Here is a 57,671-nt window from a genome sequence, read left to right on the forward strand (position 1 = left end):
GCACTTTCACAGCGTAATCTGTTGCAGACGGCTCAGCACCCCTGGGGAGTGATTGCCAGCGAGGGCGCAGCAGGGGCCGTGCTGGCATCGCGCAGCCTGGTCGAAGCATTGAAATTAACGCCACAGGCCAGGCTGGACAGCTGGCACTGCGAGCAGGGTGCGGGCGAGCAGTTGATGTCAAGTGCCCTGCGCAAACAAAGCAAAGCCGTGGCTGACTTTGGCTTGCTGTTCAGTGATATGACCAACCTGAGATCTCAAAATGAAGAATACGGTTTTGCCATTGGTGCCAAAGGTGAACGGCTGACTAACCCCGAACAGCTCGTGCTCAGTCACAGCCTGTGGGGGTATTTAGGCGAAGCTTCATTGTTTGCCACCCTGGCACTAGCGCTGCACCACACCGACAGCCAGCGGGTGCGCAGTATGTTCCTGTTCGGCGCCAATGACAGCCGGGCGATGATGACGTTCACCCTGTCAGAGCCGAACACGGCAGTCACTTAAAACGGTAACGCAATGAGCAGGAACAGAAATTATTTTTTGGCTCAATACCACAAAGTGACATTCTTACGTGAGTGAGGTTATTAAATCAGTTGATTAGGGCATTCAATCTGATAGGGTTTTGCGCTGTACGTCTTGATGACCGTACCCAGTGTGTTCATGTACTGAACAGAGATGAAAAAAGAGCCGTGCCGGGCTTATTCGTTGGTCTGTTATCGCACCGTGGCCGACAGCACGAATAAGCGCACACTCGCTGCGGAGAGCGTCATCATGATGTACTGCCATTGTGGGCTGATTCAGCCACCCGATAGCCGATACACCTTCTCACACACCATTAAACAAGGTCCGATGTTTTCATGCCCGGACACTATTCCTGGTTCACTCATGTTGGCCGCTGGTAAGCGCTTAGCTTCTCGCTGTTGTTTTCCTTCAAGCCTAACGTGGTTCAGTTTCGCCAAAGCGAAGAAAAACGAGAAAAAGTAAATGAAAAAAGTGAGATATGTAAAGGCGAATTATACGCCGCTGGAAGACATCACCCCGTTGCCCCGCAATGTGGTCAACCAACCTACCGAGCCCGTACCAGAGCACAAACTGGTGGTAGAGCTGGCGGGACAGTGGCAGGGAAGCCGGGCGTATTTTCAGCTTGCTAAAACCGAGATGCAGGATCAGAAAATAACCCGGCCGATAGCCGATGTGAAAACAGGTCACAGAACGCTGGCCACCTTTAAAGCCCTCGAGAATGAAGCCAAAAAACTCTATATGGTCGTGCCCTTACAGGGATTACCTCAGCCGCTGACTTTCTTGCTGGCCGACAATTTGATGCCGGTAGAAAAAGAGGCGGACATGGATGAATGGGAAACGGTTTTGATCCCGGTTCGTGCACTGGCCTATCTGGACAGCAGCAAAGACAAAGAAAAAGCCGCGGAATTAAAAGGCGGTTATTTGTATGTCTTCTGGAAAGGTAAACTCTGGCGCGAGCTGCAAGTCACAGAGTTTGGCTATTACAAAGATATTGATAGCGAATATTACCGTGTCAGAGATCAGCAGGAAAGACAGAAAGAACAGCCTGTTATTGAATACCGTGAAGCGGATGGGTTCGACCTGCCGCAATTTTGGGTACCTTACAAAATTGCCGGTGAAGTTCAGGCCGGTGAGAGTGGTGTCAAACTCATGTTTTCACCGAAACAAAAGACATACCAGCAAATAGAAGCACTGGAAAATGATCCAGCAAAACTGGATGCTGCTGCAACACCACTGGATGAACTGTCTGTGTATTCAAATAGCCAGGCGTTTGAGCCCCAGGAACACACCGCTGATATTCAGTCTGCCAAACTCCATCAGGTCACTGAAGACGATATGGCCTGGCTGACTCAGCAGTGCGCCGTATTTGATCAGTATGCATCTTCAAATACACCTGTCGCGTATGTGGACGGTAAAAATGACGGTTTCCTTGTCAAAGTTGAAGTGGGCCTGGCTTCTGCTGTTTTCGGTGAAATTCCGCCGATTTACGCGGTTTTGAAAGATGAAAACAGCGACTGGAAGCAATCGGTGTTAATGGAGAAGAGCGGTGATAGTGAAATCTCTCGCTGGCGTCAGGCTTTGTTCACGGGCTTGCCAAAAGAAGGAAGTTTCACACTCTTTATTGCAAATCCCAAAGATCCGCATGGTGCTGAATTCATTTTTACGGAAATGCCGTTTGAAGAACTGGCAAACGATCAAGACGAATGTGAAGAAATTGAACATGCTGAGATGGTTGACGAGTCCTTCGAAGAAGCAAAGAAAATTGAAGAACTCAGAAATCTTTGGCTGAACGCAACAAATTTTTAGGAATATATCATGAAGAAAAAATTTCTGGCTTATAGCTTGGGTGCACTTTGCGTTGGTGCAATCGCCTACCCAGCGTGGAAAATGATTAAAGAGAAAATAGCTTATGAAAAGGATTATCAGGAGCAGTTGGATGTAATTGTTGAAGCGATTGAAATAGAACGTTGGAAAACAAGAGCTGACATTATTGCATGGAAAATAAACGTAAGTATACCGGAAGATATCGAGTATGAGGTATGGGATGAAGAGTATGAGATTCCAAGAGTATTATTCAAGGCCAGAAAGTCTGGGGATTTTTATTATAAGCTTTATTCAATGGGAATAGACGGGAAAGACGTTAAACTCGTTGCAACTCATGAGGATTTTGGTGCGAGTATTTGGCCATTGGGTTATTTTACAGGCCCTAATCGCTCTCCAGATGGAAGATATATCATTTCAACATCAAATGAAAAAGGCTTTGGTTGCACCCTTTATGATATGGATCAAAGAAAGGGGCAGAGCTTTGCTTCAGGTCGATGTTATGTCGAATCATGGATGGACGATGGGAAAATTGCAATTATAAATAACGGTGATGGAAAAGCATATCTAACACTTTCATCAAAAGAAATAAAATATATAAAAGATATTTATGGGGATGATTTTGAAGATGCTAACAGTAAGTTTTTCTTGGTGAAAGATGAAACAAAAGCCATTTCAAACATTTACAATGATAATGATTTCGTAAATTCCATACAAGGGAGCGGTGAACAGATAATTTACGACATGCCAGGATTTAAAAACCCTGAACGAGGTAGCTATCTTGCTGATGAATGTAAATATGGTGGAACATTTGGAGTGAATTCTAGCCTTTTTACTTGTAGTTATGATAGCAATAATCTTGAGTACAATGTCTATGAATCAAACGATCCTAAGAAGATAGTAGGTAAAAGTTTAGGTTTTCGTGTGATTGAATTAGGTAAGTGGGGGATGCAGGATGGTGAAATATATAGAATAATTAATGATTCGGAAGATACGCCTTTAGCTAAAATAAAGTATAAATATAAATTTGGCGATGAATATGAAATCATTGTTTATGATGATTTGTATCTTCCGATAAGCGCACAGGAATCATTTGAAGGCCTAAATATTGCGGATTATTTTCCTGAATTGCCTTCAAAAGAAAGATATGAAGATACTTGGATTGATTTATTATATTAATAAAGGTTACGTCAATGGCTATAGAAAAAAAGATACAGTCTGGTTTTTATTTAATGGGACGGTTATATAATAGAAAGGGAGAAGTATGTAAAAATGCAAAGTTCAAACCGTTACCTTTTGAAACATTAATATTACCAGACTCTGAAACTTTAATAGAAGAAAAAGTTAATGGAGAAGGCAATAACGTACAAAAAGTGGACGCAAAATTTCCTATTGCATCGACAGATGAAGTTGGGAAATTATCATACTTAAATGCGAGTTTTGATAGTTATGAGTTGTCAATTGTATCAATACCCACGACTGATAAAAATTATAGCAAAGATTACACAGTAAAATTCAAGTGGTTTCCGAGCCAATTGGTACCTTTATATAATCTTAATAAAGGGGAAAGCTGGCTGGAAGACTTGACAGAATCTTTGAATAAGTTAAATGAGACACATTCCTTTAGCACTGAGACAAAATTTCTCGATGTAGGTACATCAAAAGATCAGTTGCTTGATAAATATGAAGATGCTGACAATGAGGTTCACAAGTCCTATAACTCTTGGTATGACTCACTAAAAAATGAAAAAATAAGAATTATTGAAGTACCGCAATTTTACACTGTTGTAGTCACTTTTTCAGATGAAAGCTTAGTTGGAGCCAGAGTAACAATGAAGGACATCCCTGTAACAATAAAAGTTTCAGGTGATGTTGATTCAGAGAGTCGAGAACCTGTTTCTATCATAAAATTAGTTGAAAATAGGAATTCAGATGGAAAACTAATAAAGAGCTATACAGCAACATTTTGGATAGAAAATGAATATAATATTGATGCTGTATCAAGCTCTTATGCAAGATTTGATATTAGTTTCGAAACTTTCGACCAAGATACGTTAAAGAAATTGGATCATAGTTTAAAAAAAGGATATTCTTTAAAAGAAAAAGTTTTTGACTTACCAATTAAAACAGCGCTTGGTAAAAGTGCTTTGATAAATGGTGACCCAATCAGTGTTGAAGAAGCTCTGATAAATCATTCGCCTGAATATTTCACTGAGCTAATAAAAAAATTAAGTATTAGTGAAGATAAATTGGAAAATAATAAAAATGAAATCAGTAAAAACTATCAAGAGTTTTTAAAGAATGTATTTAATACATCGAAAGGAGTTTTTCAAAGTGTTGTGGGAAGCTTTACAACCGAATCTTCTTGGAACGCCAAGTCTAAAGTTGTTTTTTCAACAGTTGGTTTGATTGGAAAAATTTCGGATGGTAAAGATAATGAATTCTTTAACAATGCAATTGCAATTGCGGGAATTGGTGAGTCAATAAACACATTTATTGATGCAGCATCTGGTGATGCACTGAAAACTTCCGCCGATGCAAGAATAAGAAAGTTTTCTGAAGCGTTTGCCAATGAGCCTGTCACAATAAAGTGGCTAAAAGATCGATTTGGTGATCGGCTCGATGAAATAAATATCATCCCTGTCCCGGAGAAGCTTCAAAATTTCTTAAAGGCTGCAAATGATAGAATGACTTCATGTTCTGATTTATTAGCCAAACCGCTGAAAGTTGGCGGTGATATTATGGCAGTCGGTCAGGCAGTTTATAATTTGCATGATACTTATGAAAAGTTTGAAAAGTCTGATATTAAAGACCAGGAGTTTAATTTAAAATCTGGTTTTTATATTAATAAGATACAATCTCCGACAGCGAACCAAGCGAAGCCAATAGTTTTACTTGATACAGAGCAAGTAAAAGAAAATCAAAAAATATTGGAAGATATTCACGCACAATTACGCCAAATTGGTGGAGATGAAAATTTCATTTCAGTGAATGAGGTATTGGGCGATTTGTCACTGAAATTGGCAAGTACTTGGTTTGAGTTTGATAGAGCCAGTTTGAATACAATCGATCCAAATGTTAGCAGCGGATTGAAAAAACTTGCAAGTTTGATAGAAAATTTACCCGATCCAATACCGATTGAAATCGCTGGCTTTACCTGTGATAGAGGAAGTGAATCTTATAACTTAAATTTATCGACATTGAGAGCTCGCGCGGTAAAAGATGCGATTATTGATTCAATCGCAGATGATAAAAAAAGAATATGGGAAATATTTATTTGGGAAAAAGGGTATGGTGAATCAAATAACCTATTTCCTAATGACTCAGAAGAAAATCGTAAGAGAAATAGAAGAGTTGAGATAAAACTAAACTTTAATGCAATCTATGATTATCCTGTCAGCAGAGTTGGATTATCTGTACTGGAAAAATCCAGAAAGGAAATGATTAAGTCAGAGTTAGATCTAAATGACGCTTTAAGGGAAACGACGAGTAGTACTGTAGATGCGACTATGCTTGCATTCTCAGCAGCATTTCCGGTTGCGATGGCGAGCGCTGGTGTTTTAATCGCAGCCGGACAAGTTGTTTCTACTGTCGCTGATTTCGCATATGAAAAGCTATTCAAGGATGAGAATACCTTTAAAAATGCGATTAAAAGTCTTGGTGAAGTTGATGCAACACTTTCACAAAAAATGATTGCTACTAATGCCTTTGGTGAAGTCAATATTCCATTCTTGAAAAGTTATCTGAAGAGAGCCTTGGCACTGAATGGGCTCGTCAGGTTACTCAAGAGATACCAGCTGGAAATCCACTTGAATCCAGAAAATAAAGAATCGATAGAGAAAAAATTCAATATGAAAGGTTATATTGATAAATTTATTCTTGCCGATCAATGGGATATTGACAATATATTCGATGAGAGTTTAAATCTGGATGAATACTGGCTGGATGTCGTGAACTATGATGGCGAAATGGTATTTGATACATTTGATGCATTGATTGCAAAAGCAGGATACTACGTCACTTCTCTTGAGAATTTTATTTTTGGTGATGAGAAAAAGATTGATGAAGTGAAACAACTGTCGAGCAGTTATCATAAATATTTCCCAGTTCATTGTATTGGCAGTGAATCAGTTGATAGTCTTGTTGATATGTTTACTGTTAAATTACCAACAGATCTGACGAATGATATATTTAAAGAAGTTGTGATCTCTGCGAGAAAGCCAGGGGATAAAAAATGGAAGAATTTCAACGACTTTTATCAATTGGAAAGATCATTTAAACTATCTCCTTATGATAACATTCGGATTTTGGTAATTGTTGATGAAAAGAATGAGAAGCTAAATAAAGCATTAGATGAAGAGCAAATTATTCACTTACCTATTACTGCGAAAGCATCAGCTATTAGTTGGTGGGATAGTGGAGACATTTTTGATACAGTCGCATCAGAGAATACGCAGTATGTCAGAGAGATTTTCGAGAATGAGCTGACAGAATATGAGAAAAAATTAATAGAATTTAAAGACGGTAAGAGAATATTCGGTACATTTATTTATCCAAGTTTTTATTTTGGTGCATATAAAGTCCAGGGTACACGGCCAATTGCCTGGTACAATCATCCGACATTAAAATCTCTCTTTGGTAAAAGTGGAAGTAACTCCACGGGCGTCGATTTTACTATGAGCTACACGTATAGTTTATCAATTCCAGGAAATGATGATGTTGATAAGTTGGTACAGTATCGGGATTTAGATGGTGGTTTTTGGGATGATGAAGAAGACGCGTCCGAATTTACATTAAGTCTGAATCCTGACAGGGAATATAAAATTAACAATAAAACAGTGGTTGGAGATCACTTATTTTACGAAGAGGGTTTTTTAGAGGATAAAAACCCATCTAAAGGTAACAAAATTAAATACCCCAAGATTTTTGATTCACCAAAAGTCTTTTTTTGGATCAAGCAGAATAAGTTATCACCATACAATTCTTCATTGGTAAACAAGAATTCAGTTGGTTATTTTCAACCCGAAACAAATAAAGAATTCTTAGGGTTTTATGTTGATGGGTTTGATTGGGATTCTGATTTGGAAATTCGAGCATTGGTAACAACACCATGTGTCGACACTAAAGTTTTCGATGATTATCGTTATTCAGAAAAGAACAAAATCCCTGTCAGTGCTAAGATACGAATGCAAGGTCAAAGATATGGAAATCTTCCTAGATCTTCATTATCGATAGAGGAAATTAAATCACTCTACCGAATAGGTAAAATAGTTCTGGAGTCAGGTAAATATATTTTTAAACCTACTCAATATGAATTTGATGAAGCAACAAAATTTATAGAATCAATTATTAATGATTTTGAAAAACTTAGCCAGCATGAATTGCGACAATGGGTCACAGGAACATATACACCTCATAATTTTGGTGCCTATGACATCGATCAAGATATCGATATTTATGGAATTGATGTCGAACTTAAATATAAAAATGCACTAGGTCAGTCAGTAAATGGTCTGATGCCTGCAGTAGGTTATGAAACTGTAAGGTGCAATAACGTAGAAATTTGTCTCAACCTATCAGGGGCTGAAAGTTCTGGGCTAGAGAGTATAGAATCATCTACTATTGTTTTGAGAGATCCTAAGCCAGGAGAAGATATAATTCCAAAAAGATGGATTAAAACTGGAGATAATAAGCTTGTTGAGTTGGCAAAAGAGCAAATTAAGACCAACAAACAATCTGAGTTATCTCATGAGGCAAAGAAAAACAAGGAAACAAAGCTACTCAATAATAATCATATTAAAACACATGATTTTTCGAGGCATATGCTTTGGATTGAATCTAACCAAACTGATCTGAAGGTGATAAATCCTGCAAGAGAGAAATTGTTAGAGGATTGGTCTGGTGAGTAATAATTAAAAACTTAAATTGCTGTATAGTTTTAGCTTTACTGGGGCTATACAGTTTTTAATTGATTAATACTGACACCATTCAAACTTTACCGAAGGGAGAATACTATTGAAAATTTAAACACCATTGGTTTTTCAGCAGGTAAAGTGAGACGACGACGCCCATCGCACCTTTGCGCTTAATCTTTTAAAATGCGGAATCTTAAAAAAATAAATAAAAATACATCACATGAACATACTCCCCGGTACTTTCGCCCACATCCCGGCTATCACAGCTATTTTTAATCATTACATTGAGCACACGAACGCCAGATTTGAAACCGAGCCGATGACGCTGGGTAATCGCAATGACTGGTTTACGCAATTCCGTCCCGACTCTCTGCATCAGCTTTTCGTTGCCCTCGAAAACCATCAGGTGATGGGGTTTGTCTGTAGCCAGCCGTACCGACCTAGCGTTGCTTTCGCAGAAACCGTTGAAGTCACCATCTATCTTCACCCCGATGCGAAGGGTCACGGTATGGGAAGCGCATTAATGAAAACCTTACTTGATGCTTTAGCGACTCAGCCGGTGCACTGTGCCTTATCTGGCATTGCTTTGCCGAACGAAGCATCGGTGGCGCTGCATCAGAAATTTGGCTTTCGCGAGGTTGGTGTTTTTCATAACTATGCCAAAAAGCAGGGTGAATACATCAGCTCGCTCTGGATGGAAAAGCAATTTGAGTCATCCCGTATTTCAGCCAGCTATACTCATACCGATTGAAAACAGCTGTTGCGGTCAAACTGGCATGAAATGAAATCGACGGGAGAAAGACTATGAAATACCAGGGAAGCTGCCACTGCGGCAATGTCGCTTTTGAGGTGGAAGGCGATATTCAGGAAGCACTGGCTTGTAACTGCTCTATCTGTCAGCGAAAAGGTTCGTTATTGTGGTTTGTGCCCCGCAGTGAATTAAAGCTGATGTCGCAAGACAGCGCAGCAAGCACTTACACCTTTAACCAGCACGCGATTAAGCACAGGTTTTGCCCGACGTGCGGCATTCATCCTTATGGGGAAGGGAGTGACCCACAGGGCAATGCCATGGCCGCCATCAATATCCGTTGTCTTGACGATATCGATCTGGATGCGATTCCGGTGACGCATTTTGATGGCCGGTCGTTGTAATCTGATCCTGCGAGTGTGATTATGTCGCCTGTTGCGCAAGCCTGATGGTTGAACAGACATAGCAGGAGACTGAATTGAGAGCAGGAAACAGGGAATTTTCTACACTTTGGCGGCCAGCGCGATTTTCCGGCATCGAACTGCTGTCCGCCTCCTTTACTCAGTTTGAATTCTCCCGTCACTGGCATGAAGAACTGGCCATTGGTGTGATAGAGGAAGGTGCGGAAGGGTTATTTTACCGGGGTAGTAACATTGTGGTGCCTCAGCGTCACATCGTGGCGATTAATCCTTCAGAAGTGCATACGGGTTTTGCGGGCAGTGAGCACGGGTGGCGATACCGGATGTTTTACTTTGCCCCGGAGATGATCGAACAGCATTTTGCTGGCAGCGAGAAATCCGTCGATCCTGTCATCGACCGCTCTGTGATCAACAATCCTGCCCTGTTTGATTTGCTGCTTCAACTGCATGTGGCGTTCGAAGCAACCAGTCTTGAGCTGACCAAACAGTCCTTGCTGACTGTGGCGCTTGAATCCTTGTTTTCTCAATACGGCAATGCCGGGCGTGACGCTGACAGGGTTGGGAATGCTCAGAAGCATACGGGCGTTATCCGGGATTACCTGCATGATAACTGGCAGGAAAACGTGACTCTGGATGAGCTGGAAACCGTGAGTGGTCTGACCAAATTTAAACTCATCCGGGCATTTAAATCCCACTACGGGCTGACGCCGCACCAGTTTTTGCTGCTGACAAAGGTGCAGAAAGCCAAAACACTGTTACTGGAGGGCCACAGCTGTGTTGAGACGGCGCTCCACTGCGGTTTCTTTGATCAAAGCCATTTCACCCGCAACTTTAAACGCGCTTTTGGCGTGCCTCCCAGACATTACTCCACACACGTATAGCGATTGCAATTTCATACAAGAAGCCACTTTGCCCGATGTTTAACCTATCCCCGTAGCCTGAGGTTACTTGAAACAGATGTGTTGAATTAAGCGGAGATAAACGGATGAGTTTCTTATTATTGTGGTTGGGTGTCATGTTTCCATTAGTGTTCAGTCCGGGGCCGGCGAATATCGTGTTTGCCGCCTCTGGTGCCAGTGTCGGGGTCCGGCGGTCTCTGCCATTGCTGCTGGGGATAGACACAGTGTTTTTGATTAAGTCGTTATTGATTGGGCTGGGGCTGGGCGCGCTCATTCAAGAGTATCCGCTGGCGCTGCAGTTACTTCAGTGCGCGGGAGCCGTCTATATTATTTATCTGGCGGCGGGTTTTCTGAAAACCAGCCTGCTCAAGCACAACGGGCAGCAAAAGCGCTTAGGGTTTTACGATGGCGTGATCATTCAATTACTCAACAGCAAAGGCTGGCTGCTGGTCTTACTGATGTTTTCTCTGTTTTCAGAAAAAGCCTATCAGGAATACGGCGAACAGTCGGTGTGGGTGTTAGTGGTGTGGCTGGCCATCCTCAATATCTCCATGCATCTGGTGTGGATCTGGGCCGGCGGTTTGTTAGCCAAACTGGCGGGCGACAGCAAAAATCAGAAAGTACAAGGCTATATTTACTTCGCGTCGCTGATGGTCGTAGCCATCTGGTTGCTGGTTGATAATCCTATTTGGCAACACTGGCTATAGCCCATGAAAGTGGCTGCCCTGTTTAAGATATGCGCGATTTTATGCTCTGATTGCATACAATACTGAAACGTATATATTGCTGTATATCAGTATGGTCTGAAGTGGTTAAGAGGGAGTGGCGATGTTTGCGGAATACGGGGTGTTGAATTTTTGGGCCTATGTGGTCGGCGCCATCTTTATTGTGCTGCTGCCCGGACCTAACTCTCTGTTTGTGCTGAAAACCGGTATGGGGCAGGGGATCAGGCAAGGGTATCTGGCGGCAACGGGCGTGTTTATTGGCGATGCTGTGTTAATTTTCTGTGCCTATGCCGGTGTTGCTACCCTGATTCAGACAACGCCGATTTTGTTTACTCTGGTGCGGTATCTCGGTGCTATTTATCTGCTGTTTCTGGGCGGAAAGATTGTATACAGCGCTTTTCAGTCCCGCGAATCGGCAGAGATTTCTCCGGCGTTACAGGGCAAGAAGGTGTTTCGCAAAGCACTGATACTCAGCCTGACTAATCCCAAGGCCATTTTGTTTTATGTGTCTTTCTTTGTGCAGTTTATTGATATGAGTTACGCCAGCCCTGGGGTGCCATTTCTTATTCTGGCGGCGGTACTTGAAATCATCAGCCTGATTTTTCTCAGCGTGCTGATTATTGCGGGCGCTTACATCACCCAATTGGTGCGCGCCAGCAAAGGCATGCAGAAGATAGGGAATGCGTTGATGGGGACACTGTTTATCGGCTTTGCCGCCCGGCTGGCCATGTCGAATGCGTAAGTTTCATTAGCCATCAATAAGGTTCAGGAAGAGCTTTCCTGAACCTTTTTTCCTGCTCATCATTTGTTAAAAGGCACTTCGTTTTTCAGCAGCTTTCCTGCCAGCCATTGTTTTATCCAACTGTGTCCGCTCACCAATACAATGCCGGTAATCACCATGGTGGCACCGTAAACGAAACCGGGTTCGATGGCTTCATCCAGTAGCCAGGCACCGAGAACAACACCGTAAAGTGGCGTCATGAAAGACAACACGCCCAACCGTGAAGCAATATAAGTGTTCAGCATCCAGAACCACAGTAGCAGGCCAGCAAAGGAAATGATCAGCGTCTGGAAAGCCACACTGGCAATGGCAAGCGGTGTTGGGTTGATATGGAATTGGTCCATCAAAACTGCTGCTGTGATAAGAACGATGGACGCTATGACTAACTGATACAGCAAAGTCTGTTCCGAGGATATCCGTGCCAGTCTGGTGCTGCGAATCAGCACGGTTGTTGCCGCCCACGCCATGCCGCCCAATAAGGCGAGAAAATCGCCCCACAGCTGATCCGGTTGAGTGATTGCGGAATTGTCTTCTGAGTGAAGAAGAAACGCGACGGCAATGCCGCCAAATGCCAGCAGGATACCAGTCCACTGTGTTTTGGACAGCCGTTCCGAATCAATCAGAAAGTGCAGCATCAGCGCGCTGAAAACAGGCGAAGTGTAGAGAAACACGACGGCATGAGACGCTGAGGTGTAGCGAAGTGCTTCGCCGAGAAACAGGTACTCCAGCGCGAACAGAATGCCTACGATAATACCTGGTTTCCAGTTACCGTCGGCAAAAAACAGGCGTTTGCGACGGAGAACGACGTATAAACAGACCAGAATTGCGGCAATACCTGAGCGGATGCCAATCTGCAGGATAGGCGCTATGTCCTCACCTGTTGCTTTAAGAAATATCTGTTGAAGCCCCATGACAAAGCAAAATACCACCATAATGCTCAATGCGGTGATATCGACAGATTTGCGTTCACTCATATCTAGCTCCCAACAGGTTGTGACATCTTGTTAACATTATGCGTTGTCGTGAATATTGGATATAGCTAAGATATGACAACCGATAACGATGAAACGACAGAATGCACAATGAGCCTTCCCGGTAAGCAGCTTCATATTCCCCCCTACAGCACGGCACTGCCTGCGCCTGTCGTATTTCGTACCGCCTGCATGCCGGCGGATGCAGCTTATCCTTTGCATCGCCACCCCTGGGGAGAGTTTGTCTATTCTTTCAGTGGCATTATGGAAGTGAAAATCGGCAGCCGACAATATTTAGTGCCTTCTCAGTACGGATTATGGTTGCCGCCAGATGTAGAACACCAGGGGCTGAACCGTTATGAAACGACGCATTGCTCGCTGTATATTGACGCGGATTTATGCCGCCGGATGCCTGAGACGACCTGTGCGCTTGAGGTCAGTACGCTGGTGAAAGCGATGCTGGACCATCTCAGGCTATCCAGCACAGTGTTTCCTTATTCAGAAGCTCAGAGCCGGTTTCTGGCCGTGCTGGTGGATCAGCTTTACGGGGCAACTACGCTGGGCAGCTATCTGCCGACTTCGGCGGATCCTCTGTTGAGCAAAGTGCTGAGTTGGCTGGAATCTGCGCCAGGCTGTAACGCTTCGCTGGCTGAGTTGGCAAAGCGGGTTCATACCACGGAGCGCACACTGATGCGCCGTGCGCAGCGCGATTTAGGGATATCTTTGTCGGAGTGGCGGCAACGATTACGGGTTGTCCGGGCGATGCCTTTGCTGGAAGTTGGTGAGAAAGTAGAAAATATTGCGCACGATCTGGGTTACGCGAGTGCGTCAGCCTTTATCGCTATGTTTCGTCGTCTGATGGGAGTTACACCGGATGAATACAGACGAAACGTAGGAGACAGAATACAGATAAAATGAGCCGTGACTCATGACTCAATACAGTATTTGATTGGCATTTACATTCGTCTCTGTCAGAATGACTTAAAATTACTTAAGTGGTTTTGAGTGTATGACTCAGGAAGAACGCCTAATTCATCTGACTTCGCAGATAGAACAGCAAGGTAAGGTGACCCTCAATGATATCTGCGAGCAATTTACCGTCTCGCGCGATTCTGCCCGCCGTGATCTGGTGAAGCTTACTCAGCAGCCGGGAATCCAGCGTATTCGTGGCGGCGCGGTCAGAGCCTCGGTATCGGCCCGTCTTGAGCCCTACTCTGGTAAAGTGATCAGTGAAACCAAGCAACAGCTGGCCCAGTGCGCGGCACAGCTGATAGATACGGATGATCATCTGTTGCTGGATACCAGCACCACACTGACATTAATGGCGCGATACATTCACCGGCCTGCTACTGTCATTACTAACTCTGTCGATATCCTGCAGCAACTGGCGGACAACCCTTATGTTGCCGTGCATTTGCTGGGCGGCAAATTTGATGCATTCCACCGCGCTGTGTTAGGCCATCAGGCTGAAAAGCAGCTGGCTGACTATCGGGTAAACAAAGCCTTTATCGGCGTCTGTGCTTTATCAGAGCATGGCTTGTCGACCAATAACGAGCAGGAAGCTTCGCTCAAAAAAGCCATGATGGCGCAGGCGCAGCAGGTGGTTGTGGTGTGTGAACAGCACAAGCTGGGCCAGAATAATTTTCATCACGTCTGCGGCCTGGATGGCATTGATGTATTAATCACAGACCAACCGCTTACAAACACTTACGCCGAACTCTTTGACAGCCACGATATTCAAGTGATCGTGGCTTCCACAACACAAGGACAGCTTTGATATGCGATATTCTCCTGTAAAAACAGCAGTCATTGGCTACGGTTTTTCTGCAAAAACCTTTCACCTGCCTTTCATTGCGGCGATGGATGAGCTGGAGCTGACCGCTATCAGCAGCAGTCAGAAAGCAGCTGTTGCCGCCGATTATCCTGCCGTGACCTGTTTCAGTGATGCCGATGCCCTGCTGATCGAGAGTGATGCTGAACTGGTGATCATCACGGCGCCCAACGACGTTCACTTTCGTCTGGCGAAACTGGCGCTGGAAAACGGCAAACACGTCATCGTCGAAAAACCTTTTGTCACCAAAGTGGAAGACGGCGAAGCACTGATTGCGTTAGCCGAAGAAAAAGGGCTGGTACTGAGTGTCTTCCACAATCGACGCTGGGATGGCGACTTCCTGACAGTGAAAAAGCTGGTGGAAGAGGGCAGGCTGGGAGAGGTGAAGTACTTTGAATCGCATTTTGATCGTTTTCGTCCTGTAGTACGTCAGCGCTGGCGTGAAATGGCCGAAGACGGTGGCGGTATTTTGTTTGATCTGGCGCCGCACCTGCTGGATCAGGCGCTGGCACTGTTCGGCAAGCCTCAGGCCCTGACGGCCCAGTGTATGGCCATGCGGCCGGGTGCGAAAACCATCGATTACTACAACCTGATCCTTCAGTACCCTGATCATCTGGTCCAGCTGCATTCCAACCTGTACAGTCCTGAGCCGAATTTGCGCTTTAAAGTGCTGGGTTCACTGGGTAAATACGAGAAATATGGCCTGGACCCACAAGAAGATTACCTCAAAGCCGGCGTAAAACCCGAGCAGCCAGAATGGGCAGCAGAGGACGCAGCCAACTATGGCCAGCTGCATCAGGAAGAAGGCTCGCAGGTGATTGCCACAGAGCTTGGCGGTTATCAGCATTATTTTGCCGGTGTTGCAGACGCGATTCGTTTAGGCTCTCCGAACCCGGTGTCGGCAGAGGAAGCGTTGCTGAATATCAGGCTGATTCAGCTGGCAATGGAAAGCAGCCGGTTGGGGCAAACCATGAAGGTGGATGCATGAACCTGACACTGGACGCTTTGGCGCAGCAGGAAGCGGACTTGCAGCTTGAGCAGTTTAATCACGATACCGCCTGGGCGCTGGGCTCGTTGCTAAAAGCCAATGCAGAAGCAAAGCAGGTCTGTGTCGCGATCGAAGTGTACGCGTTTGGCCAGACCCTGTTCAGCTATGCGATGCCAGAGACAAATCCGGATCATCAGGACTGGATTCGCCGCAAACGCAACAGCGTGCTGCGGTTTGGTAAAAGCTCTTATTACCTTGGACAGTATAACGCCCGCAAACAGCGTGAGTTTGAAAGCCAGCCCCATATAGATGCGCGGGATTACTGCGCGCATGGCGGCTCTTTTCCACTACGTATTAAAGGTTGCGGGTTAGTGGGCGCGGTGACGGTATCGGGCTTGCCTCAGGAAGAGGATCATCAGTTGGTGACGGATGCTTTGCAGCACATTCTCCAGTCCCGGCAGGGAAACTGAAACTAAAGCCGCTCGCCCTGAGCGGCTTTTTTTTGCATCTGCCGGACAAGCATCATGCCGTTAGCGCTCGAAACCGGTGACATTTCCATGAGAATCACAAAAAAGAAGGATATAAAACAAATTGTCTATGATTCAATGGCGGCATGAATGTAGTATGCAGCTGAATTTAAAGACAATAATAAAAGGAGTCTCGAATGCAATGTCCTAAGTGTCATTCGAAGTTTGAGCATATTACTACCCCGCTGGGTGATATTGAGCGCTGTACCGCTTGCAAAGGTTTATGGCTGGACGCGTATGAAATCGAAAAAATGAAGCCGCTGGCCGATGCTGTCGATATCGGGGATGCCGGGATCGGTAAGACATTTAACGGTATCGATCAGATCGAATGCCCTGTCTGCCCAAGCAATAAGTTGCTGAGACTGGTTGACCCGAAACAGCCTCATATCTGGTTTGAAAGCTGCCCGACCTGTAAAGGCCGTTTTTACGATGCCGGTGAGTTCAAGGATCTGGCGAAAATCGATTTGTCGGATTTCTTCAAGCGCTTCCTGGCTGAAGAGCGTCTGTAAGTGCCAGTGAGGCTGGCACATTAGAAGGGCACTGCGAATGGTCATGCGCTTGTACGCGCTGCTCCAGTCGCGGTTGTCCAGCCGGAAGTTACGTCCAGATATTGCGAAGAGTTAAATTGTATTGTCTGTCAATTACAAATATTTACATTCAATCTTCTACTAACTCGCAAATCAACAGATTATTTTTCTGAAATCAACGTCGCCTGCCAAACTCCACATTGCATATAAGCAATTGGAGAAAATAGTGATGAAAAAATCGATAGCGTTAGTGGCTCTCCCTTTCATTGCCAGTTCTGTCGCGCTGGCTCATGACCTTTATCCAGCTGTGCCCAGTTCACCGGTCTCTCAACACATCATTGATCAGGGCAGGGACGTACAGCCTCTGGTGTCTGACGCAGACTTTGTGTTCAGGCCCTATCAGGCTCCCTTTGATGATCAGATGTTTTTTGACAGTACTGCCCCGAACTGGCTCTCTTTGCAAGAAACCCTGATGCACTGGAGTGGCGCGACGGGTGTCGATCCCAGAGTGATACTGGTCACTGTCCTGTTAACGGAAGACTGGCAACCGGACGCGGATTTTAATCAGGCGCAAGATATGCGGCTTAAAGAGGCGATTAAACGCGTCGCTAATCATCTCTCGCAATATTTTTACCGTTACGAGGCTGACGACACAGTGTTACCGACCAATGCAGCGACACTGGCGGTTCTCAGCACACTGAATGATCCGCAGCGCGCAGCAGAGTGGTCGCAACACTATGTGGCCTGGTTTGGTGAGTCGGCGCCAACGCGCCAGAGCCGTGCACAATCGCGTGCAGTCAGCACGCTTGCTCCTCCTGCCGGTTTTATGCAGATGCCCTGGTTTCAGGGATACAGCTGGGTGCCGAACGGACCCCATGCGCACAGTGGATCCGGCTTTCCGCTTTCTTCCATTGATGTGTCGTACGACTGGCCGGCCTGGGGCGGAGCGACGTACAGTGTCACCGCCGCTCACGACGGTTATGCCACAGTATTATCACGCTGCCAGGTGCGGGTAACCAATCAGAATGGCTGGGCAACCAATTACTACCACATGGATGGCGTTCAGGTATCCAACGGTCAGTGGGTCACCAAAAATACCAAGTTGGGTACTTACGCCAACAATCGCTCGACCGCTTTGTGTGAAGGCGGTTCGTCAACCGGACCACATCTGCATTTTTCACTGCTGTATCAGGGGCGCTTTCAGTCGATGCAAGGCACCAGTTTTGGACCATATCAGGTTCAGACCGGGCGCTACAGTTACGATGATAACTGCAGCTATACCTGGCTGGTGGATCAGCGCAGTAATCAAAAAGTCTGTTTCTGGCGCCGGATTGATAATCCGGTCATGTGATTTTGTTCTAACGAAGAAATAATTGAAGCCCGGCGGAGTTGTCGGGCCTACTTTTTGAATCATTTACTCTGACAAAGAACGCAGGTTTAACTCTGTTTTATTGCATTTAACATGACCAACATAAACAAGACCAGGCTATCGGGTCACACCAATCAATGTCGTCATCTTTGCGCCGGCGTTTGCGACGGGATCTGTTGGCCTGTAATTGTAACGACGCGGCTTTACATGCTTTGAATTGCTGGGAAATCTCTTTCGCGATTGATGTCCAGTGGCTGGTTGCCAAAATCGTGATGACTGCCCCGGAACAACTCTGTCCTCCGTGAAACGCCGCATGTGCGCACCGAAATCCTTTGTGTGGGGAAAGGTAGCGCTGATAGCCCCTGATCGCCCAGATTGCCCAGATTGCCAATACTCGCATGTTTACCTCTGGCTGCTAAAGCGTGTATTCAGACACAGCCTTTATCAGACTGTCTACTGGCATAGACGGTCATCAGCGCTGAATTGTGAGGTTTCTGCGAATGTTTGAACAGCTCACGGTCATTTTGGGTGTCGATAGCAATGATTACGCCACTCGCATGGTCGCCAGCCGGTAAAGATCCAGCGCGCGTTTTTTCTGCTGTTCAGTCGGGCGCTTATCATTACAGTAAAGCCAGTAACAGGATTTCAGAATCTCATTGACCTCATCATGCTCTAATCCGGCAGGGGTGGCCAGTGCAGTGAGTTCCAGAATTAAAAAACACAGTTCATGGTGAAACGGCACAATGAAAAAAGCACGATAAGCGTGTTTAAGCGCTTTATTGGCAAGATTTTGTTGCCGGAGTGACTGCGCTTTTCTAACCAGCGCACCCCCCAGTTTCAACCTTTGGTAAATTTCATCCTGAAAGCCGTTCAGCAGTTCAATCTGACTGAGCATCAGCCCTTCGTCTTCTGTCTGACCGCAGATTTTGCGCGCTTTGACCATGGCCGCTTCATACATGTCCGGCATACCACAAAATCCATACATACGTGCCAGATTCAGCGCAGTGTAAAAGTCATTTGTTTCTACATTATCCATCTCAATTTGATTGGCGATACTGTAGCAATTTTGAATCTCCCCGCGCATACAGGCGAGAATCGCCAGACCAACCAGTAAGCTGGGGTGATTTTCAAGCCGTTTATCTTCTTTCGCGGCCTTCTGATTAAGCTGAACAAGCGCATTACGTGCGTCATCGATAAGCTGTGTCGTGTGTTTGGCATCACGGGAATAGATGCTGGCTAACAGCAGCGAGATGGCGGCATTCACTTCCACGCCGTAACTGTACTGGCTGGTGTCTGCTACTTTTTGAGTGTAACGCTGATAGCCGGTTGCGGCTTTATTATGGTCCTGCTGCTGTGCGTACAGGTTGGCAATAATCAGCTCCCGGATCGGGTTAGCCGGATTGATTTTATGAAGCATCAGAAAATGTTGTAAAGCTTGCGGTAGTTCGTCTTGTCTGATCAGGCAGTTAGCTAATCCCTGGCGGGCTTTAGGATGATGCGGGTGTTTTGCCAGTATTTCATGGAAAATGTCTTCAGCCTGCTTCAGCTTACCTAAGCCCTGTAGTGCATTACCGAAGCCTATCATGGGCCAGATATGCTGTGTTTCCGCACAGGCCTTTGCATAAAAGGCTTCTGCTTCCAAATGACGCTGTAACCGTAACAGGCAGTCACCCTGAATACGTGTGATGTAGCCTTTATATTTGGGAAAGTCCTGCGTCATTGACGAGGCGAGATGCAGGGCTTGTTCGTACCGCTTTTCATCAATAGCAGCCAGTAATACCTTCAATGCCGTTTTTCGCTCCAGTACGTATTCGATCCTTGAAATGAAGTCAGCAAACCGAAACGGCTTAATCAGATAATCATCGGGTTCCAGCTCCAGAAAATGGGTCACGACTTGCTGGCTGTTATCGCCGGTCACACAGATAAATACGCTGCTGGGTGATAACAGGTGGTTATGTTTGATCTCATCGAAAATCAGTCCGCCATCAATATGGTGCTGCATGTTGTAATCGCAAAGCACCACGTCGTACTGGTTAGTTCGCAGCATGCGGAGCGCTTTCAGGCTGTCTGTGGTGGTCTGAATGTTTGAGTTGGACACACCGGCATTAGTCAGCATAGAGCGCGTCAGTGCGATAGACGTATTGCTATCGTCAATGATTAAAAATGAGTGGTGACATAACAACATAGGCCTCGCCTTCCCTGACAGAGCTTACTTACAAACAAGACTAGCCCATTGTTACATATGTGTTCAGAAAATCACGCTACTTGATTGTCATAACAGCAGAATTAAGAACTGCATCATTGGTTTCAGTTCTGGAAAATCCTGTTGTGCTTTGGCACGCCTTCGCTCTGAGAAAAGAGCACAAGACCAGATAATCAAGGTCAGAAAAGCAGCCGCGAATTATCAGGACAGAAACGGAATCCGGTTCTCACTTCGGGGTAAACCGTTAAATCGACAGTCATATCCGTCTTATTCACTGAGATTCCAGTGAGAAAGCAATCCTATCTTGTTGATAAAATGGGCTAATTATTGATGAAATGAGGACGGGTAATGCCGGTAACAGTAAGTGCAGATGGGTTGAGTATTGTCCACCAAGGCTCGGAGGGTGTAGCAAACGCCGATATTCCGGATGTTTGTATGACGCAGTGCGGGCCGCCCGTTGTGCCGATTCCCTATTCCAATGAAGCCAAATCGGCCGATCTGGTGGAAGGTACGACGACGGTGACCATGGACGGTGGTAACAGTATCGCCATCAAACCCAGCAAATTCTCGACCAGTACCGGCGATGAAGGCGGAGACAAGAAGGGCATAGTCTCTGGTGTGATTCAGGGAGAAGCGGCTTTTGTCACTGCCTCTGCAACGGTCAAAATCGAAGGCGAAGGGGTTGCCCGCTTGTCCGACATGATGACCATGAACAAAGCCAATACCATGTGCCTGTCTGGCGTATCCCAAGCCAGTGTCGAGGTACCGCCAGACGAAGCCGCAACGTTTGATGTCACCCTGAGTTGCCGATACCCAACGGGATCCCCGTTGGCAAATGCGCCTTTTACTGTCACCGATGAAGGTGGGGCGGAGCTGGGCAGCGGCACTCTGGATGCGTCCGGGCGGGCCGTGGTCAGCGGGTTGGAAGAAACCCTGTGTCTCTTCAATATTCAGGAATCACAGGATCCGTTTCAGCCTTACAATAACCTGCCGGAAAATAGCGTCGAAAATCCGTATCCGGATGTATTCAGCTATTGCTCAGTCGTGGCAGGCAATCGCGTGCCGTTCTGGCAGGAACGCAGTGGCGTGCGCAACGACTGGGGCGTTTTGCTGTCGGAAACTTTCTCTGATCCGGATTTCGAATCACTGGTGCGGTTTGAAAGCCAGTTCAGCGCCACATATTTCGCCACCGAACATCAGCATAAAGTGTTTGGCGAATGTTTTGTGTCAGCACTGGATTGGATTCAACGCGACGCAGACACAGTCGATCACTACGTGCCGCTGATCCACAGCCTGGCGCCATTGTGCCATCCGCAGGGGCATATTCTCGATGCCTTGTTCACGCCGGACGAATTCCTGCCGCCGGCCTTTTTACTGGGTGGTGTGCGCTATCACGGCACAGGCAACAGTATTGAATATATCCGTAGTATGGACTGGGACGCTGTTGCTCAGTCGTTCAGTCAATACATCGACAATTTTGTCGGTGTGATAGCCGATTATCTCGCCTTTATTAAACTGCAGGCGGAATACGAGCACCGCACCGTGATTGTGGAAGGGATTGCCCGTTATGAAGACGGCTTGAAAACCCTGAAGCGGCTTCTGCCGGACATTACCGCACAATATTTTTCTTCGTTAAGTGAGAAGCTGGTGCAGCTAATTGAAAACGCAGAGGAAAGCATTGTGACAAACACCCAGGTTTCCGGTTACAGTTCCACGGTCGGCCAGGTGACTGCTGTGGTTTTCACAACAGCAAACACCGGACAGGAAAGCCTGATTCCGTTCCTCGATGTGTATTCAGACTAAGGAAGTAAATTCATGAACACAGCATTTCCTATCTGTCAGGTCGACGGTAGCCAGTTCAACGATGTGTCTGCACTGAAGGTGCTGCTGAACGGGCAGACCAGCGGCCGTTACATCATCAGCAAAGGCCGTGGCTGGCACGGTGGCATTCACTTCAATAACCGCATTGCATTCTGGGCACAGCACTTCCAGCCGGTTCAGGCCATGGCCGACGGTGAGCTGGTGGCTTATCGCATGGCGGAAGAATACCCGACCACACAGTACCTGGAGACCACCTCCAGCTACAGTAACAACTTCTGCCTGCTGCGCCATACCTTTCAGAACCCGGATAATGAAGACGAAAGTTATACTTTCTATTCCCTCTACATGCATCTGCAATCGCAGAAAGAAATCCAGGACTCGATCACAGCGGCAGAGAGTGTCAGCGAAATCCACTATATCAGGCTGACACAAACCTGGTATGTCCGTGGCGATGTGACAACCACTGATTTTGAGACCAAAACCTTAATGCCTGTCGGGACTGTGATTCAGTTAACCGATCCGTCCAGAACATCGGTCACTAAAAAGAAAGCCGGAACGAAATTTTGGGATTTCCTGAAATGTAAAGTCGTGCAAGTCGGTAAGTTTGCAGATAACGAAAGGGATAGAGTCAGCAAACAGTCTGCGGCTGATCAAAAACTGGATCAGGAAATTTGGTTATCCGTCAGTAAATACAACGGAGAAACGGCTGAATATTGTTTACCCGCATTGGCCGATGTCCTGACCAAACAAATGCCGCCATGGCACACCAAAAATGGCCCGGAAAATAATTTACCCATCGTCCTTGATGGTACCGTCCAGGTGCCCGAACTGCCGATTAACATCAAAGCCGGCGAACACCTGGGTTATCTGGGTAAGTACGAGTACCTGAAAAATGCCCAGGGCAATATTGATCAGGAATACCGCGTTCATCTTGAAGTGTTCTCAAACGATCGCCCGCCGGAATATTTCCTTAAAGCGCTGGCAGCTGGACAAGAAGAACATGGTTTTCAGGTTATCGACGGCAGCAGCAGTACCGGCGTCATGGAGCCGGCAAACACCTTCTTCAACGACATTCGCCGCGCAATCGACACAGATAACGACGGACAGATCTCAGAAAACGAACTGGTTGCCTTCTATCAGGCTGCCACCAACAGACTTGAAAAAGTAATCGCCAAGCATCCGAGTGAGTGGTATTCCAAGGAAGATGAATTAGCGATTAAATACAAAAAACTAATAGAGAAAGGACGTGAGATACAAGAAAACAAGCTGAGGAGCTATTATCAATCTGAAGAAGGCTATCAGAATTCACCTTATCCTGAAATGATTGAATCTATATATAGCCAATTTATAAACCACGAGCAGCAGCGGATTGAGAAAATTACGTGGATTCAACATATTGATCTCAATGTGTTGAATATTGAATCTAGTGTTTGGCATATTTGGCCATTATCGATTTCAAATATTAAGGATGGTAATTTTAAATGGCATGAACCAATCTTAAACCCGATGAGTACAAACTATTATCAAAGTGGTGGTATCGGCGGTACATCTTATGCTTGGGGTTTATTTGGGAAAAAGATTCGAGGTTCTAGCCGACATGATGGCTTAGATTTGTTTGCTCCCGTTGGTACAGATGTCTACGCTTGCGTCGATGGCACTATTGCTGACATTCGTACTGTAAGAGGGTATGGAAAAGTACTTATGCTATCCGTAAATGACTCAGAGTCAATGTGGAGCAACCGAAAAAAATTTGAACCAAGGCATAATTTAACTGATGTTGAGCTGGAAAAATATGATACCTATGAAAGTGAATACAAAAAAAGTAAACAATTGTATTTAATGTACGCTCACTTAGATAGTATAAATGAAAAGATGAAACCTGGTTCATATGTAACATCTGGAGATATCATTGCAAAAACTGGGGTGTCAGGAATAGGTGCAACTAAAACAATAAATGCTGGAACATGTGCTCCACATTTACACTTTGAAGTCAGAACAAAGAAAATAGTCATGAAGGGTGATATGGGGCGATGTAATCCCGCTCTATTTGTAAACTTTAAAGATTATTCACAGCAATCTGAAACAGAGAGAGACATTCAAAAGAATGAACGTGACAGACTGTTTAGTCTATTAAAAAAATAAGGAAAAAAAATGAAAAATACAATATTGAAATTCATTCTACTTACATCATTAATCTCTCCCTATGTTTACGCTAAAAAAGAATTCAGCTTTGACTGCCAAATCGACTACACACAAGATATTGTGAGTGAACAAGGTCAATATATTAGACTTTCACCTTATCAAACAAAATTTGATTTTAAAGAGTTAGGTATTACGGTCGCACCTAAAAATCACCCAGAATATCCAGAAAACTATTTAATTATCAATGAACCTCTGATTAGAAATTATCATATCGAAGTTGAGGGTGATAATTTCATTCTGAAAAGTAATGACAAAGTACTCATAAATACGAGTATTAAGAAGCCTTCAGAGGGTATTGTGATCAATGCAATTATTCAAGAATTTTCAGAATCTTACGTACTTATTGACTTTTTATTTTATAACCCCGAGACCATGCTAAGGCAGCATGACTGGCAAATAATATTTGCTGATGTCGATAATGGGATTAACAATGATAACGTCATGAGGGCGATGGATTTCGAGCATTCATATGGTGGTTATGAATGTCTGAATGACCTGGAAGAAACAAATTTTGAAGACTATCAGAAGTATTGGGGGACACTACTAGAAGCAATACTTCAAAAGAAAATTGAAATAACCCCAGAAAATCCTTATTGATATTTACGTATAGCCAAATAAATGGGTTCCAGTGTGCATGTGTTTTTTAGCAGAAGATAAGCCACTGGAATTCAATTGATAAGCGACCGAATAGTGATGATTGATAATTCAAATTGAAGTTAACAGATAAAAAATTGAGAACAAAATTTATTCCAAATTTGTTATGTATTGGATTTTATGTTGGGGTGTATGCCGATGATATCAGTCAATATCGTTATTATCAGATATGGCCAACATGGCCTAGTTCTTCGGAAATAAGAAGTGTATATATCAAAAAAGATGATCCTTGTATCACGGTTTACAACAATAAAAAGATAAGTCGAAAACGATATTGTCTGATGAGGAAGTGGAGATATAGATGAATACGAATAAAATATACCAGAAAACTCTCCATTTTATCTTGTCTATTATTACCTTGGTATCAGCGGGTACTGAGGCTCAAAATGTAACTGAAGCATTTAGCTATGAACTGGTTTGTCATGATCTCCATCGGGGAGAAATGATCGTTGATCCGGTGATTGGAGCATATCACGAATATGAAATGGATGATGGATACAGTGGTCAAATTAACCTGATTGTTTCTGATAACCAAGTGTTTATTTATAAAAATAATGACCTTGTAGTTAATGATGAATTAACTTTCGATGCCATAGAAATGATAGGGTCATCTAGAATTAAAGTATCAAAAACGGATGATGAATATTTTTCTTTTCATCTAGATCGTACAGGTTTGGTTTTGATACAACATTTAATACAATATGATGGAACATTTGAAGATTTATTTTTTTGAGTGTCCAAACACGCCGACGATTGGAAATACAGAAAAATTATTTGAACATATACATAATGTTAAGCTTAATCAATTACCATGATAATGCTTAAAGAGAATTGTGCTAACAGGAGAGTATATTTCTAATTTTCCCTATTCAACAGTGAATTGACCAAAGAATAGATATTATATCGCTTTGAATCGATAGTTTAGATGAGTACAGATAAAATGCAGAAAAATGATATCAAATTGTGTGTAAGAACTATCGTGACATCCTCCTTGCTTATCCTCAGCATGAACGTCTATGCTGCGTCAGGTTCTGGGTGTCAGGAAAGCGATCTGAGTCTGATTCATGAATATCAGGATGACAACGATGCTGAATTCCGAGGCAATATAGAATCAATCCAGTGTAAAACACATCCGCAGCATGAAGATATCGTGTTTGCTTCTTATATCAGAAGTCAGCATAAAACTGAGCGACATCAGAATTATTTGTGGCGTGTGTTACAGCTTGACCGGAGGACCAAGCAAGCAATCGCGAGCTACAAAAATGTCATCGTGGAAGGAGGCGATACACGCATCGATGAGAATAATATTGAGCTGGATACAGCAAGATATTATTTGAACGATGAAGTCCGTGCATTAGGAGTGCGTTTACATACAGGAGATAAACCGCGATGCGCAGGTTTTCTGGAGAATGATTTCTTAACTTTGTTTGTCAAGAATGGAGAGAAACTCGTTCCTGTACTGAATAACATGCCAACCTATTCTTGGAGATTAGTCGAAGGCGATCATTGCAATGGCTATGAAGGTGTCATTCAAGAGAAAACCGTTCACACCATTTTGCATTTACTGAATACGGAAACGAATGGGTACAGAGACATTCGACTCTCAGATAAAGTAGAGGATTATATGTTTGATCCTAAAAGAGGGTCAGAAGAAAAAACAAAACGTGTCAATCAGGTGATTAAGTACAACGGTGAAGCATATGAAACGCCATCAGGCCTATTCTTATTGAACGATGTTTCAGAGAGCCAATCTGGTTCAACCCTTTTGGCTGAATCGACAGACAAATCTACCGATGCATATCAACCGCGTGTTAGCATTGATGCCTATGGTCTCTATCTTGATCAGACCATGATGAATGAAAATATCATCAAAGCCAGTACATATGCATATCGTGTTGTAAAAGAGAAAGAAGATGGACATCTGAAAGTTGTAAGATTTACTTTTCTTTCCAGTACCAATCAGGAATGTCTCTTCAATATGAAGATCGTGAATAACAGTATTCTGTTAAATGATGTCATTTGTTTGAATTCATTGTACGACAGAGAAAAAGAACAATTGAATCACTATCTGTATCAGTACGTATACAATGGACTCAATCTGAAATCATTCGATGAACTGCCGCCAAAAGAAATGTTTTCTTCAATGTTTAACCGTCTGGATCAGTCATTTTCGAATGTGCCTATCATGGACCAATACGGGAGATATAAAAACATGACTAAAAAATGCAAGATAAAAACTGAAGTCAGGGAAAGTGGTTTTTATTCTTTTGATATCAGCAGTGCTTACTGTGATATTTAATCAGAGTTTTGGTTTTAGTCTTCATTGAATGTTCTGTGTGTCATACGGCAAATGGGAAGGTGATCTCAATTTGTGGTCTTGGCCAAGAGCTCATGTATCAATATGGTCGCCCTGGTCATGTTAAGCTGGCATTTACACCCATGATTCATTGTACTCAGAGTTCAATCGGCATGGTGACGGACGATCGTGAAATCGAAACATTACTGTCGCAGTATCGAAACCTTGTATCGACTCAATTCGATTTTGATGCCTGGGTAAATAAAGGCCATGAGGTCGATGAGTAAAGAGAGTAATGAGATGAGTCGAAAGGGTTATCAATGTCGCTGGGTTCTTGCTGGGATTTTGGCTGTTTTTGGCGGTTTTTCTTCTGCTCATGCGGATGATCTTGTCAATCCCGATGACTTGAATGAACTGTATCGTCATTACTTCAAAAAATATGAAACCAAAGATGCGGCATTGAACGAAAAATATCGGGCACTTCAAACGATATTGTCTGCAGATGAGTTCTCGCAACTGAAAACCGTTCAGCGTGACTGGGTTAAATTCAAAGAAGATTTGTGTGATCATCATCCTTATTTTGGTGATAACTTTGCTGTGTCCGAGCTGGATCCATCTGCAAAATCAATCATCTACCTTTGCCGGGCGGAAGTCACTGAAGCACGATTATTAGAGCTGGCATATATCACCTCTCAGGAGACGGAACTGGCTTACACCCTTTATTCATACAAAAAGAAGGCACCACAGGCATCACTGGCGGACCAGAATGTATTGTGGCAAGCCTATGCAGACAAAAACTGTCAATTCTTGAGCACCTATCTGAAAGAAAACCGAATCGATTGCATGGAAAGACAGCGATTTTATTATTCAGCTTTGCAGCTTTAATTATGGGTCTGAAACCGTGACGATCATGATGTTGAAGAATGCAATGGCTTGAAATGGAAACTGACTGATGAAAAGTACCACCCATATTATTTTTATGTTGTGCGCATTATTGTTCGTCAACCACCTCTATGCTTCCGACAGTCAGCCTTGTTCAGAGGCATCGAAATCAATTCTATTACTTGACTTGTCTCATCAAGGCTTCGCCGATAAAAAGTTTGATGCAATTGCTTGCAAAATATTGCCCCACAATCAAGATAAAATGCTCGCGTCGTATCTGAAGAATATGACGCAAGACGGTCACAGTGATCGATATTTATGGCGTGTATTGGTGATTGATCAATCATCCGGAAAAGTCTTATCCAGCTATCGTGATGAAGTTCAGGAAGATGGTGGTATTCGAGTTAGTCCATATAGCATCAAGTTGGATACTGCCAGATATCACTTAAATGAGACAACACGAGCATTGGGAGTCCGGTTAATGATCGGCACTGCTCCTCGGTGTGCTGATTCTCTCATAACTGATTTTCTTACATTGTTTGTAGAAAAAGATTCAGAGCTGACGCCTGTCCTTTTGAATTTTCCTACGAATCTTTGGCAACGACTTGAAGGGGATCACTGTAGTACGAACGATGATCTTTTGATTACGACACAGAGCCATGTCTTCCTTTCTTTTCTAAAGGATCAAAGACTTGGTTATCGGGACATTCGAATCACAACCAAGGTCGAAAAGTCGACTGATTATCCATTAAAGAACATTCATGAATCGGACGTAACGAAAACAGAGCAAACGCTTCGTTTTGATGGACAATCTTATCAAGCGACAGAAGTACGGCCAAATCATCCGCAATTACTGAAAGATGTCTATGAGAATCTGGATATTACCACATTCAGAAGTTCTTTGATGCCTAAACGCATAGCGAAAGAAAATCGTTTTCCAGAGTTTAAAACCATTCCCAGGCCTGTCTATTCAGAAAAGATGATCGTTTTGGACAGTGAATACTGGTATTACGCTTTAACCCTCACCAAAGAAGACCATTTAGGCTATCACTTTTGTTTTTTGGATAAGTCGAAACTGGGTACTTATTTTTCGAAGAGTTCTTTATTGCTGAGAAAGTACGGGAATCGCTATGTCGCATTGAATTTTGAGATAGAAGCGTGTGAGTAATGAGTCAGCCAACCAAAAGGAAAATTTTGATGAAATTAGGCAGTAGAAGCGGCTTGATCTTTTCAGCAATGCTGCTGTTTTCTCACGTTGCTCAAGCCAGCAGTAGTGACAGTCTGTTTGAGTTTGAATTGAGTTGTGATGATTTGCACAGAGGCGAATATATTACCGACAAGTACGGAACCTATCCTGTCTATGAGATGGAAGATGGTTATAGCGGGAAAGTGGAATTAATTGTCTCCGGTGGGGATGTCTCGATTTACAGAAATGATGCATTGGCCGTCGAAAAGAAGGTGACTTCCGAATCAGTCACCATGGATCCCTTAGGTTTTCTGAAAATAGCAACTGCAGAATATAACTATTATACCTTCAGCTTTATCAGTGATGAGGCTCTTTTGGTGAATCACGTGTTTACAGAAGGTGATACCGTGAAGGATGCATTTCTGGAGTGCGAGTATGTGCCGGATATCAAGCGGGTGACTGCGCTCTACCAGCATATTCAATCTTTGAAGGTAAATGAATCATGAAACGATTGAAATTGATGGTGTCTGCCCCCCTCTTTCTTTCGGTGTGGGCGGGTTCGGCACAGGCCGCGCAAACCCAGTTATGCAGTAATGCCATGATGTCGGTATTAAAGTCTGATGCCCGCAATCAGAATGATTCTGAATGGAATGAGGATAATTTCAGCTCGGTTGCGTGTAAGCGCTTACCGGGAGAGCCAGACATCATGTTGGGGTCATATTTTCAGCGCAATTTTATGCTTCCGCTTGATGACTCATCTCAGTATCTCTGGCGCGTTGTCTTGGTTGATACAACAACGCATCAGGTGGTTTCTGCTTATAGCGGATCAGTTGGCGATGAAGGGGGAATTCGGATTGATAATGATCAGATCTGGCTGGATACCGCGCGTTATTATCTGAACGATGACACCAGAGCCTTCGGGGTTCGGTTAGATATTGGTTACGCTTCCCGGTATGCAGAGGGTGGGGCGTCTGGCTATATGACGCTCTTTGTGCGCGAGCAGGAAAAGTTACAGCCTGTGCTGAAAAGTTTACCGATGAATTACTGGACGAATCAGGAAGGCCATTTTTCGGTGACTGATGCGGCTGTCCCGATTCATCAGGCCAAAGTCTATATCAATCTCGGAAATGCTATCTCCCATGGATATCGTGATTTAAAACTGACGACCAAAGTCAAAGATAAAACGAGTCAGCAAATGGGTTCTGATGCTTATGAAAAAGCCTGGCACTTTGACCAGACCCTGAAATTTGACGGACAGGCCTATCAGGGATTTAAAGCATGGCCGTGATTTGCGGGACAGAAGGCACACAGGGTTGTCTGTTGCCAGTCTTGTTTGATGCTTGTGAATTCGGGGACGAGGGATGATGTTACGTATCTCCTGGCTGGGCATTGTGTTGTTATCAGGACCGGCGGCAGCCCTTGACGTACACACAGAGAACCGCCGCGACAATGGCGAACCCTATTGTGCGATACAGCTCAGTTCACAGGGACAAGTGCTTGAAACGCAATTATGGGGAGCCTGGTGTGGAAGCGTTCAATCTGAAGCGGTGTATCGTGACAGTGATCAACTGCAAAAACTGACTGTGGTGCATAACCGGGGCAAGCATTCAACCGGCTATTACATCAATACGGCAGGTCCGCTTGTCATTGCTGCACAAGTGTCTTTAACCCGGCAGCAATTCCTGCCAGATATCCAAATTCTTGAGCAGCAGGTTTTGGAGCCTCTGGCTGTGGATTTGGATCGAATACGTTCCACAGTGGATGTGAATCTTTTATCCACGCTGTACAACTTGCCTCTGGATGTCAGTCGATTTTCTCCGGCCCAACTCTTCGACGAGCAAAATTTTTCTTTATTGAATCGTATCGGACATGCCACCAACGCAGGTTGTCTGGATGGGGAAGGATATGTCTATTTGTGTGAGATCGGATGTGAGCGTGTGGCCAGTGTTTGTTTCCGCGAGCACGATCAGGCGTTGATTTACAGGTTTTTTAAAGCGGGCACGCAGGAACTCACGATGGCAAAAACGTTGACCAGTCCCGGTGCTATCGACTTATCGTTCCAGCGCGGACATTACAAGTACCAGATTGATTCGCAGGCGCACCAGCTTCGGGTCAGTCTGCAATCACAATTGCTTTTCGAAGCGATATGCAGGTAGTTCACCATGAAGCATTTATTCACGACGCTGAGTTTGATGCTCAGTGCTGTTGTCTGGTCCGAAACCACAGCCGGGGAAAATCCGGTGGCTTTGGTGAGGTCGGTCGAGATTGGTGAGCATGCGGTCAGCGTTCAGTTTGCTGATGGGCGGATGCAATCCATCCCGGTGCCCCACGAAATTGAGTATCTGGATTACAGTGCCCGCTTTTTGGATATCAACTTTGACGGGCATCCTGATTTGGCGATTGACGATAATCTGGGAGCCAATCAGTTATCTGAAGTGTTTTTATATCATCCGAAAGCGCGGTTGTTTTCTCAGGAAGCGGACTGGAAAATGAATGGATTACACTTGAACCCGCGGCGAAAACTGGTGTGCGGTCTGCACAGTATCAGCAATACTCAGTATGAAATTCAGATTCTGACGAAAAATGGCAGGATCGAACACGTGATTTTTGATTACGAGCGAAATGCAGGCACTTCCGAAATGACCCGGCAAAGCTTAAACCGGGATGTTTTTGAAGCGCTTGAACAGCGTTGCCTGAACTGAGCTGTGAACAATTTATTGTATTGCTTGAGGGATCCCTTAAGTGTCTTCATGCTTATGCCGCTTATACCAGTATACCCAACGATCTGAAGTCGCTTGGGATTTGCTTTCTGGCCAACGTGTCCAGATCTGCTTTTCGGCGCAAGTCGTCATGGTGTAATTAGGTCGGATATCTCATGAAAATTATTCGCTTGGTGTTGCTGGTCTGTTTATGGCCGGGTTTGCTTTATGCTGCGGGGCTAGAGAAAGTTGCCTCAATTGATAGAGCGCTGTGGCCAGAAGCCATTGATTCCCAGCTGGCTTTTGATCGAGCTTCTGCCGCAGAAATACTGCAGTTTGCCCATGTGATGGCGAAAGTACCGCTGGCAAGCGCAGAGGACATCTCTCGTTTTACCGGTGTGAAGCAGGTGAGTGTTGACTCTGTTGTGACATGGCGTAGCAAAACGCAGCAGCGAATGCTGGAAGGGTATCGCTTTGCTTCTCGCAATCAGTCTGTGAAGCATTGGGACGATCTGGTCAGGATCGCGCGTGAACGCCTGCCTGATTTTGACAGTAAATGGCGTGAATCCAGTGAGCAGTTTTACCACTATTATTTGTTTGAGCAGGTACGTTTAGCGGCGCTGTTTCCCCGGATCAGCAGTGAGATTCTGACTTTTAACGACACTGAGGTAACAGGTGAACGTTTTGAAGACGGCGAGTTTCTGCTGACCTACGATGACGGCCCGCATCCCACTCGCACCCAGACACTGATTAATCAGCTGAATGACAGAGGCATCCAGGCGTACTTTTTTGTGCTGGGTAGTAAGCTGGTTCCGGCTGAACATAAGAACTGGTATCAGTCTCAGTGCCTTGGCTCCCACGGATGGCGACACCATGCGCATAAGGTGCTGGATAAATCGAAAGACTCCATTACCAGCACGGAGCAGGCAATGGCGCAATTTTCTTCCCTGCCTTCAGACACCGCTTTCCGCCCGCCTTATGGTATGCGAAGCCTGGCGCTGTCACAGTGGTTACAACGTCAGGGCACACCTGTTTATCTGTGGACGATTGACAGCCAGGACTGGAATGCCCGTCTGTCATCCCGGCAGGTTGCGGATCGTGTCATGACATTGATGTTGTTATGGCGCAAGGGGATCGTGCTTTTCCATGACATTCACCCTCACGCGACGGTTGTTTTGAATGATCTTGATGACATGGTGCATCAGGCCGGGCTGAAATGGCGGTCATGTTCATAAACGGCGAAAGACGTTGGTCTCAGTGCCAGCGTTTTTTCGATCTTGATGGGTGATTTTTAATGGCCGGCTTTGTATTTGCGGGCCAGTGGTCGTTTTTATTCTTAATCGCAGCATTTTATATTCAGGTCGGGATAGAATAATGCGCATAGTGAACATAAAAGCAATATTTTACGACTCCAGTTGGTAAGGGCAGAATAATAATTTATGGTTATATCAATTAATTTGGCGCAATGGCGGCAATGTTTGCTGCTGTTGTGTCTGTCGCTGTTTTCGTTATTCAGTTATGCGCAAACGGGTCAAGAAAAATCACAGCAAACACCGGAAGTTTTATTTGTCGGCAGCGGACCGCTGGTTCCGCAGTCTAACCAGCAATCGATCCCTGTTAACTTTATCAATCTTGATCATGTGGATATCGAAATATTACAGGTGACAGAGCCGGGACAGTTGCTGAACAGGCATTATCTTCAGGACCAATTATCCAGCTATGATCTGGACAATATCAAGCATGCTTATAACAGCGTGTTTTCAGATCGCTATACACTGCCGCCCAGCGAGAAAGACGTTCAGACCTCAGCCCGACTGCCGATTCCGCATTCCCTGGATGCGGGTTGGTACATAGTGGTGATTAAAGCACCTGGTACGTTTTACCGCGTGAAAGCCAAGCATATGCTGCTTACCGATGTTGGTATTCAGGCCAGAATCAATACCCGTCAGGCTGTATTCAGTCTGGCGAGGCTCTCGACGGGCGACGCGCTGACACAAGGTGTGGTAGAGATTTACCGCAACAACGCCTTACTCGACAGTCAGCCTGTTGACCTGCACGGGGTTGCCCGTTTTGATATCCAGACTCAGCGCAAAGATATTGTTATCGCCCGGGTGACAAGCCGCAATGATAGCGGTGTCGCTAAAGAAGAAATGGCGATTCTGCCATTGCGTGAAGCGCCGCTGGATTTGTCGGACAGTGCCGTTGGCGGTCGAAAATATCAGGCGACAGAAGCCTATATCTACAGTAACCGTGATTTGGTGAAACCCGGAGAGTCATTACCGGTAAACATTCTTCTGCGCGATAAAGACGGCAGGGCCTTATCTCAGCGGCCTGTCTCCTTGTCTGTGGTGAATCCATGGAATGAGGAAATCTTGAAGGAGCAGTTACAGCCGCAGGCCGAGGGATATTATTTTCGTCAGCTTGAGACCGAGGCGAATTGGAAAACCGGGCGATACCGTATCGAAGTCCGTTTAGATCCGACCGCGCCAGAGCCGATAAGCGAATTGTCATTTCAGCTCGAAGAATTTGTACCTGAGCGTATGGATCTGACATTTCAAAACGCCGCGCCATTTGTGTTCGCGGGCCAGACGAATAAGGTCGAACTGCATGGCCGCTATCTTTTTGGCAGCCCGGCGGCTGGCAATAAAGTGAAATCAGCGGTGACTTATGCTCCCGTCACTCATATTCCGGGCAAGTTCGACGATTATGCTGTCGGCGTGCCTTTTACGCTCGATTCCAATTATCAGGAGCTGAAAGAAGTCGCCCTGTCGGAAGAAGGGCGGTTAACCGTCAATCTCCCTACACCTGATCCGGAACAGATAAAAAGTCCGGTAAAAACCGTGGCAAATTTCAGTTTGCTGGAGTCGGGCGGCGCAGCGGTACAGCGTAAGCTCAGTTATGTGACATGGAAAAATCAGCCGGTTCCCGGCATTAAACCTGAATTTGTCTCTGTGCCATACAATACCGATGCCTTGTTCAAGCTTGCACTGCTCAGTGCTGATGGACAGTCTCTCACCAGCGGTGAACTGCAAGTCACCATGGATTATGATCAGGGGCCCTATTACTGGGTTTACGAAGAAGGCATTGGCTGGAAACGTAAAAAACAGGAACGCTGGAAGCGTGTATCGAGTCAGACAATCAAAGTCGGCCAGCAGCCGGAAAGCTTGGCGTTTTCCACCAAGTGGGGCGACTATCTGCTGACGGTGACTGATGTGTCGACCGGTGTGTCGTCCAGCTACAGCTTTTATGCCGGTTGGTATCAGGGTAATGAACAACTGAAAGCCAAACCGGATCATTTGGTGATTCAAACGGATAAACCGGCGTATGTTGCCGGTGAGCAAGCCACAGTCACAGTGACTGCGCCTCTGACCGGAAGCCTGCTGGTGACACTGGAAGCGGATCAGCTTGTCTGGTCGGAAAGCTACCCTGTACAGGCAGGTAAGATTGATGTGACTGTACCGGTTCCGGCATCACTGGCCCGCCACGATGTGTTCCTGACCACCACACTGACTGGAATAGACGGACAGACACCCAAGCGCTACTTTGGTATCAAACCGCTTAAATTGGATCGCAGTAGCAGAAAACTGAATGTTGCGCTGGATCTGCCGGATTTGATTAAACCCTCAGAAACGCTTTCTGTCCCGGTCACTGTTGATAACATTGACGCCCAGCAGGGCGGTGATACCTGGATCACCCTGTCTATGGTTGATAAGGGGATCATCAATCTGAGTCGGTTCAAGCCGGTTAATCCGCATGATTATTTCTTTGGTCAGCGCCGGTACAGTGCGGATGTCATCGATATGTATTCGCGCCTGTACGATCTGCGGCCCGATCCGTTTGCGCAGTCGCGTTTCGGCAGTGATGCCAACGAAGACACAGACAACAAAAATGACGGCCTGGTTGAAAGCAAGTCCATCATTCTGATGACCAGACCGATAAAACTGGTGGACGGCAAAGCTGTGGTTGACATGGCAATCCCGGACTACAACGGCGAAGCTCAGATTGTGGCGACCGTCTTTAACGGTTCGCAAGTCGGGCAAGCGGTACTGGATAAACCCATCAGTGCCCCTGTGGTGGCTGAACTGAGTGTGCCGCGCTTTCTGGTGCCTGGCGACCAATCAAGTGTCACTGTCGATCTTCACAATGTGAGTGGTCACACTCAGACTCTGGCGGTGGCGATTGCCGGCTCAGAAACACTGGACTTCAACCAGCAGCCGGCGACTGAACTGGTGCTGAAAGATGGTGAACACTGGAGCCAGAGTTATCGTTTTGGTGTGTCAGATACCACTATCACCGACCGCGCTTCGCTGACGCTGAGTGTGAACAACCAGGAGATATCCATTGAGCGCGACTGGGGGATCCCGGTTCGCCCGGTCATGCCCTGGGTGACGCAGGCGCAGTCGGTGCTGCTGGATTCGAAAGAGACCTACAATGTCAGCGAACAGCTCTGGTCTGGTCTGGATGTGGTGCGTGGCAGCATGGGGCACGCTTACTTCAGCCGGACACCTGTGCTCAATACCGAGGAATATGCGCGCGGACTGTTTAGGTATCCGTACGGTTGTGCCGAACAGACGACCAGTAAAGCCTGGTCATTTCTGCTGGATGAGCCAGAACTGCAGCGTTTCAAAGTTCAGGCCCATCAGTCTCGTCATTACAGTGATGATGACGGAGACGATACGCCATCGACAGACAAGCGGCTGATCGAAAAAGCCGTGCTGCGGCTGAAAACCATGCAGAAAAATAGTGGCGGTTTCTCATTGTGGGAGAGCAGTGGGCGGGAAAATCCCTGGCTCAGCGGTTATGTGACCGATTTTCTGCTCGCGGCTGACAAACGTTTCCCTGGGGTTGTTCCGGCTTCGATGCTGACTAAAGCCATCAATCGCTTGATGGCGTATGTGCGTAATGAATCACTGACCAGCAATCTGGCCTATGACACGGAATCAGCCAAAGTGGCGCGTGCCTACGCAGCCTACCTGATGAGCAAGCAGGGCAAGCTGAAGTGGAGTGATCTCGACAGCATGAAACTGAGGAGCCTGCCAACCCAGCTCAGTTATCTGCATATGGCGGCCAGCTATGCCAACGTAGGTGCCAGTGATGATGCGGAAGACATGCTTGATGACATCAGAGATTACAACCGCAGGCACAGGTACTTCGGCGATTACGGCTCGAACCTGCGCGATGTCGCAAAATCGGTGACTGTGTTGCAGGAGATGGCGGGTGATAATTCACTCAAAGAAATGGTACAGGAGCTGCAAACAAAGTATCTGGAGCAGCTGATCGGTCTGGCAAACACATCTTGGATGAGCACCCAGGAACGCGCTGCACTGGTGCAGGCATCTGCCCTGACCAATGCGGCAAACCGCGATCAGATTTTCAATCTGTCCTTCAGCGGTAATCCGGTGAGTCAGACAGGGATGTTCAGTCAGCCACTCGCAAGTGAGATGACAATCCAGAATCTGGATGACCAGCCTGTGTATGTCAAAGTGCTGGCGCAAGGCTATCAGATGCTAAATCGCGGGATTGCCAATGAGGCTAACCGCTTTAATACCCTGGATGCCGAACAGGTAGAGCGCAAACTCTATACCATGAAGGGCGAACCTCTGGCGTCTAACCGTGTGAAAGTGGGAGACCGGGTTGTTGTGGTGCTCACTGTCGCATTAAACGAGCGCGTGAATGACGCTTTGCTGGTTGATAAGATCCCGGCCGGTTTTGTGCTGGAAAACCCGGCCCTGAATCAAGGTTTGCCGATTGAACGGGTACTGCCGGCAGGGATTGAGCTCAAGGCTGCCGATCATCAGGAATACCGCAATGATCGTTTTGTGCTGTCCGATGAAATGCGCAAAGGCCGGCAATCCCGTTATGGTTACATTCTTCGCGCCGAAGTACCGGGCACGTTCGCGGTACCGCCTGTCTTTATTGAGTCGATGTATCGTCCGGAAAAACATCTGGCGTACTGGCAGACGCCGCAAACCATCACGGTGGAAAAGTAACCGTGAAGACTCAGGATAATCATTTCGGATGAAACGATTATTGCCCAATCTGCGAGCCACTCTGCCCGTGAAAATGGCAGGGTGGTTTGTTTTCTTTTGGCTGACAGTCTGTGTACTGAACAAAGTGTGGCCTTTGCCTCCCCTGTACCCGGACGGTCCGGCGACAGTCGTCGTTAGCAGGGATGGCGAGATACTGCACTCATTTGGAGATCGACAGGGCGTTCATCGTTACAACGTCACACTGGCTGATGTTGAGCCTTTCTATATTCAGGCACTGCTCAATTATGAAGATCGCTGGTTTTACTGGCATCCGGGTTTTAACCCTGTGTCTGTTGTCCGGGCCGCCTGGCAGTGGGCCAGCAATGGTTATGTTGTGTCTGGTGGCTCTACGCTGACCATGCAAGTGGCCAGACTGATTGATCCCCATGCGCGATCGATTACCGGCAAGCTGAAACAGCTCTGGCGGGCTTTACAGCTTGAGTGGTATTACAGTAAAGACGAGATACTCACTTTTTATCTGAATTTGGCGCCTTTTGGCGGCAATATCGCCGGTGTTGAAGCCGCCTCCCGGCGGTATTTCAATACCACGGCCGGGCACCTGACGAAGAACGAAGCCGCTTTACTGGTGGTCTTGCCGCAAAAGCCGTCGCTGTACCGCCCTGACCGATACCCGGACACAGCGCAATCCATGCGAAATAAAGTGTTGGATCGTCTGCACGGCAGCGGTTTGCTAAGTGATAAAGCCACACGGCATTTAAAACAGGAAGCGGTTGCACTGAGGCGTTCGGACAACACGACGCTGGCCCCGTTGCTCAGTCGTATGCTCAGAGAGCAGTATCCGGACCGGCATGTTATTGAGACGACACTGGACGCTGTTATTCAGCAGCGGGCCGCCCGCTTACTGATCAAAGTGAAGCGCCAGTTGCCTGCGCATTCCTCCGCGGCGGTATTGGTGGTGGATAACCAAACAGCCAATGTGCTCGCGTATCAGGGCTCGGTGGATTTTCAGGATAATAGCCGCTTTGCCCATGTCGACATGACTCAGGCAGTCCGGTCTCCAGGCTCCACACTCAAGCCCTTTATCTACGGTATGGCGATCGATCGCGGCATCATTCATACCGAAAGTCTGCTGAGTGATATCCCAACCCACTTTTCTGATTACAAGCCGCAGAATTTGAATGAGCGGTTTCAGGGCGCCATCAGTGTGAGTGATGCGCTGAAGCAATCACTGAATGTACCTTTGATTCAGGTATTTAATGCGCTGACGCCAGCTGTCTTTGAGCAGGGTTTACATCAGGCAGGGGTACAGTTGCATCACCAGCAGGCCAATCTGACGGTAGGATTAGGCGGGACAGGAACCAACCTGCAGACACTGGCTGAAATGTATCGTTCTCTGGCCATAGAGGGAAAATTCAGAGCGCTGAATATGGTGAGAGATCAGCAGAGAGCGCCAGAGCCCGATAAAACGCTCCTCAGTGCTGAAAGCAGCTGGATGGTATTTAACACCCTGAGTGCGATCAGCGCGTCGGACAGGGTAGTACCGCGGGTGCGCCGTGAAATCGCCTGGAAGACAGGCACCAGTTATGGATACCGCGATTTCTGGTCAGTCGGTGTCAGCGCCGATTACACAGTGGCGGTGTGGGTCGGCCGCCCGGATTCATCACCTGTTGTCGGTTATCTCGGCGCAACTCAGGCAGCGCCGATTATGTTTGATGTGTTTGATCAGTTACCCGAGGACGCTAGTCGGGTACACCAGCCGGCGACGGTGAAGCGCCAGTTGATCTGCTGGCCCGGCGGCCGGGCCAAATCAGTATCAGCGGACGCCAGCTGCGCGTACCAGAAATATGCCTATACCCGTAATGGCCTGACGCCGCCGACCCTGGAAAGTGATGGTGATTTTGTCGTCACGGATAGCTGGCCCGAGGCGCTGAGTGTATGGCTGCAACACAAGGGCAGGATGACCCAGGAACTTTCTGAGCCGTCGTTATCTGATCAGAAGCAGCCAGAGGCGGGGATCAGGATTTTGTCTGTCAACAATGGCCAGCATTATTACCTGTCCCAAATAGACTCTATTGCACTGAAAAGTAACAAAAAACCGTCTGAGGTGTTCTGGTATGTCAATCATCAGCCGTTTCATGGCCGCCAGCTCAATCTGACGCATTATCAGGGAGAGCTGACTCTGACCGCATGTCAGGGGCTGCAATGCGACAAGAGGGTGGTAGTGGTTCATCGCTGAGAGGCGTAGATATGGAATATGAACTGTGACCGGATGGCTCAGACGCTGGCCGGCAGTTCATTACGCAGTAAACCGATGGCTAGCTGAGAGACTTGCGGACATTGTCTGACTCCGGGTGTAATCGTATCTTTTGTCTGTCGATCATCCATTTTGTTATCAGGTCAAAAATCAGATTACTGCTTCGCCAGCGAACCTGATGCAGGGATGCAGACGTGCCATGAATGGCGATTGCCGGCATGGCGGAAATGCCCTGCTGTTTGAGAGCACTGACAATACTGAGTTGTTGAAAGTAACGCAGCGAGTAGCGAACCCGGCGTCTGAAATAGAGCTTGTAGTCCTGCCAGCGTAGCGGGCTGAGGTGGGAGTAGATGAACACGGCTTTGACGCAAACGCCAATGCGCTGTTTGGGTAAATCAGTACCGCTGCAAATATTGGTTGCTGAGAGAAACCCCAGCATGCTGTCGTCACCGATCAATCCGACGGGCAATTTGACGTGATTGTTTGTTAATGTCCGAATAAATAAAGGGGAAAGCAGGTATAAACCACCGGCCAGGTCATGATTCTGCTGCATCCTGTTTTGCATCTGCTTGCTGCTTCTTCCCCGATCACAAGGAAAACCTGTAATGGCATTGTAGTGTGGCTGTGAGATGTGGCAGTCAACAATATGTTTAAAGGCGTTGTGACCAAATGTCAGATCGCCATCGGCAAAAACGGCGACTGAATGGCCATCATAATATTGGTAGATAAAGGTATTCCAGGCGTTTGATTTGTCACCTATCTCAATCAAAACCGGGTGAAGATTGGGATTTGTGTCAGCGATACCAGACACGATGTCATAAGTCTGATCAGTGCAGCCGTTTATCATGACAAACAGCTCATACTGATAACTGCCGCAGTTTTCCATCACGCTTTCAATACAGCTGGCAATGCTTTCCTCCAGGTTGTATGCAAAAAGGCAAATTTGAACATTGATCATCTTACCATTCCCGGCAACGGCCATCCCTTATTGGAATAACTATATACGGGTTTTTGAACACAGCCCAATTTCGGAATAAAAGCATAAAGCTTGCACTGTTACTCACCGCGCGGAATATTCTGCAGGTGAAGGATAAAATCTTCCGGTGCTATTGTTTCGTCATTAAAGAAGCGAAAAATTTCGCTGGATGTGGCACGCTGCGCTATTGGGCTGACGGCCATAGAATCTACGATACTGGGAATTAACTGACCAGATTCTGACGCTTTCTCCATGTCGGCTCTGGCATTGACTGAGCAGCTGTTGTAGCCCTTAAGGCTGATATCGTTTCTGGCCGGAATGGCACCTTTCAGAGCATTAAAGGATTGCTGAAAGTGCGGTGAAGACAGTGTTTTGCTGACGATTTGAGCGGTGTCAGCATTGGTACGCGGGCTGTCGAACTGCGCGAAGCTGTCCATATTATAAATAAAGCCAGTCTGTTTTGATGGGGCCGGGTAGCAGCCAATGTCTGAAGGAACAGCGATGTTACTGGCCAGCAGATCACCCAGAACCCAGTCACCAGAGATCTGGAACGCCCGCTCGCCTTCTATGAGTAATTGTGTTCCCTCATCCCAGCGCATATGATACATGCCCGGCTTGACCAGTTTGCTGATAGCGCGGAAACGCTCAAGGATGTCGTATGTGGTCTGGCTGTTGAGCGCCTGTGGCTCCATCTTGATAAAGGCGCGCCGGTAGTAATCCGCTCCGCCATAACCAAAGGCGAGATTCTCAAACAGCAGTGCAACCTGCCACTGGTCTTTACCGAGCGCCAGTGGTTCTACGCCGTTTTGTTTTAACCGGCTGAATACGTCAATCAATGCATCCCAGCTGGTGGGAACGGCTAAACCGTATTGGCGCAGGACTTTGCGATTAATCCACATCCAGTTTAGCCGGTGGACTGTGATGGGAATCGCCACATAGTGTCCCTGATACTGGTTGGTGTCTTGTGCAATGGGCAGCAGGTTCTGCTGCCAGTTTTGGTCCACAGCCACCTGATCCAGTTTATGGAGAAATCCTAACGCGGCCCAGGATTTAATCGACGGACCTTCTAATTGCACGATATCGGGCGGGGTGCCTGCAATCGCCCGGGCCTGGAGGATAGACATTGCCGTGTCACCCCCACCACCTTGTACGGGCAGATCCAGAATAGACACACCAGCATCTTGCAGTGCCTTTGTCGCCAGACTGAAAGCGGCGACTTCCCCTTTGGCTGTCCACCAGTGCAGAAATTCCACTTCCTGAGCAGCAGTGGCGGGAGGTGTCTGATCTTTTGCCTGTGATCCAGCGCCGGATACAGTGAGCACCAGCAGGCTAATGAAAAAGAAAAACTTCATTGGTCTCTCATCAATTGAATGTGAACCATCAGTCCCTGAACTGGGTGGTTTTGCAGGGTGAGATCGCCGCCGTGGCTGCGGGCAATACTGCGCGATATGGTAAGTCCAAGACCAGACCCCAGCTCATCTTGCGGATTAACACGGAAATAAGGTTCAAACACTTTTTCTGTCCACTTTTTATCCAGACCTGGGCCGTAATCTCTGAACGTGAGCAGAATACTGTCGGTCGTTGACTTCAGTTCAATATCGACTTTTTCGCCGTATTTCACGCCATTGTCCACTATGTTATACAGACAACGCTTGACCGCCAGGGGTTTGCCCAGGTAATGCACCGGCGCGCCGGGACTGAACTGAACCCTGGCGGTGTTCCTGTTGTAGTAACTGGCACACTGTTCAATCATCTGGGTAACATCGATCCACTCAGGTTCTTCGTGAATGTCTGTGTCCCGAATGCATTGCAAGGCACCTTTCAACATCAGATCAAACTCATCGAGTATTTTTTCGAATCTGGCTTTTGCTTGTTCATCATCAAGCATTTCAGTGCGCAACTTCAGACAAGCCAGAGGTGTTTTTAAATCGTGGGAAATCGCGCCAAACAGCATTTCTCTGTCCCGGATATAAGCGCGGACCCGACGGTTCATTTTGTTGAATGCACGAACCGCAGTCCGGGTTTCCTTACTGCCTTCTTCTTCGACTTCCTGCACATAGAGCTGCCCGCTCATCAGCGTCGCCGCTTTTGCCAGGCGGCGGATAGGGCGAATTTCCAGGCGCAATAACCAGACGGTGCAAAGCACCAGTAACAGAGAGGAAATACCAAGGAACATCAACTGTTTCTGATCGATAAATTGCGGTGATAATGCCGAGAAGGGGACTGGTAGTGTGGCAGCCAGATAGAACCATTCCTGCTCCGACATCTGGATTTGCATGACAACTATAGGTAAATCCATATCGCCCAGTGCCAGACTGTAGCCCGCCCATATTTCCGGCAGCGCATCGAGTTTGATCCCTGAGTTAAAAACACGCAGATCCTGACGGCGGCTGAGAGAGATAGTGACCTGCTCTGCATGGGAAATTTTTTTGTTCAGCACATCATGCGCAGCAGACAGCAGAATGTCGGTGCGTGCATTATTGGCGGGAGGTACAACAGATAATTGGTGCTGATTGATCGAGATGAAAAAACGGGTTCCGCCCATTTCACGGATCTGGTTCAGAATGAGGTAGCGATAATTAACCGGCAGCGCATGAAAATAGTTGTAAGTGTCGGCCGCATTCGACATCAGGCTGACGATCGTTTTATGCAGGTTTTCAACTTCCTTTTTGGCGCTGGACTGATACCAGATAAGCCCGGCAATCAACTCGGCAATCATAATGATGATGAGCAGTGTCGCCCCAATCCGAAAGGTAATGGATGAACAGAGCGATTGCAGGGTTGTCAGTTTCAGAAACGACGGCGTCTTCATACGATATGGACATCGCTTGCCAGCATATAGCCTTTGTTTCTGATCGTCAGAATCAGTGAGCGCTCTTCGTCGTGAAGATGTTTTCTCAGGCGGCTGATTTGTACATCGATACCTCGTTCAAAAGGATCAGCATCCCGGCCCCAGATACAGCGTGCGATATCGTCCCGGCTCAGCAACTGATGGGGCTTTTCCAGCATCAGGCTGATAAGGTTAAAATCAGCCCCTGAAAGCGGAATTACTTCGCCATTCGGGCTGATTAGCCGCCGTTTGATCAGATCGCAGGTCCAGCCTGAGAACTGCAATCGGTGCGCCACTGTTTCACCCTGTGCGGGTTGAGTTCGTCGCAACAAGGCTTTAATGCGCGCGAGCAGCTCCCTCGGGCTAAAGGTTTTGGTGATGTAATCATCAGCTCCGATTTCAAGGCCCGCAATGCGATCTATTTCGTCGGTTACCGCTGTGAGCATGATGATAGGCACATTCGATCGCTGGCGGATTTGCCGGCATAAGGTGAGTCCATCATCGCCGGGCATCATGATATCAAGGATGATCAGATTAGGTTCGGCACGATGAAAATGCTCCCACATCTCTTCACCGTCACTGGCAGTCAATACATGGAATTCTGATCGCCCCAGATATTCTGTGAGTGCATCGCGGAGTTCCTGATTATCGTCGACGACGAGTATGGTTTTCATTTCCCTGAGGTTTTTCATACCTGACCAAGTTGCCTACTTTCAATAATCTACCTGATACATCATTTCTTATGGGAAGGCTACAGGTATAGCGCAAAATTCACGCACTGTGCAATCTGCGTATGTAACAGACTACTTACAAACTCATAGGTTTTTGTAACCTTCAGCATGCTGTTTTTCATTATCTTATGGTCTGTACCCCTACCAATAACATCAAGAAGGATCGAGAAATGATTAGTAGCACGTTTGGGTTATTACAACGGATAGGCAGGTCGCTGATGCTGCCTGTTGCTGTCCTGCCTGTTGCCGGTTTACTGCTGGGGATAGGTTCAGCTAACTTCTCCTGGATGCCGGGCCTGGTGTCAGACATTATGGCGATGTCGGGCGATGCAGTGTTCAGTAATCTGGCACTGATCTTTGCGATTGGCGTGGCACTGGGCCTGTCAGATAATGACGGTGCTGCGGGCCTGGCAGCAACTGTGGGTTTCGCCATCATGACAGCGACAATGGGCGTGATGGCAAAACTTCACGGCATCGAACCGGCAACCATAATCGGGATCCCAAGCCTGAACACCGGGGTGTTTGGCGGGATCATGATAGGCGCCGTGGCGGCATATCTGTTTAATCGTTTTCACAATATCAGACTCCCTGAATACCTTGGTTTTTTTGCCGGCAAACGTTCTGTTCCCATTATCACCGGTATCACAGCCATATTTCTGGGTATTTTCCTGAGTTATGTCTGGCCGCCAATCGGCAACGCGATTGACAGTTTCTCGCACTGGGCGGCATACCAGAGCCCGACCACAGCATTTGGTCTCTATGGCCTGGTGGAGCGTTCGCTGATCCCATTCGGACTGCACCATATCTGGAATGTCCCTTTCTTCTTCGAAGTGGGTGAGTATGTGGACCCAGAGACGGGTAAAGTCATTAAGGGGGAGATTCAGCGCTATCTGGCTGGCGATCCTACCGCGGGCAATCTGGCGGGTGGTTACCTGTATTCCATGTGGGCGCTGCCTGCCGTTGGTCTGGCGATTTACCACTCAGCTCGTCCTGAAAAGCGCGCGCTGGTTGGCGGTATCATGGCATCGGCAGCATTAACCTCCTGGCTGACAGGTATCACAGAGCCGATGGAATTCTCGTTCCTGTTCGCGGCACCTGTGTTGTACGTCATTCACTGTATTCTGACCGGTCTGGGTTTTGCACTGATTACCAGCCTGGATGTTCATCACAGTGTGACTTTTGCCCACGGCGCAATCGACTTCCTGATTTATTACCCGCTGTCGCAAAATGCGTGGCTGTTCATCCTCGTCGGCCCTGTGTGGGCGCTGATGTACTACACCATTTTCCGTGTACTGATTGCCAGACTTAATCTCATGACCCCTGGACGGGAGAACGAAGAGTCCAAAGTCAGCAACTTGTCGGACATTGGCAATGAGCTGGCACACACTCTGATTCAGGCGCTCGGCGGGAAGGATAACATCAAAAATGTAGACGCATGTATCACTCGTCTGCGCGTCAGCCTGCACGATATTAATGGTGCCGACATTCCGAAAATCAAACAACTGGGGGCACGTGAAGTGCTGGTGGTCGGCGATAACCTGCAGGCTATCTTCGGCACCCAGTCAGACAACATCAAAACTGAGATTAATGCTGTTCTCGTTGCTTCAAACTGATACAAGTCAGGGCGGTTTATTCCGCCCTTTTTATTTTTGTTTGTTGAAGAAAAGGAATAGAAGATGCGTTTCAATACTAGTTCATTGGTGGCGGGTTTACTGGCGACAGCAAGCTGCATGCTCCCGGTTGCGCAGGCTGCGCCATTGGATGTTAATCAGGACAATCTGTATTTTCTCAGTCCGCATCCGGATGATATTTTGCTGACCTTTGGCGGTTTGATAAATAAATTGTCTAAAGAAGGGACGCTGGCACAAAAAACCAATGTCACCGAGGTGTACTTTTCACTTTCTAACTATACAACCAACCATCTGAATGAACTGACGAACAAGCGCGTATTTGATGTTTCTACCATGCGTTACAAAGAAGACTTTGAAGCGAACATGAAGATGTTTACTCAGTGGGATAACTTCCGTTACAAGACAGCCGGTTTTTATGATGCGCCATTACGCAAATATGAAGGCTCTCCCACTGCAGGAGGCGGCCCTGCGGGTACATTTGCCGATTTTCGCCAGGATGAAATCGGTATTTATGAGCGCATTGCTGCAGATGTCACCCCTATCCTTAAGCAGGATAACTGTGCCGCCTTTGTACTGCTGGCCAATGGCAGCCATATTGACCATTTCATCGTACGTGAAGCGATCATGAAAGCGGCGCATGACCTGGGGGCTGATGCGAAATGTCAGATTTATTTTGGTGAAGATCAGCCCTATACAGGTTCGAATCCAGATAATGCCATGGACGAAGTGAACAGCATTCAGGCTCGTTTGCCCACCAGCGCATTAACCCCAATGACGTTCTGGATTGATAAACAGCATAAAATTGATTCGTTTAAAGAATTTTATCTCAGTCAGTATGACCTGGGCTATATCCCGCCACTGGAAAGCACCGATTACGAAACCATTTATAAATGGGATAAGACCACATACAGCACTCTGCAGTCGCATGCGCATTGCCAGTCGGCTTATTGTAACTTGCAGTAACGGACGTGTTTAGTTCCCCCTGACACATCCGAGCAATAACAGACCGGGCCGTTGTTATGCGCCCGGCATATTTAAGATTGGCCCTGTGCTTTTTTTCCGCTAAGTAACCATTGCTATGTAACTATTGCTATGTAACTACTGCTATATCTCATCAGTAGGGTGATAAATCTATTCGCTCTTCACTGATTTGGCTGGGTGAGAGGACAATGGGGATAGCCTTAGAGATTGGGGTATCACTCAGATCACCGACACTGTCTAATGCCACCAATGGATTGGTTTCCGGGAAATAGGCGGCAATATTGCCAGCGGGAATGTCATAGCTCACCAATTTAAAACCATAAACAGTGCGTTTTACGCCATCGGCTGACAGGGATGTCACATCGACCCGGTCACCCGGCGCCATGCCGAGAGCGTCGATATCAGCCGGATTGATCATCAAGACTTTTCGCTCACCGGAGATCCCGCGGTATCTGTCTTCAAAACCATAAATTGTGGTGTTGTACTGATCGTGTGAACGGACAGTCTGCAACACAAAAACAGGATCGTCGCTGAGTGCACGCAGATTAGCCGGCAGCAGGTGAGTCGGCAGCGGATGCGCGATGAAGGTGGCTTTTTGAGAATCGGTATGCCAGATACGCTCTGCTGCGCTGTTGCCCAGATAAAACCCGCCCGGCTGTTTCAGTTTCTGGTTCATGTCGGTAAAGCCAGGGATAGTGTTGGCGATAAGATCGCGAATTCTGTCATAGTCTTCAATCAGATAATCCCAGTCGACCGGATGATTGCCCAGGGTTGCTTTGGCGATCCCGGCAATAATGGCAGGCTCTGAGCGCATTTCGCCTGTGTCGCTTTCAACCACACCGCCAGAGGCATGCACCATGCTGAACGAATCTTCAACTGTCACCGATTGCGGCCCGGATTGTTGAAGATCGACATCGGTACGGCCAAAACACGGCAGGATCAAACTGTCTTTCCCTGTGATGAGATGGCTGCGGTTCAGCTTGGTAGCGATGTTGACCGTGAGATCGCAGCTCGCCAACGCCTGCTGAGTCAGCCGGGTATCCGGTGTTGCAGAAGCAAAGTTGCCACCCAGTCCGATAAAGACTTTGCTCTCGCCGGCCAGCATGGCCTTGATGGCCTGCACCGTGTTGTGACCGTGCGCTGCCGGTGGGGTGAATCCAAAGGTTGCTTCTATCCTCTGATTAAAAGCAGGGGCGGGCTTCTCATTGATGCCCATGGTACGGTCACCCTGCACATTACTGTGGCCGCGCACCGGACAAAGACCGGCACCGGGCTTACCTAATTGCCCGAACAGAAGCTGCAAATTGGCAATTTCCTGAATCGTATTCACTGAGTGTTTGTGCTGAGTGATCCCCATCGCCCAGGTGATGATCACACGCTCAGAATGCCGGTACAGGCTTGCTGCGTATTCCAGGTCTTGTTGCGACAGGCCAGATTGCTCCGTGATAAGAGACCAGTCAGTGGCATCCACTTCCGCCAGATACGCCTCAAGGCCCTGGGTATGGGCCTGAATGAAACTGTGGTCAAAAATGGAGCCCTTGCCCTGTTCAATGGAGCTGCTATCGATGGCGATCAGTGCTTTAACCATGCCGCGTATCACCGCCATGTCCCCACCCAGTTTTGGCGTGAAGTAATGACTGCTGATTGTCGTGGCCCCGCCGGTCAGCATTTCTGCCGGCGATTGCGGGTTGGTAAAGCGTTCTAAACCGCGTTCTTTCAGTGTATTGAAAGTGACTATCGCGGCACCGCGCCGGGAGGCTTTGCGAAGTGTATCTAACATGCGCGGATGGTTGGTGCCCGGATTTTGTCCGAACACAAAAATAGCATCGGCTTTTTCGAAATCATCAATACGCACTGTGCCTTTGCCAATTCCTATTGATTGCTTGAGCGCGACTCCGCTTGCTTCGTGACACATGTTGGAGCAATCCGGGAAGTTGTTGGTGCCATAAGCCCGGACAAAAAGCTGATACAGGAACGCCGCTTCGTTGCTGGCACGGCCAGAGGTGTAGAACTCAGCCTGATTCGGGTTGTCCAGAGCTTGCAGATGCTCTGCAATCAGTGAAAAAGCCGCGTCCCAACTGATGGACTCATAATGATCCGTTTGTGAGTTATAATGCACCGGATGGCTGAGGCGGCCCTGATATTCAAGGAAATAATCACTTTGCTGACGTAACCAGCCGACAGGGTACTGGGCAAAGAAATCCGGCGTCACCCGACGGCGGGTTGCCTCCCAGTTGACGGCTTTGGCCCCGTTCTCGCAAAAACGGAAATGCCCCGGCTCTTCGGTTTCGCCCCAGGCACAGCCCGGGCAGTCGAAACCCTGGTCCTGATTGGTTTTCAGCAGATTACGTATGTTGCGGGTGATATTTTCACTTTTCACCAGGTGACGGGTGGTGCTTGCGAGCGCTCCCCAGCCACCGGCTGAGCCTTTATATTTTTTCACTGTCATGGTGACTGTCTTCCTTGCGTGGCCTGGGCGACGGATTAAAACAGAACATATCCATAAAGATACCGGTTTCTATAGTATGACGGCAGGCCAGACAAAAATGTAATCTTATCCACAAAATGTGTATGGGTAGCCTGTTAGTTTATGAATTTTCAATCATTTCGGGTAAAGGGATATCTTCAGCTGGAACAAGGCACTGTGATGTGCCGGTCATCAGGATGCCTGTTACTTTAGCGTTACATTGAACCCCAAGCGTTTTGGACCGGAGTCTGGTATCTTACATTTTTGAGTCGTATATGTGTAAAGATGCGGCCCTTATCTGTCATGAGTACCTGTTTACCATGCCGGAAACGGCTGCAGTGAGGAAATCAGAATGGTTGCGGACAAGTCCGTACTGGTCGTCGATGATGATCAGGAGATTCGTGAACTGTTGGGCGAATATTTGGGTAAGCAGGGCTTCCGGGTTGTTACCGCAGAAGACGGTGTGGCAATGAAACGGGAACTGACCATCAGTGAGCCGGATTTGATATTGCTGGATATTATGCTGCCCGGTGAAGATGGCTTCACTTTGTGTCAGCATGTCCGGAAAACGTCCGCGGTGCCTATTATCATGCTGACTGCCGTATCAGACGAGATGGATCAGATTGTCGGGCTGGAGCTCGGCGCCGATGATTATATTGCCAAGCCATTCAGCCCCCGCCAGTTAATGGCGCGAATTAAAGCGCTGCTGCGAAGAGTGCAGCCAACTGAGTCAAACCAGCCGGTGAACCCGTCGTTGCCAAAAGCCTTTTTGTTCGATCACTGGCGTCTGGATACGGCTGCTCAGTCTCTGCAGGATACCCAGACTCAGCGTACCTATGAAATGACCAACAGTGACTACGCATTGCTTCTGCTGTTTCTCAGCCGTCCCAATGAAGTGCTCGACCGGGATACGATTTTCTTTGCGACACGCGGGCGTGATGCGCCGCCGTCTGAGCGTGCGGTAGATGTCCAGCTGAGCCGGTTACGCCAGCGCCTGGGTGACAAAGGACGTCAGCAGCGGTTAATCAAAACAGTGCGGGGAAACGGCTATCTGTTTAATGCCGACGTCACTTATGAAACGGATAACTGACCGGAAAGCTCAGCAGATGATTAACTGGAAAAAATGGTGGCCGAAGTCACTGATGGCCCGTACTTTGTGGTTTACCTTGCTGGCTGTGTTTCTGGCACAAATGATTGCGACCCTGATTTGGTACGGGCAGTCTAAACGCCGGGATCTGGCCGGGCTGGAATCGGCGGCCACCAGTATGGCCACCATGTTTGCTTCCACTGTCACTTTTTTTGAATCCCTGCCTTTACAGTACCGGCACATCGTTTTGGATCAGATCCGGAACATGGGCGGCACCCGTTTTTTTGTTTCATTCAACGAAGAAGAAATCCGGATCGATCCTATCCCCGGTTCCAGTATGAAAAACACCGCGGTCAAAGCGATACAGGAAGTGCTGCATGACAAATTGCCGCGCCTGGATGTGATCCGGGTGGAGTTTTCACGTCCCGAAACCCTGCATGTCCTGAAAAATGACATTCTGCTGAGTGACTTACCCCGTTCCTGGGCGCATTACACCCTGAGCCTGGAGCCGCTGAATCCGCCGATTCTGGTGGTGCAGCTGGAACTGGCTGACAACGAGTGGCTGTATATCGCCGCATTGTTGCCGGCGCCGTACTCCACGCTGGAAGATGAGATTATCACTAAGCAACAAGTGCTGTTTCTGCTGTTCATCACCGCCTTGCTGCTGTTCTTCACCTATACAATGATCCGGCGCCAAACGAAACCGCTCAAGCAGTTAGCGGATGCGGCGAATGCCCTGAGCATGGATATTTATCAGCCGCAGCTCAAAGAAGAAGGTGCCAGTGAACTGGTCACTGCGACCCGGGCTTTTAACCGGATGCAGCAGCGCCTGCGCCGTTATATTGATGACAGGGAGCATTTGTTTTCCGCCATTTCCCATGATCTAAAAACCCCGATCACCCGTCTTCGGTTGCGTGCAGAACTGCTGGAAGATGACACCAAAATCGACAAATTCAATAAAGATCTCGATGAGTTGGAAATGATGGTCAAAGGGGCGCTGCAGACAGTACGCGATACCGATCTGCATGAAAATCTGGCTCAGGTGGACGTGGCAGAAGTGATGCGCAGTATTGCCGAAGGGCATAACAGGTACAGTATTAAAGTGCATTTGCCGGTTGCAGACATTGCGCCTCTTATGGGTAAGCCGCTGGCCCTTAAACGCTGTTTGAGTAACATTATTGATAACGGCGTAAAATACGGCCAGGAAGTCTGGGTACTGACCGAAGACACAGCAGAGAATCTTGTCATCCGGGTACAGGACAGAGGGCCGGGTATTCCAGAGGATAAAATGGACAGTGTGTATGAACCCTATGTCAGATTGGCGAAGGATGACGAAGGCCATGGCCTCGGCATGGGGATAACGCGCAACATTTTACATGCCCACGGCGGCGAAATGTCTATCCGCAACATGGCGCAAGGCGGGCTGGAAGTAACGATGATCCTGCCTCGCCTGATGGACTGATGATAGTCGCCTCTGCTCACCGCAGGTGCGGCGCAAAGTAAGAGAATTTAAATGAACATGAGTTTTTCAGCGGGGCGTTATCGCTCACTGTCGCTGGCAGTAGTGTTAATCACTGCCGCGATATCGGCATTCTTGCCGGCGCCGGCCATGAGTGCCTCTGATGCTGGTCAGCAGCCAGAGCAACAAGAGGTTGAGGTGCTGCACTGGTGGACCGCGAAAGGTGAAATGAAAGCCGCGCAAGTGCTGCAGGGTAGCCTTGAGCAGCAGAGTATCGGCTGGAAGAATTTTGCCATTGCCGGTGGCGGCGGTGAAAGTGCCATGACGGTACTGAAAAGCCGTGCGGTGTCGGGGAATCCTCCTTCGGCGGCACAGCTGAAAGGCTATGACTTGCAAGAGTGGGGCATGCTGGGTTTTCTGACCAGTCTTGATGAGGTGGCAGATGCTCAGCGCTGGGATCAGCTATTGCCGCCGGTTATCAGCCAGATCATGAAATATCAGGGCCATTATGTGGCCGTGCCGGTGAATATTCACCGCGTTAACTGGTTATGGATTAACCCGGCCCTGCTGGAGAAAGCCGGTGCGACTGTGCCGGATTCGCTTGAGTCGTTTTTTGTTGCGGCAGAGAAATTGAAGCAGGCCAATATTGTGCCTGTGGCCTTGGGCAGCGACCCTTGGCAGGAAGTGACTCTGTTTGAGTCCGTGGCGCTGGCGGTACTGGGGCCTCAGGATTACCGCCGTGCCTTTGTTGACTTAGATTCAGACATGTTGGCCGGTGAGCAGATGGTGGATGTTTTCCGTCAGTTTGAGCATATGCGCCAATATATTGATGTGAAAACCAAGGCCATGGAATGGAGCGACGCCAGTGCCATGCTGGTGGAAGGCAAAGCTGCGATGCAGTTTATGGGTGACTGGGCGAAGGGCGAATTTTCTGCGTTGGGGAAAACGCCGGGTAAAGAGATCCTGTGTGTGCCTGCACCGGGTACCCAGGGGCTCTTTACCTATAACATCGACAGTTTTGCTTTTTTCAAGCATAGCGATGACCTGAGTATTCAGGCGCAGGAAACGATGGCGCATACCATTCTGACGCCTGACTTCCAGCGAAAATTCAATCTTGCGAAAGGCTCCATTCCCGTGCGTACCGATGTGGACATGACAGGTTTTGACAGCTGTTCGCTGGCCTCAGCGGCCGCTTTTCAATTAAATCAGCAGAATAATACTCTGGTGCCGAGTATTTCTCAGGGGCTGGCCAGTACCAGCTATGTGCAGGCGGCAATTTTTGATGTAGTGACTGATTTTTTTCACAGTAAGCAGACTGATCCGGTAAAAGCCGCAAATCAGCTGGCCAGAGCGGTTAAATCAGCACGATAAAGCGCTTTCGCCAAGCCTGTGTTAAGCCGCTTTGTTTGCGCTAGGATTAGTACAAACAAGATGGGTGCAAAAGACTAACGGGGAGTTTGCGGCTATGAAACTGCTTTATATTGTTCGTCACGCCAAGTCATCCTGGGATGATCCGGAATTGGACGATCATGATCGCCCGCTGAATGAGCGGGGCCTGAAAAACGCGGCTGAGATGGCAACCCGATTCGCCGCCTGGCAGGCGCTGCCACAGCGCATTCTATGCAGTACCGCTGAGCGGGCATTTCAGACCGCGCAATTTTTTGAACAGGCGCTGCATCCGCATCCTACTGAGCTGGCAACCACAGTGGGCTTGTATACCGATTCTGCCCATGAAGTGGTCAGCATTATTCAGTCGGTACCCGATGAGGTCGAACGGCTGATGGTGGTCTGCCATAATCCTGCCATCAATGAGCTGGTGGTTCGTCTTGGATTAAAGACAGACAATGTCCCGACCTGTGGCCTGGTGGTTTTTGCTGTCGAGGCGGAAACATGGCAGGCGTTCGGGCCGGAAAATTGCCAGTTGCTGTATTTTGATTTTCCGAAACGCCTGGCTCACTGATACGCTGCGCTGACAGGATCGGCTTTTTCTTTCAGAGAGAATGTCTCTTGAACACAGAAAGATGCTCAAGAGACAGGTTATCAGCGGGGGCAGAAGTTAACTGACTTCTGACATTTTTTGCACCGCCATGACGACATCGTTAATACTATTTTCGATGTCTTGAATGGATGTGCCGGCTTCTTTCACTTTTTCCATGCTGCTTTCAGCGCGGGCAATAATTTCAGACATGGACGTGACGGCCTGGGTTGTAAACTGACTGTTCTGTTTCACCACATTATCAATTTTCACAGTCGACTCATTGGTGCGCGATGCTAACTGACGGACTTCATCGGCAACTACGGCAAAGCCACGTCCCTGATCGCCCGCTCTGGCCGCTTCAATGGCCGCATTAAGCGCCAGCAGATTGGTTTGATCGGCAATGGCGGAAATGGTGTCTACCATGTTAGTGATGGTTTTTGACTGCTCTTCAAGCTGGGATATCACATCAGAGGTTGAATTTAACGCCTCAACCATTTGCGTCATCTGTTCGATAGCCTGGTTACCCGAATTGCTTCCCTCGGCGGATAACTGCCGGGTTTTAACTGATAAGTCATAAGCCAACTGACTGTTTTCCTGGCCGAGAATAACGGCCTGTGTAATGTCTGTGGCAAATTTTATGACTTTATACAGCTTGCCATTAGTATCAAAGATAGGGTTGTAGGTGGCTTCCAGCCACAGAGGCTGGCCCGCTTTGTTGACCCGTTCAAACTTACCGCCCATGAATTGCCCCTGATTGAGCTGGTACCAGAAATTCTGGTATTCACTGGTTTGCGCGTAGCTGGGGCTGACGAACAGGCGATGATGTTTTCCTTTGATTTCATCCAATGTGTAGCCGACCGTTGCTAAAAAGTTTTCATTGGCGTGCAAGATATTGCCATTGAGATCAAACTCGATAACCGCCATAGAACGGGAAACCGCCTGTGTCTGGCTTGCCAGTTCATGGTGGTCAGCGACTCTGGCTGAGGTGTCAGAAGCCATTTTAATGACTTTATACACGGTCCCTTCATCGTCAAAAACCGGACAATAACTGGCTTCCAGCCAAATGTCTTTCCCGCTTTTAGTAATGCGCTGGAACAGCCCCTTAATCTGCTTACCCTGACTTAGCTGATGCCAGAATTGTTGGTATTCCTGACTTTGTTTGGTTTCATCGGTACAAAACATCCGGTGATGTTTACCCTGAATCTCATTCAGGCTGTATCCCATGGCAGTAAGGAAGTATTGATTGGCGCTGATGATTTCTTCTGATGGTGTAAATTCAATCGATGCAAAAGCATCACTGATTGCCGCTAAGGTAGTGGTGGCTTCCTGGAGTTGTTGTTGAAGTGTGTTGTACGCGTCTTGAGTTACGTTATTTTTTTTAGATAACCCGAACATGTCACAGTCCTTGTTGATATATGCCCTCTAGCTGAATGATAGAACAGAGAAATATGTTTAAAAGAGATATTTTTCGGCTGGTTGAAAAATTAGTAAAAGCTAAATAGTGCGATTATTATTTTATAGAATTGTAACTTCAATAACTTATCTGCTATCAACAAGTTCATTTATTATGGAAAATATCGTTAAGGTTGAAATAAAGAAGGAAAAATGATCAATTTTCGCCTTGAAATGAAGTTTGACTGCCTCTGCTATTTTCAATTCTTGTGATCCTACTTCAATTAATATTATTCCTTACTAAGGGCTGATTTTTCTGAATGATTAGGGCGTTGAATATATAGACTATTTTTTACTCACAGTTCACTTGTTATTTTTTATTCAGGCAGGTGATAAATAAGACGTTGGGGTGCACAGGCAGGGGATTTTCAGCCGGGAAAGAATGACAGGCATCTTATAAAGGCCGGAACTCAGACTGTCACAGTTCCGGCAGGTTTTGAGTGAAATGACAAATTGGCTCAGAAGTAATATTCCAGCGCCAGTTCGACGAAGTCGTCTTTACGGACAAAATACAGTGGGCTGTCAGGCTGACTGGCGGTGAACCACCAGGCGTTAGCCCGCCATTTCCAGTTGTTGTTTATCCGCGCGGAGGCTTCAATTTTGCCGGTAGATTCCTGGCGGCTGTCCAGATCCTGATTAATCCCGAATAAAATTTCTGTACCGTCTATGTCATTGAGCGCAAACCGTGTACCCAGAAACAGATCATTCTGATTCAGGCTCAGTGAGCGGGAGTCGTACTGGTACTCGGCAATCAGGCCAAGATCCCAATAGGTATCGAAAACACCGACCAGCGTGTATTCAAACCCTGTGACCACGGCGGAGTGATTTTCCAGACTGTCACGGTAAAGCGCTTCAAGTTTTAATAACCAGCTGCCAAAAATGCCCTGAACATCCACGCTGGTCTGGTCCATCTGGGCGTAGTATGGCGTCAGGCTGGTACGTCCCGGCAGAAAGTAGGGATCTCTGTTGGTGCCCTGAAAAAAGCTGGCACCGATATCCCAGTCGCCAAAATAGTGGCTGTAGCGCAATGACCAGTCGATATGTTCCTGCTCAGCTGAAGATTCATACAATGCATCGTCATTCACCGGCAGGGGCGGCCGCAGCCGTCCGTCTTTACCGGCGAAAGTACGTTCACGAAAGTAGGGGAGGATGAATGCATTCACTGTGCCCCAGTCTTTGACGGCTGCAACATTGATCATAGGCTGCCCGAGTTTTTGCTCGCCGTCGACAGATTCGACGTTATCGGTCTGGTTAATCACATCCACCAAATGGATGGATTCTGTGACGCCCCAGAAAACTTTCCCGACGCCCATCCTGAGCTCATAGTCATCGATCAGCTGCAGATACATGAATTCGCGAAGATCGAAATGGGTACGTTCATCGTCCATGCTGTCCCAGCGGTAGAATGGCTGAATGGTCAGCCTGGCGTCACCGTCCTGCCACTCTGTGTACCATTCGGGTTCTATCACCACAGAGGTCTGGCTTTTGTCCTGGCCCTCAAGACCAGGGTGCAGAAACTGACGTTGTTCAAGGTTTATCTGGCCGCTGATACCAGCTGCCTCTACCGAGGCAGCCAGAAACAGGGGCAATGCAGAAAATCGGTATACCATGCTTGCTCCTGCCTGAGATTATTTGACGCGTTTGAGGCTGGACTTATTGAAATCGCTCTCATCCAGGCCATTGTTAAACGTCAGTTCATGGGTGGTCAGTACCGTTGTCTTGCCGGTCTGGCTGTTCTTCATTGTCATCGTATGTGCGCGCCAGTATTTGCTCAGATACTGCTGATAGTCGTTAAAAGTCAGCGTCTTCAGCAGGCTGTCTTTCCGGTCATAGAATTCCACCTTCAAAGGGCGGT

At 47.3% G+C, this 57,671-nt stretch carries 46 protein-coding genes and 1 pseudogene (1 of these 47 running past the window's edge); 36 read left to right on the top strand and 11 right to left on the bottom strand.

Annotation, left to right across the window (positions count from 1 at the left end; translation table 11 throughout):
- The 9 genes and pseudogenes from H511_RS24760 to leuE form a co-directional block, all read left to right on the top strand.
- Positions 1–498: pseudogene (locus tag H511_RS24760) on the top strand (hypothetical protein); the annotation flags it as partial.
- A gap of 480 nt (positions 499–978) precedes the next feature.
- Positions 979–2,322: a hypothetical protein gene (locus H511_RS22275; protein ID WP_051287722.1), complete on the top strand. Its 1,344-nt coding sequence runs from the start codon at positions 979–981 to the stop codon at positions 2,320–2,322.
- A 9-nt stretch (positions 2,323–2,331) separates the two neighbouring features.
- Positions 2,332–3,516, top strand: coding sequence for a TolB-like translocation protein (locus tag H511_RS0102255; protein ID WP_027250847.1), 1,185 nt, complete (start codon positions 2,332–2,334; stop codon positions 3,514–3,516).
- 14 nt (positions 3,517–3,530) lie between these two features.
- Positions 3,531–8,246 carry an OmpA family protein gene (locus H511_RS0102260; RefSeq protein ID WP_027250848.1) on the top strand — a complete coding sequence of 1,572 codons (4,716 nt, stop codon included), beginning with the start codon at positions 3,531–3,533 and terminating at the stop codon, positions 8,244–8,246.
- A 226-nt stretch (positions 8,247–8,472) separates the two neighbouring features.
- Positions 8,473–9,003, top strand: a complete 531-nt coding sequence (locus H511_RS0102265; protein ID WP_027250849.1) for a GNAT family N-acetyltransferase — start codon at positions 8,473–8,475, stop codon at positions 9,001–9,003.
- Positions 9,004–9,056: 53 nt separating this feature from the next.
- Positions 9,057–9,404, top strand: a complete 348-nt coding sequence (locus H511_RS0102270) for a GFA family protein (protein WP_027250850.1) — start codon at positions 9,057–9,059, stop codon at positions 9,402–9,404.
- 74 nt (positions 9,405–9,478) lie between these two features.
- On the top strand, positions 9,479–10,300 hold the full coding sequence (locus H511_RS0102275; protein ID WP_027250851.1) for an AraC family transcriptional regulator: 822 nt from the start codon (positions 9,479–9,481) through the stop codon (positions 10,298–10,300).
- 104 nt (positions 10,301–10,404) lie between these two features.
- Positions 10,405–11,025: a LysE family translocator gene (locus H511_RS0102280; RefSeq protein WP_027250852.1), complete on the top strand. Its 621-nt coding sequence runs from the start codon at positions 10,405–10,407 to the stop codon at positions 11,023–11,025.
- Positions 11,026–11,146: 121 nt separating this feature from the next.
- Positions 11,147–11,785, top strand: coding sequence for a leucine efflux protein LeuE (leuE, locus tag H511_RS0102285; RefSeq protein WP_027250853.1), 639 nt, complete (start codon positions 11,147–11,149; stop codon positions 11,783–11,785).
- Between the two features lie 59 nt (positions 11,786–11,844).
- On the opposite strand, the gene H511_RS0102290 is transcribed toward leuE, so the two are convergent.
- Positions 11,845–12,798 carry a DMT family transporter gene (locus H511_RS0102290; protein WP_027250854.1) on the bottom strand — a complete coding sequence of 318 codons (954 nt, stop codon included), beginning with the start codon at positions 12,796–12,798 and terminating at the stop codon, positions 11,845–11,847.
- Between the two features lie 72 nt (positions 12,799–12,870).
- Here H511_RS0102290 and H511_RS0102295 point away from each other — a divergent pair, with 72 nt between their 5' ends.
- From H511_RS0102295 to H511_RS0102320, 6 genes are all read left to right on the top strand, one after another.
- A complete protein-coding gene (locus H511_RS0102295) occupies positions 12,871–13,713 on the top strand; it encodes an AraC family transcriptional regulator (RefSeq protein WP_248616560.1) in 843 nt (280 codons plus the stop codon).
- A gap of 91 nt (positions 13,714–13,804) precedes the next feature.
- A complete protein-coding gene (locus H511_RS0102300) occupies positions 13,805–14,572 on the top strand; it encodes a DeoR/GlpR family DNA-binding transcription regulator (protein WP_027250856.1) in 768 nt (255 codons plus the stop codon).
- Position 14,573: 1 nt separating this feature from the next.
- Positions 14,574–15,614: an oxidoreductase gene (locus H511_RS0102305; protein WP_027250857.1), complete on the top strand. Its 1,041-nt coding sequence runs from the start codon at positions 14,574–14,576 to the stop codon at positions 15,612–15,614.
- The gene (locus tag H511_RS0102310; protein ID WP_027250858.1) at positions 15,611–16,084 is read left to right on the top strand and encodes a heme-degrading domain-containing protein; all 474 of its coding nucleotides are present in this window, start codon (positions 15,611–15,613) and stop codon (positions 16,082–16,084) included. The genes H511_RS0102305 and H511_RS0102310 overlap by 4 nt, the downstream gene beginning before the upstream one ends.
- A gap of 194 nt (positions 16,085–16,278) precedes the next feature.
- Positions 16,279–16,650 (top strand): zf-TFIIB domain-containing protein, encoded by a 372-nt coding sequence (locus H511_RS0102315; RefSeq protein ID WP_027250859.1) that lies wholly within the window; start codon positions 16,279–16,281, stop codon positions 16,648–16,650.
- Positions 16,651–16,897: 247 nt separating this feature from the next.
- Positions 16,898–18,019, top strand: a complete 1,122-nt coding sequence (locus H511_RS0102320; RefSeq protein WP_036758538.1) for a M23 family metallopeptidase — start codon at positions 16,898–16,900, stop codon at positions 18,017–18,019.
- 106 nt (positions 18,020–18,125) lie between these two features.
- Here H511_RS0102320 and yidD read toward each other — a convergent pair whose 3' ends face one another.
- Positions 18,126–18,437, bottom strand: coding sequence for a membrane protein insertion efficiency factor YidD (yidD, locus tag H511_RS25195; protein ID WP_211225172.1), 312 nt, complete (start codon positions 18,435–18,437; stop codon positions 18,126–18,128).
- 144 nt (positions 18,438–18,581) lie between these two features.
- Positions 18,582–20,222 carry a tetratricopeptide repeat-containing response regulator gene (locus tag H511_RS0102325; protein WP_027250861.1) on the bottom strand — a complete coding sequence of 547 codons (1,641 nt, stop codon included), beginning with the start codon at positions 20,220–20,222 and terminating at the stop codon, positions 18,582–18,584.
- 366 nt (positions 20,223–20,588) lie between these two features.
- Here H511_RS0102325 and H511_RS0102330 point away from each other — a divergent pair, with 366 nt between their 5' ends.
- The 15 genes from H511_RS0102330 (at position 20,589) to pbpC (ending at position 40,206) form a co-directional block, all read left to right on the top strand.
- On the top strand, positions 20,589–22,043 hold the full coding sequence (locus tag H511_RS0102330) for a DUF4150 domain-containing protein (RefSeq protein ID WP_027250862.1): 1,455 nt from the start codon (positions 20,589–20,591) through the stop codon (positions 22,041–22,043).
- Between the two features lie 12 nt (positions 22,044–22,055).
- Positions 22,056–24,203: a M23 family metallopeptidase gene (locus tag H511_RS0102335; RefSeq protein WP_027250863.1), complete on the top strand. Its 2,148-nt coding sequence runs from the start codon at positions 22,056–22,058 to the stop codon at positions 24,201–24,203.
- A 9-nt stretch (positions 24,204–24,212) separates the two neighbouring features.
- On the top strand, positions 24,213–24,860 hold the full coding sequence (locus H511_RS0102340; RefSeq protein ID WP_027250864.1) for a hypothetical protein: 648 nt from the start codon (positions 24,213–24,215) through the stop codon (positions 24,858–24,860).
- Positions 24,861–25,218: 358 nt separating this feature from the next.
- Positions 25,219–25,650, top strand: a complete 432-nt coding sequence (locus H511_RS0102345; RefSeq protein WP_027250865.1) for a hypothetical protein — start codon at positions 25,219–25,221, stop codon at positions 25,648–25,650.
- A gap of 192 nt (positions 25,651–25,842) precedes the next feature.
- On the top strand, positions 25,843–27,216 hold the full coding sequence (locus tag H511_RS23985) for a PA3715 family protein (RefSeq protein WP_051287725.1): 1,374 nt from the start codon (positions 25,843–25,845) through the stop codon (positions 27,214–27,216).
- Between the two features lie 92 nt (positions 27,217–27,308).
- On the top strand, positions 27,309–27,500 hold the full coding sequence (locus H511_RS0102355) for a hypothetical protein (RefSeq protein ID WP_027250866.1): 192 nt from the start codon (positions 27,309–27,311) through the stop codon (positions 27,498–27,500).
- Complete coding sequence (locus H511_RS23990) at positions 27,493–28,098, top strand: lysozyme inhibitor LprI family protein (protein ID WP_027250867.1); 606 nt, start codon at positions 27,493–27,495, stop codon at positions 28,096–28,098. The genes H511_RS0102355 and H511_RS23990 overlap by 8 nt, the downstream gene beginning before the upstream one ends.
- Before the next feature lie 67 nt (positions 28,099–28,165).
- A complete protein-coding gene (locus tag H511_RS24965) occupies positions 28,166–29,263 on the top strand; it encodes a PA3715 family protein (RefSeq protein WP_051287727.1) in 1,098 nt (365 codons plus the stop codon).
- A gap of 29 nt (positions 29,264–29,292) precedes the next feature.
- Complete coding sequence (locus H511_RS0102370) at positions 29,293–29,787, top strand: hypothetical protein (RefSeq protein WP_027250868.1); 495 nt, start codon at positions 29,293–29,295, stop codon at positions 29,785–29,787.
- Positions 29,784–30,569 carry a PA3715 family protein gene (locus tag H511_RS0102375; RefSeq protein ID WP_027250869.1) on the top strand — a complete coding sequence of 262 codons (786 nt, stop codon included), beginning with the start codon at positions 29,784–29,786 and terminating at the stop codon, positions 30,567–30,569. Before H511_RS0102370 ends, H511_RS0102375 begins: the two co-directional genes overlap by 4 nt.
- 73 nt (positions 30,570–30,642) lie before the next feature.
- Positions 30,643–31,437 carry a hypothetical protein gene (locus tag H511_RS0102380; RefSeq protein ID WP_155804780.1) on the top strand — a complete coding sequence of 265 codons (795 nt, stop codon included), beginning with the start codon at positions 30,643–30,645 and terminating at the stop codon, positions 31,435–31,437.
- 6 nt (positions 31,438–31,443) lie between these two features.
- A complete protein-coding gene (locus tag H511_RS0102385; RefSeq protein WP_027250871.1) occupies positions 31,444–31,983 on the top strand; it encodes an XAC2610-related protein in 540 nt (179 codons plus the stop codon).
- A 173-nt stretch (positions 31,984–32,156) separates the two neighbouring features.
- The gene (locus tag H511_RS0102390; protein WP_027250872.1) at positions 32,157–33,215 is read left to right on the top strand and encodes a polysaccharide deacetylase family protein; all 1,059 of its coding nucleotides are present in this window, start codon (positions 32,157–32,159) and stop codon (positions 33,213–33,215) included.
- Positions 33,216–33,419: 204 nt separating this feature from the next.
- On the top strand, positions 33,420–37,970 hold the full coding sequence (locus tag H511_RS0102395; protein ID WP_051287729.1) for an alpha-2-macroglobulin family protein: 4,551 nt from the start codon (positions 33,420–33,422) through the stop codon (positions 37,968–37,970).
- Between the two features lie 28 nt (positions 37,971–37,998).
- Positions 37,999–40,206 carry a penicillin-binding protein 1C gene (gene pbpC / locus H511_RS22295; RefSeq protein WP_081669154.1) on the top strand — a complete coding sequence of 736 codons (2,208 nt, stop codon included), beginning with the start codon at positions 37,999–38,001 and terminating at the stop codon, positions 40,204–40,206.
- Between the two features lie 79 nt (positions 40,207–40,285).
- Here the strand turns inward: pbpC and H511_RS0102405 are convergent, their stop codons facing one another.
- The 4 genes from H511_RS0102405 to H511_RS0102420 all read right to left on the bottom strand — a co-directional run bounded on the left by H511_RS0102405 (position 40,286) and on the right by H511_RS0102420 (position 44,704).
- On the bottom strand, positions 40,286–41,182 hold the full coding sequence (locus tag H511_RS0102405) for a glycosyltransferase family A protein (RefSeq protein WP_027250874.1): 897 nt from the start codon (positions 41,180–41,182) through the stop codon (positions 40,286–40,288).
- Between the two features lie 98 nt (positions 41,183–41,280).
- The gene (locus H511_RS0102410; protein WP_027250875.1) at positions 41,281–42,552 is read right to left on the bottom strand and encodes an ABC transporter substrate-binding protein; all 1,272 of its coding nucleotides are present in this window, start codon (positions 42,550–42,552) and stop codon (positions 41,281–41,283) included.
- Positions 42,549–44,012, bottom strand: a complete 1,464-nt coding sequence (locus tag H511_RS0102415) for a sensor histidine kinase (RefSeq protein WP_036758541.1) — start codon at positions 44,010–44,012, stop codon at positions 42,549–42,551. The genes H511_RS0102410 and H511_RS0102415 overlap by 4 nt, the downstream gene beginning before the upstream one ends.
- Entirely contained in the window at positions 44,009–44,704 is a 696-nt protein-coding gene (locus H511_RS0102420) for a response regulator transcription factor (protein WP_036758571.1), read from the bottom strand. The genes H511_RS0102415 and H511_RS0102420 overlap by 4 nt, the downstream gene beginning before the upstream one ends.
- A gap of 227 nt (positions 44,705–44,931) precedes the next feature.
- On the opposite strand from H511_RS0102420, the gene ptsG reads away from it, so the two are divergent.
- On the top strand, positions 44,932–46,374 hold the full coding sequence (ptsG, locus tag H511_RS0102425) for a glucose-specific PTS transporter subunit IIBC (RefSeq protein ID WP_027250878.1): 1,443 nt from the start codon (positions 44,932–44,934) through the stop codon (positions 46,372–46,374).
- Between the two features lie 63 nt (positions 46,375–46,437).
- A complete protein-coding gene (locus H511_RS0102430) occupies positions 46,438–47,355 on the top strand; it encodes a PIG-L family deacetylase (RefSeq protein ID WP_027250879.1) in 918 nt (305 codons plus the stop codon).
- Positions 47,356–47,506: 151 nt separating this feature from the next.
- Here the strand turns inward: H511_RS0102430 and H511_RS0102435 are convergent, their stop codons facing one another.
- Positions 47,507–49,822: an FdhF/YdeP family oxidoreductase gene (locus H511_RS0102435; protein ID WP_027250880.1), complete on the bottom strand. Its 2,316-nt coding sequence runs from the start codon at positions 49,820–49,822 to the stop codon at positions 47,507–47,509.
- A gap of 370 nt (positions 49,823–50,192) precedes the next feature.
- Between H511_RS0102435 and H511_RS0102440 the strand changes: the two genes are divergently transcribed.
- The 4 genes from H511_RS0102440 to H511_RS0102455 all read left to right on the top strand — a co-directional run bounded on the left by H511_RS0102440 (position 50,193) and on the right by H511_RS0102455 (position 54,346).
- Positions 50,193–50,930 carry a response regulator gene (locus tag H511_RS0102440; RefSeq protein WP_027250881.1) on the top strand — a complete coding sequence of 246 codons (738 nt, stop codon included), beginning with the start codon at positions 50,193–50,195 and terminating at the stop codon, positions 50,928–50,930.
- Positions 50,931–50,949: 19 nt separating this feature from the next.
- Positions 50,950–52,389 carry an ATP-binding protein gene (locus H511_RS0102445; RefSeq protein WP_027250882.1) on the top strand — a complete coding sequence of 480 codons (1,440 nt, stop codon included), beginning with the start codon at positions 50,950–50,952 and terminating at the stop codon, positions 52,387–52,389.
- A gap of 147 nt (positions 52,390–52,536) precedes the next feature.
- Positions 52,537–53,757: an ABC transporter substrate-binding protein gene (locus H511_RS0102450; protein WP_155804786.1), complete on the top strand. Its 1,221-nt coding sequence runs from the start codon at positions 52,537–52,539 to the stop codon at positions 53,755–53,757.
- Between the two features lie 94 nt (positions 53,758–53,851).
- Entirely contained in the window at positions 53,852–54,346 is a 495-nt protein-coding gene (locus H511_RS0102455; protein ID WP_027250884.1) for a SixA phosphatase family protein, read from the top strand.
- 96 nt (positions 54,347–54,442) lie between these two features.
- Here the strand turns inward: H511_RS0102455 and H511_RS0102460 are convergent, their stop codons facing one another.
- The 3 genes from H511_RS0102460 to H511_RS0102470 form a co-directional block, all read right to left on the bottom strand.
- Entirely contained in the window at positions 54,443–55,759 is a 1,317-nt protein-coding gene (locus H511_RS0102460) for a methyl-accepting chemotaxis protein (RefSeq protein WP_027250885.1), read from the bottom strand.
- A 515-nt stretch (positions 55,760–56,274) separates the two neighbouring features.
- Positions 56,275–57,426 carry a hypothetical protein gene (locus H511_RS22300; protein ID WP_051287732.1) on the bottom strand — a complete coding sequence of 384 codons (1,152 nt, stop codon included), beginning with the start codon at positions 57,424–57,426 and terminating at the stop codon, positions 56,275–56,277.
- A gap of 18 nt (positions 57,427–57,444) precedes the next feature.
- Positions 57,445–57,671 carry the 3' end of an outer membrane lipoprotein-sorting protein gene (locus H511_RS0102470; RefSeq protein ID WP_051287775.1) on the bottom strand. 538 nt of this gene lie beyond the right edge of the window, so 227 of the gene's 765 nt are visible here — the last part of the coding sequence; its start codon lies beyond the right edge, outside the window — the gene reads right to left on this strand; it ends in the stop codon at positions 57,445–57,447.

It is taken from the genome of Photobacterium halotolerans DSM 18316 (assembly GCF_000425165.1).
GTDB lineage: Bacteria > Pseudomonadota > Gammaproteobacteria > Enterobacterales > Vibrionaceae > Photobacterium > Photobacterium halotolerans.

Coding starts and splice junctions, on each gene's coding strand:
- H511_RS0102375 (WP_027250869.1), top strand. CDS start 29,784: ATGAAACGATTGAAATTGATGGTGTCTGCCCCCCTCTTTCTTTCGGTG.
- H511_RS0102255 (WP_027250847.1), top strand. CDS start 2,332: ATGAAGAAAAAATTTCTGGCTTATAGCTTGGGTGCACTTTGCGTTGGT.
- H511_RS23990 (WP_027250867.1), top strand. CDS start 27,493: ATGAGTAAAGAGAGTAATGAGATGAGTCGAAAGGGTTATCAATGTCGC.
- H511_RS22300 (WP_051287732.1), bottom strand. CDS start 57,426: ATGGTATACCGATTTTCTGCATTGCCCCTGTTTCTGGCTGCCTCGGTA.
- H511_RS0102280 (WP_027250852.1), top strand. CDS start 10,405: ATGAGTTTCTTATTATTGTGGTTGGGTGTCATGTTTCCATTAGTGTTC.
- H511_RS0102355 (WP_027250866.1), top strand. CDS start 27,309: ATGTATCAATATGGTCGCCCTGGTCATGTTAAGCTGGCATTTACACCC.
- H511_RS0102310 (WP_027250858.1), top strand. CDS start 15,611: ATGAACCTGACACTGGACGCTTTGGCGCAGCAGGAAGCGGACTTGCAG.
- H511_RS24965 (WP_051287727.1), top strand. CDS start 28,166: ATGAAAAGTACCACCCATATTATTTTTATGTTGTGCGCATTATTGTTC.
- H511_RS0102315 (WP_027250859.1), top strand. CDS start 16,279: ATGCAATGTCCTAAGTGTCATTCGAAGTTTGAGCATATTACTACCCCG.
- H511_RS0102270 (WP_027250850.1), top strand. CDS start 9,057: ATGAAATACCAGGGAAGCTGCCACTGCGGCAATGTCGCTTTTGAGGTG.
- H511_RS23985 (WP_051287725.1), top strand. CDS start 25,843: ATGAGTACAGATAAAATGCAGAAAAATGATATCAAATTGTGTGTAAGA.
- H511_RS0102450 (WP_155804786.1), top strand. CDS start 52,537: ATGAGTGCCTCTGATGCTGGTCAGCAGCCAGAGCAACAAGAGGTTGAG.
- H511_RS0102420 (WP_036758571.1), bottom strand. CDS start 44,704: ATGAAAACCATACTCGTCGTCGACGATAATCAGGAACTCCGCGATGCA.
- yidD (WP_211225172.1), bottom strand. CDS start 18,437: ATGCGAGTATTGGCAATCTGGGCAATCTGGGCGATCAGGGGCTATCAG.
- H511_RS0102295 (WP_248616560.1), top strand. CDS start 12,871: ATGACAACCGATAACGATGAAACGACAGAATGCACAATGAGCCTTCCC.
- H511_RS0102330 (WP_027250862.1), top strand. CDS start 20,589: ATGCCGGTAACAGTAAGTGCAGATGGGTTGAGTATTGTCCACCAAGGC.
- ptsG (WP_027250878.1), top strand. CDS start 44,932: ATGATTAGTAGCACGTTTGGGTTATTACAACGGATAGGCAGGTCGCTG.
- H511_RS0102380 (WP_155804780.1), top strand. CDS start 30,643: ATGATGTTACGTATCTCCTGGCTGGGCATTGTGTTGTTATCAGGACCG.
- leuE (WP_027250853.1), top strand. CDS start 11,147: ATGTTTGCGGAATACGGGGTGTTGAATTTTTGGGCCTATGTGGTCGGC.
- H511_RS0102300 (WP_027250856.1), top strand. CDS start 13,805: ATGACTCAGGAAGAACGCCTAATTCATCTGACTTCGCAGATAGAACAG.
- H511_RS0102455 (WP_027250884.1), top strand. CDS start 53,852: ATGAAACTGCTTTATATTGTTCGTCACGCCAAGTCATCCTGGGATGAT.
- H511_RS0102410 (WP_027250875.1), bottom strand. CDS start 42,552: ATGAAGTTTTTCTTTTTCATTAGCCTGCTGGTGCTCACTGTATCCGGC.
- H511_RS0102320 (WP_036758538.1), top strand. CDS start 16,898: ATGAAAAAATCGATAGCGTTAGTGGCTCTCCCTTTCATTGCCAGTTCT.
- H511_RS0102370 (WP_027250868.1), top strand. CDS start 29,293: ATGAAATTAGGCAGTAGAAGCGGCTTGATCTTTTCAGCAATGCTGCTG.
- H511_RS0102325 (WP_027250861.1), bottom strand. CDS start 20,222: ATGTTGTTATGTCACCACTCATTTTTAATCATTGACGATAGCAATACG.
- H511_RS0102340 (WP_027250864.1), top strand. CDS start 24,213: ATGAAAAATACAATATTGAAATTCATTCTACTTACATCATTAATCTCT.
- pbpC (WP_081669154.1), top strand. CDS start 37,999: ATGAAACGATTATTGCCCAATCTGCGAGCCACTCTGCCCGTGAAAATG.
- H511_RS0102265 (WP_027250849.1), top strand. CDS start 8,473: ATGAACATACTCCCCGGTACTTTCGCCCACATCCCGGCTATCACAGCT.
- H511_RS0102390 (WP_027250872.1), top strand. CDS start 32,157: ATGAAAATTATTCGCTTGGTGTTGCTGGTCTGTTTATGGCCGGGTTTG.
- H511_RS0102435 (WP_027250880.1), bottom strand. CDS start 49,822: ATGACAGTGAAAAAATATAAAGGCTCAGCCGGTGGCTGGGGAGCGCTC.
- H511_RS22275 (WP_051287722.1), top strand. CDS start 979: ATGAAAAAAGTGAGATATGTAAAGGCGAATTATACGCCGCTGGAAGAC.
- H511_RS0102290 (WP_027250854.1), bottom strand. CDS start 12,798: ATGAGTGAACGCAAATCTGTCGATATCACCGCATTGAGCATTATGGTG.
- H511_RS0102305 (WP_027250857.1), top strand. CDS start 14,574: ATGCGATATTCTCCTGTAAAAACAGCAGTCATTGGCTACGGTTTTTCT.
- H511_RS0102385 (WP_027250871.1), top strand. CDS start 31,444: ATGAAGCATTTATTCACGACGCTGAGTTTGATGCTCAGTGCTGTTGTC.
- H511_RS0102395 (WP_051287729.1), top strand. CDS start 33,420: ATGGTTATATCAATTAATTTGGCGCAATGGCGGCAATGTTTGCTGCTG.
- H511_RS0102415 (WP_036758541.1), bottom strand. CDS start 44,012: ATGAAGACGCCGTCGTTTCTGAAACTGACAACCCTGCAATCGCTCTGT.
- H511_RS0102345 (WP_027250865.1), top strand. CDS start 25,219: ATGAATACGAATAAAATATACCAGAAAACTCTCCATTTTATCTTGTCT.
- H511_RS0102335 (WP_027250863.1), top strand. CDS start 22,056: ATGAACACAGCATTTCCTATCTGTCAGGTCGACGGTAGCCAGTTCAAC.
- H511_RS0102460 (WP_027250885.1), bottom strand. CDS start 55,759: ATGTTCGGGTTATCTAAAAAAAATAACGTAACTCAAGACGCGTACAAC.
- H511_RS0102440 (WP_027250881.1), top strand. CDS start 50,193: ATGGTTGCGGACAAGTCCGTACTGGTCGTCGATGATGATCAGGAGATT.
- H511_RS0102405 (WP_027250874.1), bottom strand. CDS start 41,182: ATGATCAATGTTCAAATTTGCCTTTTTGCATACAACCTGGAGGAAAGC.
- H511_RS0102260 (WP_027250848.1), top strand. CDS start 3,531: ATGGCTATAGAAAAAAAGATACAGTCTGGTTTTTATTTAATGGGACGG.
- H511_RS0102430 (WP_027250879.1), top strand. CDS start 46,438: ATGCGTTTCAATACTAGTTCATTGGTGGCGGGTTTACTGGCGACAGCA.